This window comes from Oceanirhabdus seepicola (assembly GCF_023684385.1).
GTDB classification, from domain to species: Bacteria; Bacillota; Clostridia; order Clostridiales; family Clostridiaceae; genus Oceanirhabdus; species Oceanirhabdus seepicola.
This window is the reverse complement of the sequence record NZ_JAGSOJ010000003.1, coordinates 461,372-519,042: the sequence shown is the minus strand read 5'-3', so window position 1 is coordinate 519,042 and position 57,671 is coordinate 461,372. Positions and strand designations below refer to the sequence as shown.

At 30.6% G+C, this 57,671-nt stretch carries 54 protein-coding genes and 1 riboswitch (1 of these 55 cut by a window edge); of the genes, 5 read left to right on the top strand and 49 right to left on the bottom strand.

All coding sequences use genetic code 11. From position 1 onward, the window contains the following. Positions 1-744 carry the 5' portion of an aminoglycoside phosphotransferase family protein gene (locus tag KDK92_RS16165; RefSeq protein WP_250860379.1) on the bottom strand. The gene continues 168 nt to the left of window position 1, outside the view, so only the first 744 of its 912 coding nucleotides appear in the window; it begins with the start codon at positions 742-744; its stop codon lies beyond the left edge, outside the window. Between the two features lie 34 nt (positions 745-778). Next, complete coding sequence (locus tag KDK92_RS16160) at positions 779-1,645, bottom strand: C-GCAxxG-C-C family (seleno)protein (RefSeq protein ID WP_250860378.1); 867 nt, start codon at positions 1,643-1,645, stop codon at positions 779-781. Between the two features lie 278 nt (positions 1,646-1,923). Between KDK92_RS16160 and KDK92_RS16155 the strand changes: the two genes are divergently transcribed. Both KDK92_RS16155 and KDK92_RS16150 read left to right on the top strand, forming a co-directional pair. Continuing rightward, the gene (locus tag KDK92_RS16155; protein WP_250860377.1) at positions 1,924-2,769 is read left to right on the top strand and encodes a MerR family transcriptional regulator; all 846 of its coding nucleotides are present in this window, start codon (positions 1,924-1,926) and stop codon (positions 2,767-2,769) included. Positions 2,770-2,828: 59 nt separating this feature from the next. Then, the gene (locus KDK92_RS16150; RefSeq protein WP_250860376.1) at positions 2,829-3,905 is read left to right on the top strand and encodes an NAD(P)H-dependent amine dehydrogenase family protein; all 1,077 of its coding nucleotides are present in this window, start codon (positions 2,829-2,831) and stop codon (positions 3,903-3,905) included. A 245-nt stretch (positions 3,906-4,150) separates the two neighbouring features. Here KDK92_RS16150 and KDK92_RS16145 read toward each other — a convergent pair whose 3' ends face one another. From KDK92_RS16145 to KDK92_RS16100, 10 genes are all read right to left on the bottom strand, one after another. Further along, entirely contained in the window at positions 4,151-5,356 is a 1,206-nt protein-coding gene (locus KDK92_RS16145; protein WP_250860375.1) for an aspartate kinase, read from the bottom strand. Between the two features lie 24 nt (positions 5,357-5,380). Beyond that, positions 5,381-6,676: a diaminopimelate decarboxylase gene (lysA, locus tag KDK92_RS16140; RefSeq protein WP_250860374.1), complete on the bottom strand. Its 1,296-nt coding sequence runs from the start codon at positions 6,674-6,676 to the stop codon at positions 5,381-5,383. Between the two features lie 219 nt (positions 6,677-6,895). Next, positions 6,896-7,056, bottom strand: a riboswitch (Lysine riboswitch). Positions 7,057-7,212: 156 nt separating this feature from the next. Beyond that, entirely contained in the window at positions 7,213-7,605 is a 393-nt protein-coding gene (locus tag KDK92_RS16135; protein WP_250860373.1) for a hypothetical protein, read from the bottom strand. 742 nt (positions 7,606-8,347) lie between these two features. After that, positions 8,348-9,223, bottom strand: a complete 876-nt coding sequence (locus tag KDK92_RS16130) for a DUF2268 domain-containing putative Zn-dependent protease (protein ID WP_250860372.1) — start codon at positions 9,221-9,223, stop codon at positions 8,348-8,350. Positions 9,224-9,603: 380 nt separating this feature from the next. Then, on the bottom strand, positions 9,604-10,023 hold the full coding sequence (locus tag KDK92_RS16125; RefSeq protein WP_250860371.1) for a VOC family protein: 420 nt from the start codon (positions 10,021-10,023) through the stop codon (positions 9,604-9,606). A 700-nt stretch (positions 10,024-10,723) separates the two neighbouring features. Beyond that, complete coding sequence (locus tag KDK92_RS16120) at positions 10,724-11,500, bottom strand: CPBP family intramembrane glutamic endopeptidase (RefSeq protein ID WP_250860370.1); 777 nt, start codon at positions 11,498-11,500, stop codon at positions 10,724-10,726. 539 nt (positions 11,501-12,039) lie between these two features. Continuing rightward, a complete protein-coding gene (locus tag KDK92_RS16115) occupies positions 12,040-12,405 on the bottom strand; it encodes a hypothetical protein (protein WP_250860369.1) in 366 nt (121 codons plus the stop codon). 1,076 nt (positions 12,406-13,481) lie between these two features. Further along, on the bottom strand, positions 13,482-13,661 hold the full coding sequence (locus tag KDK92_RS16110; RefSeq protein WP_250860368.1) for a Veg family protein: 180 nt from the start codon (positions 13,659-13,661) through the stop codon (positions 13,482-13,484). 204 nt (positions 13,662-13,865) lie between these two features. Continuing rightward, complete coding sequence (locus KDK92_RS16105; protein ID WP_250860367.1) at positions 13,866-14,720, bottom strand: hypothetical protein; 855 nt, start codon at positions 14,718-14,720, stop codon at positions 13,866-13,868. Between the two features lie 316 nt (positions 14,721-15,036). Beyond that, entirely contained in the window at positions 15,037-15,600 is a 564-nt protein-coding gene (locus tag KDK92_RS16100; RefSeq protein WP_250860366.1) for a GrpB family protein, read from the bottom strand. A 347-nt stretch (positions 15,601-15,947) separates the two neighbouring features. On the opposite strand from KDK92_RS16100, the gene KDK92_RS16095 reads away from it, so the two are divergent. Further along, complete coding sequence (locus KDK92_RS16095) at positions 15,948-17,159, top strand: alanyl-tRNA editing protein (protein ID WP_250860365.1); 1,212 nt, start codon at positions 15,948-15,950, stop codon at positions 17,157-17,159. A gap of 53 nt (positions 17,160-17,212) precedes the next feature. Here the strand turns inward: KDK92_RS16095 and KDK92_RS16090 are convergent, their stop codons facing one another. Continuing rightward, positions 17,213-18,907, bottom strand: coding sequence for a DUF4932 domain-containing protein (locus KDK92_RS16090; protein WP_250860364.1), 1,695 nt, complete (start codon positions 18,905-18,907; stop codon positions 17,213-17,215). 545 nt (positions 18,908-19,452) lie between these two features. On the opposite strand from KDK92_RS16090, the gene KDK92_RS16085 reads away from it, so the two are divergent. Beyond that, complete coding sequence (locus tag KDK92_RS16085) at positions 19,453-20,262, top strand: CPBP family glutamic-type intramembrane protease (protein WP_250860363.1); 810 nt, start codon at positions 19,453-19,455, stop codon at positions 20,260-20,262. A gap of 259 nt (positions 20,263-20,521) precedes the next feature. On the opposite strand, the gene KDK92_RS16080 is transcribed toward KDK92_RS16085, so the two are convergent. From KDK92_RS16080 to KDK92_RS16025, 12 genes are all read right to left on the bottom strand, one after another. Next, positions 20,522-22,225: a DUF4932 domain-containing protein gene (locus KDK92_RS16080; RefSeq protein ID WP_250860362.1), complete on the bottom strand. Its 1,704-nt coding sequence runs from the start codon at positions 22,223-22,225 to the stop codon at positions 20,522-20,524. Positions 22,226-22,504: 279 nt separating this feature from the next. Continuing rightward, positions 22,505-23,695: a hypothetical protein gene (locus tag KDK92_RS16075; RefSeq protein WP_250860361.1), complete on the bottom strand. Its 1,191-nt coding sequence runs from the start codon at positions 23,693-23,695 to the stop codon at positions 22,505-22,507. Positions 23,696-23,849: 154 nt separating this feature from the next. Beyond that, complete coding sequence (locus KDK92_RS16070; protein WP_250860360.1) at positions 23,850-24,572, bottom strand: amino acid ABC transporter ATP-binding protein; 723 nt, start codon at positions 24,570-24,572, stop codon at positions 23,850-23,852. Beyond that, on the bottom strand, positions 24,559-25,215 hold the full coding sequence (locus KDK92_RS16065; protein WP_250860359.1) for an amino acid ABC transporter permease: 657 nt from the start codon (positions 25,213-25,215) through the stop codon (positions 24,559-24,561). The genes KDK92_RS16070 and KDK92_RS16065 overlap by 14 nt, the downstream gene beginning before the upstream one ends. An 11-nt stretch (positions 25,216-25,226) precedes the next feature. Continuing rightward, the gene (locus KDK92_RS16060) at positions 25,227-26,030 is read right to left on the bottom strand and encodes an ABC transporter substrate-binding protein (RefSeq protein ID WP_250860358.1); all 804 of its coding nucleotides are present in this window, start codon (positions 26,028-26,030) and stop codon (positions 25,227-25,229) included. A gap of 278 nt (positions 26,031-26,308) precedes the next feature. Further along, complete coding sequence (locus tag KDK92_RS16055; protein WP_250860357.1) at positions 26,309-28,279, bottom strand: cache domain-containing protein; 1,971 nt, start codon at positions 28,277-28,279, stop codon at positions 26,309-26,311. 256 nt (positions 28,280-28,535) lie between these two features. Then, positions 28,536-29,555, bottom strand: coding sequence for a formimidoylglutamase (hutG, locus tag KDK92_RS16050; protein WP_250860356.1), 1,020 nt, complete (start codon positions 29,553-29,555; stop codon positions 28,536-28,538). A 118-nt stretch (positions 29,556-29,673) separates the two neighbouring features. After that, positions 29,674-30,333, bottom strand: coding sequence for a hypothetical protein (locus tag KDK92_RS16045; RefSeq protein ID WP_250860355.1), 660 nt, complete (start codon positions 30,331-30,333; stop codon positions 29,674-29,676). Next, entirely contained in the window at positions 30,311-31,306 is a 996-nt protein-coding gene (locus tag KDK92_RS16040) for a uroporphyrinogen decarboxylase family protein (protein WP_250860354.1), read from the bottom strand. Before KDK92_RS16040 ends, KDK92_RS16045 begins: the two co-directional genes overlap by 23 nt. After that, complete coding sequence (locus KDK92_RS16035) at positions 31,307-31,948, bottom strand: cobalamin B12-binding domain-containing protein (RefSeq protein ID WP_250860353.1); 642 nt, start codon at positions 31,946-31,948, stop codon at positions 31,307-31,309. A gap of 16 nt (positions 31,949-31,964) precedes the next feature. Next, positions 31,965-33,092 carry a GNAT family N-acetyltransferase gene (locus tag KDK92_RS16030; RefSeq protein ID WP_250860352.1) on the bottom strand — a complete coding sequence of 376 codons (1,128 nt, stop codon included), beginning with the start codon at positions 33,090-33,092 and terminating at the stop codon, positions 31,965-31,967. A gap of 1 nt (position 33,093) precedes the next feature. After that, the gene (locus tag KDK92_RS16025) at positions 33,094-34,833 is read right to left on the bottom strand and encodes a DUF4091 domain-containing protein (RefSeq protein WP_250860351.1); all 1,740 of its coding nucleotides are present in this window, start codon (positions 34,831-34,833) and stop codon (positions 33,094-33,096) included. A gap of 405 nt (positions 34,834-35,238) precedes the next feature. Here KDK92_RS16025 and KDK92_RS16020 point away from each other — a divergent pair, with 405 nt between their 5' ends. Continuing rightward, the gene (locus KDK92_RS16020) at positions 35,239-37,239 is read left to right on the top strand and encodes a methyl-accepting chemotaxis protein (protein ID WP_250860350.1); all 2,001 of its coding nucleotides are present in this window, start codon (positions 35,239-35,241) and stop codon (positions 37,237-37,239) included. Between the two features lie 109 nt (positions 37,240-37,348). Here the strand turns inward: KDK92_RS16020 and KDK92_RS16015 are convergent, their stop codons facing one another. From KDK92_RS16015 to KDK92_RS15900, 24 genes are all read right to left on the bottom strand, one after another. Further along, positions 37,349-37,852, bottom strand: a complete 504-nt coding sequence (locus tag KDK92_RS16015) for a rhodanese-like domain-containing protein (protein ID WP_250860349.1) — start codon at positions 37,850-37,852, stop codon at positions 37,349-37,351. A 153-nt stretch (positions 37,853-38,005) separates the two neighbouring features. Continuing rightward, entirely contained in the window at positions 38,006-38,473 is a 468-nt protein-coding gene (locus KDK92_RS16010; protein ID WP_250860348.1) for a cupin domain-containing protein, read from the bottom strand. Between the two features lie 24 nt (positions 38,474-38,497). After that, a complete protein-coding gene (gene eutH, locus KDK92_RS16005; protein ID WP_250860347.1) occupies positions 38,498-39,607 on the bottom strand; it encodes an ethanolamine utilization protein EutH in 1,110 nt (369 codons plus the stop codon). Positions 39,608-39,665: 58 nt separating this feature from the next. After that, positions 39,666-39,944: a EutN/CcmL family microcompartment protein gene (locus KDK92_RS16000; RefSeq protein ID WP_250860346.1), complete on the bottom strand. Its 279-nt coding sequence runs from the start codon at positions 39,942-39,944 to the stop codon at positions 39,666-39,668. Positions 39,945-39,965: 21 nt separating this feature from the next. Continuing rightward, a complete protein-coding gene (locus tag KDK92_RS15995; protein ID WP_250860345.1) occupies positions 39,966-40,685 on the bottom strand; it encodes a hypothetical protein in 720 nt (239 codons plus the stop codon). Next, positions 40,663-41,526 carry an ethanolamine utilization protein EutJ gene (gene eutJ / locus KDK92_RS15990; RefSeq protein ID WP_250860344.1) on the bottom strand — a complete coding sequence of 288 codons (864 nt, stop codon included), beginning with the start codon at positions 41,524-41,526 and terminating at the stop codon, positions 40,663-40,665. Before eutJ ends, KDK92_RS15995 begins: the two co-directional genes overlap by 23 nt. Continuing rightward, entirely contained in the window at positions 41,523-42,173 is a 651-nt protein-coding gene (gene pduL / locus KDK92_RS15985) for a phosphate propanoyltransferase (protein WP_250860343.1), read from the bottom strand. The genes eutJ and pduL overlap by 4 nt, the downstream gene beginning before the upstream one ends. Before the next feature lie 17 nt (positions 42,174-42,190). Further along, positions 42,191-42,949, bottom strand: a complete 759-nt coding sequence (locus KDK92_RS15980; protein WP_250860342.1) for a cobalamin adenosyltransferase — start codon at positions 42,947-42,949, stop codon at positions 42,191-42,193. A gap of 59 nt (positions 42,950-43,008) precedes the next feature. Further along, entirely contained in the window at positions 43,009-43,293 is a 285-nt protein-coding gene (locus tag KDK92_RS15975) for a BMC domain-containing protein (protein ID WP_250860341.1), read from the bottom strand. Positions 43,294-43,308: 15 nt separating this feature from the next. After that, positions 43,309-44,763 (bottom strand): acetaldehyde dehydrogenase (acetylating), encoded by a 1,455-nt coding sequence (locus KDK92_RS15970; protein WP_250860340.1) that lies wholly within the window; start codon positions 44,761-44,763, stop codon positions 43,309-43,311. Then, a complete protein-coding gene (locus tag KDK92_RS15965; RefSeq protein ID WP_250860339.1) occupies positions 44,763-45,359 on the bottom strand; it encodes a BMC domain-containing protein in 597 nt (198 codons plus the stop codon). The genes KDK92_RS15970 and KDK92_RS15965 overlap by 1 nt, the downstream gene beginning before the upstream one ends. 14 nt (positions 45,360-45,373) lie before the next feature. Beyond that, positions 45,374-46,030, bottom strand: coding sequence for an ethanolamine utilization microcompartment protein EutL (gene eutL, locus KDK92_RS15960; RefSeq protein WP_250860338.1), 657 nt, complete (start codon positions 46,028-46,030; stop codon positions 45,374-45,376). A gap of 17 nt (positions 46,031-46,047) precedes the next feature. Next, positions 46,048-46,926, bottom strand: a complete 879-nt coding sequence (gene eutC / locus KDK92_RS15955; RefSeq protein ID WP_250860337.1) for an ethanolamine ammonia-lyase subunit EutC — start codon at positions 46,924-46,926, stop codon at positions 46,048-46,050. 14 nt (positions 46,927-46,940) lie between these two features. Further along, positions 46,941-48,308, bottom strand: coding sequence for an ethanolamine ammonia-lyase subunit EutB (locus tag KDK92_RS15950; RefSeq protein WP_250860336.1), 1,368 nt, complete (start codon positions 48,306-48,308; stop codon positions 46,941-46,943). 27 nt (positions 48,309-48,335) lie between these two features. Continuing rightward, a complete protein-coding gene (eutA, locus tag KDK92_RS15945; protein WP_250860335.1) occupies positions 48,336-49,769 on the bottom strand; it encodes an ethanolamine ammonia-lyase reactivating factor EutA in 1,434 nt (477 codons plus the stop codon). Between the two features lie 117 nt (positions 49,770-49,886). After that, on the bottom strand, positions 49,887-51,293 hold the full coding sequence (locus KDK92_RS15940) for a histidine kinase N-terminal domain-containing protein (RefSeq protein ID WP_250860334.1): 1,407 nt from the start codon (positions 51,291-51,293) through the stop codon (positions 49,887-49,889). An 11-nt stretch (positions 51,294-51,304) separates the two neighbouring features. Beyond that, the gene (locus tag KDK92_RS15935) at positions 51,305-51,889 is read right to left on the bottom strand and encodes an ANTAR domain-containing response regulator (RefSeq protein ID WP_250860333.1); all 585 of its coding nucleotides are present in this window, start codon (positions 51,887-51,889) and stop codon (positions 51,305-51,307) included. 75 nt (positions 51,890-51,964) lie between these two features. Continuing rightward, positions 51,965-52,393, bottom strand: coding sequence for a EutP/PduV family microcompartment system protein (locus KDK92_RS15930; RefSeq protein WP_250860332.1), 429 nt, complete (start codon positions 52,391-52,393; stop codon positions 51,965-51,967). A 12-nt stretch (positions 52,394-52,405) separates the two neighbouring features. Continuing rightward, positions 52,406-52,759, bottom strand: coding sequence for an ethanolamine utilization microcompartment protein EutS (gene eutS / locus KDK92_RS15925; protein WP_250860331.1), 354 nt, complete (start codon positions 52,757-52,759; stop codon positions 52,406-52,408). Positions 52,760-52,989: 230 nt separating this feature from the next. Next, positions 52,990-53,535, bottom strand: a complete 546-nt coding sequence (locus KDK92_RS15920) for a BMC domain-containing protein (protein ID WP_250860330.1) — start codon at positions 53,533-53,535, stop codon at positions 52,990-52,992. After that, complete coding sequence (locus KDK92_RS15915) at positions 53,532-54,875, bottom strand: 4Fe-4S dicluster domain-containing protein (protein WP_250860329.1); 1,344 nt, start codon at positions 54,873-54,875, stop codon at positions 53,532-53,534. Before KDK92_RS15915 ends, KDK92_RS15920 begins: the two co-directional genes overlap by 4 nt. A gap of 208 nt (positions 54,876-55,083) precedes the next feature. Then, positions 55,084-55,863, bottom strand: coding sequence for an ABC transporter permease (locus KDK92_RS15910; RefSeq protein ID WP_250860328.1), 780 nt, complete (start codon positions 55,861-55,863; stop codon positions 55,084-55,086). Between the two features lies 1 nt (position 55,864). Continuing rightward, a complete protein-coding gene (locus tag KDK92_RS15905) occupies positions 55,865-56,647 on the bottom strand; it encodes an ABC transporter permease (protein ID WP_250860327.1) in 783 nt (260 codons plus the stop codon). Continuing rightward, complete coding sequence (locus KDK92_RS15900) at positions 56,640-57,617, bottom strand: ABC transporter ATP-binding protein (RefSeq protein WP_250860326.1); 978 nt, start codon at positions 57,615-57,617, stop codon at positions 56,640-56,642. The genes KDK92_RS15905 and KDK92_RS15900 overlap by 8 nt, the downstream gene beginning before the upstream one ends. Positions 57,618-57,671 lie beyond the last annotated feature (54 nt).

The following is a 57,671-nucleotide window of genomic DNA, read 5'->3' as shown; positions in this document are numbered from 1 at the left end:
GAATTCATCTGGAACATTATTCTCAAAATAACCATGTATACTTCCAACTGCGAAAGGTTCACTCACTGTATATGTAAAAACTAATCTATTAAACTCTTCCCAAGGATCTCCGTAATCACATCTATTAAAATCAATTATCTTTAACTCTTTTTTATCATTAATAATAAAGTTTCCTAAATGATAATCTCCATGTTGGAATGTAGATGGACGATTTTTTAGAAACGCTCTGCTTTCAGCAATGAATTTCATTACCTTTTCTTCATTTTCTATTGTAATTCCACATTCTTTGTAATTCTTTAAACCTATATCAATTTTTTTATTAAATCTACTTTCCCAATCTTCAATGTGACTTGGTGCTTTTATTGAATGGATTTTTTTTAATATCACTCCAGATTCATATCCTAATATGTATTGTTTTTCATTTGATAGTTCACAAATACTTTCAATTGCATCGTCCCCATCTACCCAACTAAACAACAAATAGGAACACTCACCATTTCCACAATAACCAAAATCTATTGGCATTCCCATGGGAATACCAGAATCATAAAGTTTACTTAAAATATGAAAATCTTCTTTTTTCTTTTCATATAGATTTGCATCACATAGCCTAAGTAAAAATTTATTTTCTAACTTATCCTCAATATAAAACTTCTTATCATGAGACCATCCTTTATCAATTTGAACAATTTTTATCCAGTTTTCATAATTAGCTATATCTTCTAATAAATCATATTTTCCCATAGTTTCCTCCAAGTTAATATACGCCCCTACTGATTCACATATTATTAATTTGTTCAATTGCCCATGCTTGATGCTCCAAAAGCATTGTTTTACTTGCTTCTTCTATATCCATCCATACTAAATTATGATCTTCTTCTATAGATTCACATGTCTTTTCTAATAAGTTTGCTGTGTAAAAATATCCAATTCCTTTTAAACAACAGTTTAACTTTGGCGAATATTGATAAAGTACTGCTTTATCAAAAAATTTATCAATTTCAATTTTATATCCTGTTTCCTCTAAAAGTTCTCTATGTAAACATTCCTGTAGAGTTTCCTCTTTTTCTAACCCTCCGCCTGGCAAAAAGTTCCCCCTACTAGTGTTAATAACTGCAATATTATTCCACTTATCTAATATTAATGCGTATGCTGCTATTCTTTCCTTATATTGTACACCAGGTACTTTTTCTCCAAATTCTTTTTTATCCACTTCAAGGATATCATCTAAAATTTCAACTGCATCCATTATTACTTTAGGACATATAGTATCAAATAAGCCTTTGTCTTTGATATGTTCAATATCATTCTTATTTGATAAATCATATCCTAATAATTCTTTACAAATTATTGTGTTATTTTTTTCTTTAAATCTGTCAATAAATTCATTAGTTAATGAATATGCTCTCTCTTTACTTTCTATATCACTTTCAATATGGTGACCTTCTTTTAAACCAATTGACATTATTGCTCCAGATACAGCACCACAAACTTCTCCACTACGTAATCCACCACCAAATCCAGTTGATATTTTTAATGCTGTTCTTTTATCTAAACCTAATTCCTCAGAAAATACACTTAAAACAGATTGGCTACAATTAAAACCTTTCTTAAATAACGCTAGTGCTTGATCTCGTTTATTCATGTAATTTCCCCCCCTATATAATATCTTCAACTTGTACATAAAATATCAATTCTTATTTGATATTTTCCTTTTTTATTACTTTATTATACAGTAAATTCCTTTATTATGTAAAATATTCCGAAGTATAAAAGAGATGAAATTATTAAAGTTCAACAATTTTATTTATTTTGGTAATTATTTATTGTATTGTAAATTTTTATGATATATAATGTTACATATTAAACGTTATACTAGGTATAATGTTTCTTTCACTACAGCAAGAGATTGGGGGGGAGAATATGAATAAATTATCAATAGGTCAAATGTCTAAATTAAACGGAGTGTCAAAACAAACATTACGTATGTATGACCGAATTGATTTATTAAAACCAATGTATGTGGATAAAAACAGTGGTTACAGATTTTATGACATAAAACAATCTGCTAGAATAGATATTATTCAATACATGAAATCTTTAGGAATGCAGCTCAAAGAAATAAAGTTATCACTAGATAAAAAAAGCGTAACAACCATAGAAGAAATATTAATGCAACAAAGTGAACAGATTGATAAGCAAATAATAGAATTGAACTACAGAAAAAACGCGTTAAAAAAGACTTTAGAGAATTATGCTAGATATCGCTCATCCCCCAAGACTGGTGTAGTTGTAATGGAGTATATACCTAAACGTATAATCTATTGCTATGATTGCAAGAAAAATTTTTATTATAAGGGTTTAGACACATATGAATATATATTGAGAGAGCTCAGAAATCATTTTATTTTGAACGATTTACCTACCATATATTTTTGTAATGTAGGAACAATATTGAGACAATCGTTGTTAGAAAATAATCAATTTATTTCAACTGAAGTGTTTGTTTTGCTTGATGATGACTTTACCGAAGGAGATATGGTTCAAACAATTCCGGCAAATACTTATTTGTGCATATATTGCGATAACTTTTACAAAGAACTTGAATATGCTGAAAAACTTCTAAAATATGCTAGAGAGCATGGTTATATAATAAATGGTGATTATTTATGTGAAGTTATAGCTGATTTACCTGTTCTAGAAAATGGCGAAAGAAATATGTTTTTTAAGCTGCAAATACCTATAAAATTTGATTTAAAAAATGATTGACTTTATACAAGGTATAGCCCTTAAAGTATAATTATATATAAATTAGGGGGTCTATAGTCATGAATAAGAAACTAAGAGTTGCTCAATACGGGTGTGGTAAAATGTCAGAATACACAATGAGATATGTGTACGAAAAAGGTGCTGAAATAGTTGCGGCATTCGATATTAATCCAAATGTAATTGGCAAAGATATTGGAGAATTATTAGGTGGCGAATCAAAAGACGTAATTATTAGCGATATAAAAAGTGTACAAGAAGTATTTCAGACCACAAAACCAGATATTTGTATAGTTACTACCATGAGTCTTTTAACCGACATTGAAGGTATTTTTGAAATTTGCGCAAAAAACGGAGTTAATGCAATTAGTACTTGTGAAGAAGCATTTTTCCCATGGAATTCTGCTTATGAAATCACAAAAAGACTCGATGAGATAGCCAAAGAAAACAATTGTACTCTTTGCGGCTCTGGATATCAAGATATTTTCTGGGGCAATCTAATTACAACATTAGCGGGTGCTACCCATAAAATAAAAAAAATCAAAGGAATTTCTAGTTATAATGTAGAGGATTATGGAATCGCTTTAGCGCAAGTTCACGGCGCGGGGTTAGACTTGGATGAATTCCAAAATAAAATCGCATCAGCCGACAATGTATCTGATGAAGAAAGACAAGCAATGATTGATAATGGAACGTTTTTGGCTTCATATATGTGGACAGTTAATGGTTGGCTTTGTTCCCAATTAGGTTTGACCGTTACTAGACAAACACAAAAATGTATCCCTCATACCTATAAAGAAGATTTGCATTCTGAAACTCTAAATTTAACTATTCCTGCTGGTTATGCAACTGGAATGTCTGCTGTTGTTATCACTGAAACAGAAGAAGGGGTTATTCTTGAGAATGAGTGTATAGGTAAAGTTTATGCACCTGAAGAGTGCGACAAGAACGATTGGACAATTATTGGTGAACCTGAAACTCAAGTCGTTATAACTCGACCAAATACTGTTGAACTTACATGCGCAACTATTGTAAATAGACTTTCAGATGTTATTAATGCTCCTGCTGGTTATATTACTACTGAAAAAATGCCAAAAGCTGAATATAAGGCAAAAGGTTTAGATGAATATGTTAAATAAATTACAATATAAACACTGAAATGCATTATAAACCTCATGTATATATTCTTAAAGATAATAAATAAAACCCTTATTCACTATTTAACTGAATAAGGGTTTATTAGTTAAATACACATTTCAGCATACCATCTTTAAGTCATTGATGACATGAAACACACTTTGCTTTTTCACTTTCTCCATTTTCCATTTATTTAGTAAATCAGGCTCCATGATTAGCGGACGACACAATGAAAATGCTGAAATTTCTACAAATTTAATGCCTTTGCTAAAACTTCTACAGCCTTTTCTTTATCACTAGAATCAATTGTATAAGAAATACTGATTTCTGATGTGGTAACCTGCTTAAAATCAATATTATTCTCAGAGAAAACCTTGAAAACCATAGCTGCTACACCTGATTGATTCATCATACCTATCCCAACAACAGAAATTTTTGATATTTCTGATTCAAAATCAACATCAATTCCTTCAAGTTCACTCTCAAGTTCTTTTACAACATCTTTAATAGTAAAAACATCATCTTTAGAAGCTGTAAAGGATACATTTACAAGATTATCATGAGGAGCTGTTTGACTAATCATATCAATATTCACATTATTTCTTGCTAAAACATCAAATATTAAAGCAATATTTTTAGTGGTATACTCTACTTTATTTATAGTAATCATTAATATATCATCTGTTACAGTTAACCCAGTTATAGCTTTCTTCTCCATCTCTTTATCCCTCTCCTTCACATATGTCCCTAATTTATCGCCTGTATTAATAGCAAGATAAATTGGCACTTTATATTTAAAAGCTATCTCCACTGCTCTTGTTTCTAAAACTCCCGCACCCATACTAGCCATCTCCATCATCTCTTCATAACTTATGGCTTTTAATTTTTTTGCTTCTGGAAATATCCTTGGATCAACTGTGTATACTCCATCTACATCTGTATAAATCTCACATGTACAATTAAGTTTTGCAGCTAATGCTACCGCAGTAGTATCTGAGCCACCTCTTCCTAAAGTAGTTATGTCTCCCTTTTCATTAACTCCTTGAAAACCAGCAACAACTACAATCTTCCCATCATCTAGATGTTTCTTTAAATTATTTGTATCCACTTGTTTAATACGGTTCTTTGTGTGAATTCCTTCAGTAACTATTCCTGCCTGTAGTCCTGTAAGAGAGATTGAATCGTATCCACACTCTTTTAATGCCATTGATAATAAGGATATTGTAATCTGTTCACCAGTAGACAGTAACATATCCATTTCCCGCTTACATGGATTTTCTGTTATTGATTTGGCCATATCTACAAGTTTATTTGTTGTTTTCCCCATAGCTGATACCACAACAACTATATCATTTCCTTCACTTTTTTTCTCAGCAACTCTTTTCGCTACACTCCTAATCTTATCTACATCACCTACTGATGTTCCACCATATTTTTGCACTACTATGCCCATATGAATATCCTCCTTAAATTATCATCATAAATCATTTCTTATAATATCCTCATAAGTTTCTCTTTTAACAGTCAACTTAGCTTCTCCATCCTTAACAAAAACAACTGCTGGTCGTGGGATTCTATTATAGTTGCTAGACATACTGTAGTTATATGCACCAGTACTCATCACTCCAAGAATATCTCTTCTCTCAACTTTAGGTAATTCAATATCTTTAACTAATATGTCACCAGATTCACAACATTTCCCTGCTACTGTATATAGGTTTTCATTTTCTTGATTCATTTTATTAGCAACTACAGCATCATATTTTGCTCCATACAGTGCCGTTCTTGGATTATCCGTCATACCACCATCAACGAATATATAATCTCTACCACCAAATGTATTTTTAATTCCTCCAACTTCGTATAGGGTAATTCCTGAATTAGCTACTATAGCTCTACCAGGTTCAATCATTACTTTCGGTACTTTAACGCCTATCTCAGATGTTTTATCCTTTATTAGTTGAAGCATACCCTTGAGACAGGCTTCAAGATTAATTGGCTCATCCTCATGAGAGTAATATACCCCAAATCCTCCTCCAAGGTTTAATTCTTCTGTTATAAACCCACATTCATCTTTCACTTTTTCCATAAAGTCAATCATAACCAATGTACCCTGATGAAAAAAGTTTTCTTCAAAAATTTGTGATCCTATATGACAATGAAACCCTTTTAAAGAAACTCTACTACTAAGCTGAAATTTCCTAATAAAATTAAATATATCATTGCTGAAAATAGATTCTCCAAATTTAGAGTCATTCTTAGATGTCTGAATATACTCATGTGTGTGTGCTTCAATTCCTGGATTCACTCTTAAAAGAACGTCTATATTTTTATCTAGCTTCTCACATAAGTACTCTAATAATTCTAACTCATTACTATTGTCCACAATTATTCTTCCTACTCCAGATTCTAGAGCCATTCTCAATTCATATTCTGTTTTATTATTCCCATGCATATATATTTTTTCAGCAGGAAATCCTGATTTAATAGCTGTATATAATTCTCCACCAGAAACCACATCAAGTGAAAGTTTCTCTTCATTTATTAGTTTACAAATTGCAATATTTAAAAAAGCTTTAGAAGCATATATTACCTCTGTTTCGACTCCTTCTAAGATAAAATTATCTTTGAACTCTCTACAATTTTCTCTCACATGTTTCTCATCAATTACATATAAAGGTGTTTGATACTCCTTAACAAGATTTGTTGAATCACAGCCACCAATCTCTAAATGCCCTTTATTATTTATCTCCATTGTTCCGAATAATCTCACATTTATCACCTCGTTATTAGTTAAATCTACTTTTATTTTTAGCTTAAGATACAGATATATTTATAAATATCTATTTTTAAATAAAACAAAAAGCAGTCATGAGCAAAAGGCACTCATGACTGCTTTTTTATATAATAATTTCTTTATTATGCATATAAATATATTAGGAAATGCATGCTTAAAAGACTATTAAATTCAAAAAACATACCTCTTGCCCCAACATGAAACAGCACTCCTTTAGAAAATCGGGCCATTAACTAAAGACAGTACTATGTTTATTCAACATAGCCCCAATGCATTTAAACTTCTCTGCACTTCGGCGGTTATCCCTTTCCTATAAAAAAATAGTACTGTTAATAACCGCGGCCTCTGTATCACATTGATAATCGCTTTTAAATTTTAAAATTATTAGTAGTTTAACAGAAAAACTATCTAATTACAAGCATATAATTAACTATTTAAAAAAGAGTTATTACAAGATACTTTAAAATCTACCTTGTAATAACTCTTATATACTATGTGATTATATAATTATTTTAAACTTCAGATTTAAAATAATCTTTCAAAATCTCCTTATGCTCAGGAATGAAGTCTAGTTCATCTAATTTGTTTTCCCCTATCCATGTAGTCTTTACAAAATCTTTATGTAGAGATATTCTTTCTTTCAGCTGACCAGAGTATATTCTTAAAATATCACCTGTTTCCTCATCAAGAACATAATCCTTGATAGCTGTTTTATTAAAGAGTATTGAACTTATATTCTTTTTTATCATTTTTTCAATACATTTATCTTCAGTTGATTTACCTTTAACTTCAACTTCTAAAAGTTGCCACATTTTAGGTTCTGTACGTTTCCCCTTTTTTTGTACAATGAATACATTCTTAAAATCGTCTTTAATTATCACTATACACTTCGTAGCTTTATCCATTTTACTCCCCCCACTTCATACTGTGAAATTATATATACTATTATAATACAAATTTCATAAAAGGAAAAGTGTATTTATTACAAATTTTGCAGATTATTGATGTATCCTTTACTCTATTTGTCGATTCTATTCTTTTATATTCATTCTTCTCAAATGTATTTAAAATTTTAACTTATCTTATTAAAAAGGGAACTGATGTCAATTTAAGTTATAACTGTTATCTTCAAAATATGTCCTCCTTAATTTCAAAGTATGATTGTAAATACTCACTAATATATGCATATAGCATTTTTACTTATATATACAATATTACTACTATATGCTATAATTCTTTTATTATAGATTTACAAAATCATCTGTTGCATTTATTGGTATAATCTTTGTCTTAGCTTATGTAGTATGGGGTATACAAGATTATTTCTTAGAGAATTTCAATATTACAGGCTCACAAAATATAGGTTTAACTTTTTTGTTTTTCTTAATAATAATTACAAACCAATTACTCTTTAATTATACTCCGTGCATAGTTTTCTCAAGGCTCAAGAAAGTTAATTTCCGCAAATTATTTAGGTTAAACAAAGTTACTCTTAAGCAATTTTTACTAGGTTTTATTGTATTTATCTCCTTTAACGGACTGTCCCTATTTTTGTTAAACACTCAAAACATAATTATGAGTAAATTTAATTATACTTTTGAAATAAATGAGTATGCATATTACGGTGAGGATGATGATGAAGTTATGCTAACTTGGTGAGTGTATATAATTATCATATCCGCTTTCTGACAATATATATTCTGAATCTATATTTATCAATTCCATAAAGGTAGTATGCGGATTCTTTTCAAAAAATTGCGCAATGATATTGTTACCTATTAGATACCCAATACACCATGGAATGCCGTTTTGCTCATCTCCGAATATTAGTTTATTTTTTACTGCAGAGTCACAACTTTTCAGATGGTTTTTCATTACTTTCCACATTTCCATTTCCTGTTGCTTTGATATAGGATTTATCCAGCATGGTTTCAAATCTTCATATAGCATTTTGGCAAATGCATCAGCTTGTCCTTCGTTTAGCAACTTAGTTAGTAAATCGCCACGATATTTTCCTTTTAAAACAATGTTATTATGCCCCCACACGCTGTGATGATATTCATGAGCTGCAACATAAGAAACCCATCTTATCCAATCCTTTGCTAATGGATTTATGTTAATCAAGATGTTACCAAATTCCAAACTTCCTACAACGCCATTCTGCCTTTCAGCAGCAATTGTATTTTCAGGACTTAATGGATATAAAGCTATTGTAATTATGTCTTCATCATTTTTAGGAAGGCAAGTCCATATTCTAACTAATTCCTTTTCAAGTAAATTGATAATATCTGAATTTTTTATAATATCTAACTGTTCTTTTAAAGTTATCAAATCTTTCATTGGCTTGGGTTTCCTACCTTCAAAACCTTCTGGAGCCCATTCAATGACTTTGCTCCAATATGGTTCTATTAAATACTTGTCCCATAAAGAATCAATATCCTTATCTTTTGCTGATTTTGCCTCTTCAATAAATTTATCAACATTTTCCCATGCAGAAATAATACGAAATTTATTTTTTATCATTTAATCTCATCTCCATTTAAGTTAATTTTTTCAAGTGAGTGTTTACAAAAATTATATTCATAAATGAGTAATGTATCAAGGTATAAAATAATTATAACTATTTATTACCTAATATTAACTTATATTCACATATGCTTTGATTAAAATGAAGAAAATCACACTTCATAAGAAGAGTGATTTTGCATAACCCTTATCTTTTATTAATTGTTAAATTTCCTGAACTTGTATGGACTTTAATTAAATTATTAGACTCTCCAACTACTCCATTGATTTCTGAGTCTTCTACTTTACCAGTAAGTGTTATTGGAAAATCTATCTCCTGCTGCCCATTGTTTTCAATTTCCTCATCTAAGTCTGCTTTCTTAGCATAGGGATAGAAGTTAGCATTTATTCTCTGTCATTAGTTCCCATCTCATGCCAAATTTATCTACTAAAGATGCAAAGCAACTGCTGTATGTAGTTTCTTGTAATGGATGAATAACTCTACCACCATCAATTAGTATATTGTAAGCATTTTTAACATCACTTGAGCAGTCAAAGGTAATAGCAATTGAAATGCTCTGACCTTTAGTAATTTCATCTGTAGTATCAGAAAACATAAAACGTTGAATTCCTATAAACATTTCTGCATGGTATACATAGTTTTTCTCCCTATCTGATAACCCCTCAATACACATGTCTTTTGGATTAGCATCCCTATAGTGCATAAGCATAAGTAGTTTCCCATTAAATGCTTTTTGATATAACTTTAAGGCTTCTTCACAATTACCATTAAAATGATAATTTGGTGTAACAATCATATAGTATCCCTCCCTCTTTATCCTTAATATGTAATGTCCTACAATTGTGCTTTACTAGGTGTTTCTTTAACTTCAAATTTTGTTATTCTCTTCTCTCATAGTAGAGTTATATTACGACTTACTCCTTATAAATATAGTACTCCCGAAGGTTATATAGAAAGAACCCATAAATCCCCATATAATACAGTTTATATAGATAATATAGTCATATCTGGTATTTAACAATCTTATCCCATAATCAAAAGAAAATGTAAATAAAATAATTATTGCAATTGAAATTAGTCTATAATATTTATTATTTTCATATTTACATTGCAATTTGTTATGAAAATCAGTTTTTTTAATTATATAATTAAAGATAGCGTAAAAAACATTAAAAGTTATAAAAAATGCAACAAACTCCATTTTGCCTCCAATATATATTTGTATTTTTTATTTTAGTTACATCACAATATGAATATATTATCCATTATTGTATTACTTAGTATATATTTTAACATATTTTTCTAACTTACTCTATGAAAAAGAGCAGCCAATTAATGCTGCTCTTGTAGTACAATGTAAAGAACACTACTATTTTTTAAGATTGCGAGTAGAGGTATAGTCTAAATGCCCTTTGTGGATTATCAAAATAAGGTGTTGAGTTTGCTATTTATCGCATCACCACTAGGATCCCCCCTTGTTCTATACTCAATCATAATTAACGAATAATAGCAATAAATAATAGAGTAACAAAAATTACAGAGGTTACAATATATATTTTACCTTTTATATTAGCTTTATTGTCCACACTATCTAAGGTAGACTCTTTAGGCACACTTAAACTCTTTAGTTTCTTAAAACAAGTAAAGCATATCAAAGAAACTATAACCAATATAATCATTAACACATAATTGTTTTCCAATATATTTACTCTAGTAATAGATACATTGCTATATATTTTGTTATAATTCTCTGGCCCTAAGATATACGTAGAAATAACGAATATACTATTAGTCAATATATGAAATAATATACCTGGTAATATAGAATTTGTATAATGAACTATATACCCTATCAAAACCCCAAAAAGTAATAATGTTATTAATCTATATGGATTATTATGATAAATAGCGAAATAAAAAGCTGAAATAAAAATCCCAAACTTGATTCCTATCTTCTCCATACCTCTTATTAATAATCCTCTAAAAAAGAATTCTTCTGAAATTGGGCATATGAAACCACCTACTAAAACAAACATTATAGTTGCGAATGTATTTACTGCAATAGGTTGTTCCATAACAAAACTTACATTAAACAATTCTAAAATATCCTCTTGTAAAATAATAAGTATTGCTGAAATGATATTATACAAAACAAAAATTATAGTACTATATAATAACTGTTTTTTAGAAATTAGGTTTAGTCTAAGAACTTTAATAATATTTTGTCTTTTTATTTTCTTGCAATAAAGCAGTGCAGGAGCCATATTAAACATTAGTTGAACGAATAAGATCTTAGCTGAAAGTAATAATATCGAATTAAATTTATATACTATTTGAGTCTCATAAATATATTTTTTGTAAAGATAGCTTGTACTGAAAAAAAGTATGTAATTTATTGCTATAATTAAACTTATAAATATAGCATTATGTAAACTTTTGTTATATTTATTGCTTTCCATCAAATATCACCTTCATTTCAAATTTCCATATACCTGAAATATACATAGCTTTTATTTTAGAGATAATCATGGGTAGCTACGTAGACCTCAAAGCGTAAATTCACAACGTTAAGCCAGTTATTTACAAATATTGATAGTTACATTTATTCGTTCAAAGATTTTACGAAAGAGCTAATCACATTCTTCCTATTATTTGATGTTTCAAAATAAGGCAAGTCAAATTTTAAGCATTGTTCTTTTAACAATTTACTTATTTCCACAATTGAAATACAATTTTCCATGTTTTCTTTATCAGATAAGTAATATGTGTAATCATTTGGTGTATCGTATGATTTTAATATTTCATATCTTTCTTAAGCTGTAACCTCTGATGTTATAAAGTAATAAATATCACAAATAGAACTATCTATATGCTGAACGAAATCTTTGGGTAAAAGTTGATAAATATCAATTACCACTCCATAATCAAGCTCATCATATTCACCACTATCCATCATTGCACGAATAAATGGTGCCATTTTTGCACTTATATTAACAAGGTTATCATATGGTTGTGTATTAGCATCTGAATCAATTCCTGTTTCAGGAAAAGTTTTTTCAATTCCTGCAATAATCGAGTCCATGCTAATATGTTGGTATCCAAATTTTTTAGATATCATTTGTGAAATTATGCTTTTACCAGCACGTGGTACACCTGCAATAATTATATATTTTTTCATGTTACCTCCTAAAAAATAATATAGATATCTTATCTACAAATTCCTATTTATCTAACTTATAATTATATACTAGTACGTTGTAATTATCTTGCTACACATCCCAAAGATATCATACCATATTTAACCACTTTATTTACTGCACAAAATGAGTTATATTATACATTATTCTATTGTTTATAAGATTCCCCCAATTCACTGTATAAAAAAGAGCAGTCAATTAACGTTGCTCTTGTTGTACACTACTTAGTAATCTTGCATCAATCAATTATTTTATTTGATGCATTAAATAAGAATATTATGAAGAAATATTCTCCCCATAAAAGTGTTTTTTTGTTGACAAAATAAATATTAATTCTATAAATGTCAGTATAAAGTTTGTAGAAAGAAGTAGATATTTATTTTGTAGATACCCAATAATATATACTAATAGGAAAAATACACTATAAGTTATAGTTATCCAATAACCCCATTTTTTAAGCTTTAAGAAACCATAAGATGCTATTAGTAAAATTATAGAAAATAATATATGTATTATGTGATTTGATAAAATAGGCAATGGTATAGTATAAAAATTATGGCGTTCTAAAAAAAATGGAAATAATGATTCTATTGATAATAATATTATTGATATCAAAGCAATTAAAATGTTTATACCTCCAATGAATATTATTATAAAAGGTCTTTTTTCATTCATTCATAATCACACTCCTATAAATTTGTAATATAATACGATTATGTTTTAATACATTTATGTTTGTTAGTACACAATTCAAATTGATTACACCATTCCATTTAGCTCACATTATTGGTATTTTTTCCATAATTACATTCTTCTTGTATATTTTAACATATTATGTTATAACACTCTATAAAAAAGAACAGCCAATTACTGCTGCTCTATCTGTACAATTCTTTGATTTGTGCATCAATCACTTATTTTATTCGATGAATAAAATAAGAAATATACCACATAACTGAATCTAAAGTCATGTTACTTCAACTCTACAAATTAGAATTTATCTAATTCCTTAAAAAAACGAGGATTAACCTTGTCTTTTTTTGATTAAAATAATATATTACCCTTCTATAATCTCTATAGCTTTTGTTTTTATGTCATTCCAATGAAACGACTCCTTTTCGTTGGTATTTATATCTTGTACAATAAAATAAAATTTATTTTTATATATTACTTTCCCATTAATTCTCTTTCTAGATTTACTAATAGTTAAAGTGATTTTTTGTCCAATATCTATCATATATTATCTTTAGTGAGAGAGAGTATTATAAGTACCAAACCCTCACTAAATCTATCCCCCTTTCTATTTATACTCTTTTATGTGTCTAATGTGTTGGTAATTCGTAATACTCTTTTATTATGTCTTAACTACTTTTTTCATTTTTACCTTTTGCATCATGATTTAAGAATATTATGAGCTTTTATAAAATAATAATTTAGCGAACTAAAGTATACATTTATAACATCTATATTTTTCTTTAATCTCAAAACCAGCAGTCAAAGCTAAATTTAATTCATCAGTACAATCTTCATCAATAAAAAATAAAATTTCCTTTATTGCACCAAATTCATTATATAATTGCATTAACATTTCATTAATTAACATACTTTCAATACCATTATTTCTATATTCTTTATCAACAAATAAACCGACAACATCTGATAAGTCTTTGTTAGCCTTAACAAAAATGCTTGCATGTATCCCTTTCTCTTGCCTAAAAACAAATACTCGAAAGCGATCCATATCCTTTTTTAAATTTTTGCTATTATAATACATTTCTAAAGGAATAGCATATTTGTCATGAAATATAGCATATTCTTCAAAATTAGCTTTAGTAATTTTATCTACGTAATCATGCTTTTGATTCGAATGGGATTTTAAATTATATAAATTTGTAACAATACTAGATTCGTTACATTCTATATTCTTCTTCTTAAAATATTGGTTTGCATTTTCGTTAGAAAATGGTACACCTATAAATAATTCATATCCAGCTAATTGCTTACTTATGTAATCAATCATTTCTTCGGCAATTTGGTCATAATCTTCTCTTATTAAAAATTCTGTTGTTTGCGCATAGTTTTCATCACATTCCCACTGATAAATACAAACTCCACATAATACATTTTGATGGTAGCAAGCTACTATATTCTTATTGTCTTCATTGATAGCTTTTTCAATATCATCTTTAATCGCTTTTATTGATTCTTTTCTTGGATAACTAGCATATAAATTATTCTGACTTAATTCCCATGCAAAATCAATTACTTCCTCAACTTTATAAATTATTTTTATCACTGTCTATACCCCCCTTTATCATTAATATTTTATATTTCTGTTTAGCTTAATCTTATTTAGTACGTAATTTTTAATACTATGTTACTTTAACTATTCACTCTTTGATTCACACTTCAAATATATTAGCTTATATTATATTAAATTATTTAACTGTTGCACAATATGAATATATTATCCATTATTGTACTATGCTTATACATTTTAACATATTTCACTAAATTACTCTATAAAAAGAGCAGTCAATTAATGCTGCTCTATCTGTACAATAATTTGTTATTATTTCTAAACTCCTTCACATCTCATATGTGTTCCTAAACTAGGATAAATCTTTGTTTGCAGCTGTAATTCGTTCTAATTCATCATTATTCATTCCTGCTTTTGCTAAGAATGATGTAATAAGTGCGGTCTTCCCTTCAACATAAGCATTTATATCCTCAGGATACTTCTTGGCTAATTTATACTTTAATAAGCTATATTCTTTTACGGCCTCCACATTATTTTTGAGATAATCTCTTAATAATAAATGATTTTTCAAACTTTCAGCACCTTCAATACACACATATAGATGGTGCTTCATCCAATCTATACTGTGAGATGCATTATTATTTTTAAAAGCTTCTCTTCCTTTAATCCCCATATCGCCTATATGCTCATATCCTGCTTTACTCAAATGAGAAATCACTTCATGCAACATCATTCTATTTTTAACAATGATATCAATATCCAGTATCGGTTTTGCTGCGAGATCTTGCACAGAAGTGCTCCCTACATGTTCAATTCTCACATCACTTCCTCGAAGTACTTCACTAAAGAAGTTCTTTAATCGAAGAAACTCCTTAGCCCAGTTTGAGTCATAAGGTGCAACAACTACTTTGCTCATAATTCACGCCTCCACTTCTAAATTTTACTTAGGATTAACTCCTCCAATGTATTGATTCACCTTTCAATTATAGAAATTAAATGTAACTATTATATATCAATTATGACACACTATAAGAACATTGTGAACTAATATGATACTTTTATATGTATTTTAAATATTGTTTAACTTTACTTACTTGTCTGATTATATAATTTATCCTACTCTAGAAAAATATAATCTATTGAAGAATGATGAATACAAACAACTGCAACATTCACATAGGATATTTCCACTAATTAAGTTATAATATATTATATAAATGAAAAATATAATTGAAATCGTTACTATAAAAGGAGTTGTACATATTGCAAAAGTCTTATTATGATAATCCATATAAAAAAGAATTTACTGCTGAAATAATAAATGTACTTGAAAAAGATAATAAATTTCACGTTGAACTTGACGAAACTTATTTCTACCCACAAGGGGAAGAACATCCTGGTGATACTGGATCCATAAGCGGAACTCCAGTACTTTCAGTATATGAAGCGGATGAAAAAGTGTATCATGTAGTTGAAGTAAAGCCTATGAAAATACACAAAGTTAAATGTAACATAGATTGGTCGAAAAAGTTTGACTATATGCAAAAACATCTTGCCCAATATATAATATCAGCATATTTATTTGAGTTATTCAATGCAAATACAGTTAAAGTTAATCTGGGAGATGAACATTCATATATTGATGTTGATAGAATAATTGAAAGTACTGAAATTAAGAAAGTTGAAGAAATGGCCAATAACTTAATTTTTGATAATATCAAGGTAGATACATTATATCCTACAAAAGCTGAACTAAAGAAATTAAAACTGAAAAACATTGATAAAAAAGCTGGTGGGAAAATAAGAATTGTGAAAGTTGGAGATGTTTTTGCAATTCCATGTACGGGAATACTACCTAATTCAACAATTGAATTACAGACACTTAAAGTTATTAAATATGAAAACCAAGGTATTGGTACGAGAATTCACTTCCTTTGCGGTTCAAAAGCAGTTTCTAACTACATAGAAAAATTTGACTCTATGGAAAAGATATCAAAACTTTTATCGTGCACTGATAGTAATGTTCTACTTGAAGTGGAAAAGCTAAAAAAAGAACTTAAAAAAGCCCTTTCTGAAAGGAATTCATTAAAATCAGAGATTGCTGACTACGAAGTCCAAAATATGGTTAATTCATGTGAAAAAATTAAAGATATAAGCGTTATTAAGTTAGTACATGATACGATAGATATAAAACACGTTAATCTTTTAGCATCAAAGTTAACAAGCTTTCCAAATGTTATAGTTTTATTTGGAGTAAAATCTGAAGACAAAGCTCAGCTAATCTTCTCATGTACAAAAGGGTTGAAAATCATCAGTATGAATATCCTTTTAAAGGATGCTATAACACTAATAGACGGCAACGGTGGAGGAAGTGACTTCTCAGCTCAAGGTGGAGGAAAAAATAACAATAATTTAGATTCAACGCTAGATTATGCTTACAATAAAATTAAAGGTATCATTATGGGTAATTCTTAACATTAATAAAAGGGAGCTACTAGCTCCCCCCATGCTTTACAAGATTAAATATACTATTCAAATCTCCATATACCATTCTCTTTTATGTAATAACCTGAATTAATCTCTTTTGTATCTTCAGCAATAACGAAATCTATAGGACCAATAAAAACTGAATTAATTCCAATTATAGATTTTGCCTTTTGTGCTGTATAAATTATCATACCCTTATTTTTATTTATAGGATTAGGCATACTTGTAATAAATCTTACGTTATTACCTTTATAAACCTTGTCTGCTGTTATTTTATCCTCTTCTATTTTGAAAGGAAAAGCCTTAGAATATCTCTTGAGCCATAGATTTCCCTCTAGGGTTCCAAAGACTATAAGATTCTTATCACTTAAGTCTTTCTCTAAAGCCTCTTTATCTGTTATAATCTCAGCTTGCTCTCCAAGCTTATCCTTATATTTCTCAAAAAAGCTATTAACATCTTTTACAATGTTATTTTGTATCTTTTGATCTTCTTCATTAGTAGGTAATATAATAGTTATATTCTCATCCATCCAAAACAACTTATAAATATTTCCTGTAAAACTATAAAAGTCTTTTCCTAAGTCCTGTTCACTTAATTCTTTAAAGACTTTTATCAGTTCTGGGTAAAATTCTTCGAATGATTTATATCTATCTCTATTATTTTCATACTCCTGAAGTTTCTCACATAGTGCTTCCACATATAAGAATTCCATACCTTTTTCCTTATTAAGAGCTTTATCATATGCTTCTTTTCCTTCATTTAGATATGCAAGACGTGTAGTAACTGCTCTAACCACATGTTCATTTACACAGCTTTCCCAATTACCATAAGATTGCTTATTCATTGACTTTGATATTGGTGTATATAATTTACTATAGTCATTAATTTCACTTAAATTATCTTTGAAAACATGTTTTATAAAAGAATGACTAAATTCGTGCCAAACAATATATCTAATATATTCAGTATCTCCAAATACTGGCATGCTTTTTTCTGTAACCCTTGGTCCTTGAATACTATAAATATCATATGCATCTTCATTTTTTACATTTAGCCCAAATCCACCATGATGAAATATAGGAGCTAATATTATATTATAGCTTTTTTGTTTCATTCCATAATAATTTTCTATATCTTTTATGTAATCTCCCTGATTCACTAACATTGCAGTTTTTTCTACTACTTCATTATAAAAGCCTTTATTTTTCTCATAAAATTCATTAAATTTTGTATCTACTGCGAATTTATTCAGTTCTGAAATAAATTTTTCTAAGTTTTCATCTCCTCCAGCGCTTCCAATAATAGAATCCTCAAAATCTGACTCTTTACCAATCACCATAGGATTAGATAAATGCAGCATAGCTTCTGGAGGCTCACCAAAAGTGAATCCAAAATTAGTCATTCCGTTAAATAGTTTTACAACCTCATGATCTGAATACTTCGAGAAATAATCCTCCATATCTTTTTTGTATTTAAATTCTTCTTTTGTAATTAAACCATACCTTACATCATAATCACTTATAAGTTGTACTGCAGATAGTAATTCAATCCTGGGGTCTATGGAAATGTTTATTCCCTTAACTTCTTGTACAATTGGTTTAAGTACAATAATACCCTCTGAATTTACACTAACTTCTTTTTCTATTTTAGTATTATTTCTAAAAAATATTGTAGTTACTCCTATACTTAAAATAAAAACTAAACCAATTAAATAATATTTCTTTCTATTTTTCATAAACTCCTCCATATTGAGAATCCGATTTAAAACTTTATTTATACATATCTCAAAATCGCAGTGTTTCTATGAGTTTTGAGTATGTATAAATTTAGTTTTATACTGGAATCTCTATAACAAAATTTTTTTACAGATTATTTTTATAAGCCCTTCTCTTTTATATGAACTAAGCTTTTAATTCAACTTAGTAAAATTTGTCTATTGTAAATATACTACCATTATTTTTCTACATTATAATAATTAATGTATTTAAACCACATTTTCACTATTAAACTGTCATATGAATCATATTAAAACTCATCTCACCAAAACTTATCAGTATGAATATCCTTTTAACGGATGCTATAACACTAATACACGGCAACGATGGAAGAAGTTAATTTATTACATACATTTCAGATATAAAAACATTGCCAATATTCATTAAATTCGTTTATATATAATGAAATTTATTACAATTATAGAAATTTTATCGTATAATTAATTAATAAACCAACTAACAATTATTAGATATTGTTAAGTAATTTATTGTCTGGAGGGAATTTATGAAAAAATCAATTTATCTAAAGAGAATTTACTTTGCTTTTTCAGTATTCATATTAGTATTTGTAGTAAATTTTATGATACCGGTCTTCGGAAATATAGGATATACACAAAGAATGTGGATTTCATTTAATTTTTTCGTAATAATATTTGCAATTATTATCCTTATAAAAAACAAGTTTCCTAACAAGAACAATATTATTTCCTCTCTGATATTAGGTGCTCTTATGTTTGTTGCTTATGAAGGATTTTCATTTTCTTCATTTAAAGCATTTTTCTCAACCACAATCTGTTCGCTAGCTACTTTTAGCATTTTTATTAATCATCCGAACTATGCCATTCCCATAGTCAAATCGAAAAAAATATATAGTATTATTGTAAGCATAATTATAGCTATATTAGTAGGAACCACCTTGGGAACTATAAATTTATTCACAAGTGGACAGAAATTATCCCTAAATATTAATCTATCCTGCTTTTTAACTGCTTTAAACCCAGCTATTTTTGAAGAAATCTGCTTCAGATTTTTTATTTATGCTCTTTGTATATATCTCCTTAAAGGTAATATTAATACGAAAACCGAAAAATTTTGGTGCTATTTTATGATGGTTGTTCCACATGCTATGATACATACACCAGAGATATTCATGAATAATGGAGCTATTTCAGGAATAATAGTTACAATTATGCTATCCTTGCTTTTTGGTTTACCTTTTGCACTTCTTCAAAAAAAGAGAGATTTAACATCAGCTATGATAGCACATGGTTTAGTTGATATTATTAGATTTTGCTTTATAGGTTTACCTTTTTAATAATAAATACAGAGTATGAACAAAAGATCATGTTTTATTTAAAGAACAATATCAATAAATTAAAAAACAAGGTAGTCAGAAGGGACTACCTTGTTTTTGTTGTCAAAGTCACAAAATATTGTTTTCACTCTGTTTGCCGTCTTAAGAGTTTTAATGTTACTTTCTTTTTAGCATCTTCTGCATAAGAAATATTCATTTTATTTCCTGGGAAATTATACCAATTTATCAAATGACCTTATACCCCTGAAAATTCAATATATTATTCAAATTCCCATATAGCATTGTCTTTTATATAATAATCAGAGTTAAGCTCTTTTTTTCCTTTTGCAATAATATAATCAGTAGGACCATGAAAAACTGAATTTATGTTTATTACGTCTTCACCCTTTTGAGCTGTATAAATTACCATACCATTGTTTTGATTAAAAGGATTAGGCATACAAGTAATAAATCTTAAATTACCACCTTCATATACCTTATCAGCTGTAATTTTATCCTCTTCTATTTTGAATGGAAAGTCATCAGAATATTTTTCAAGCCATAGATTTCCCTCTACTGTTCCATAAACCACGATATTCTCTTCACTTAAATCTTTATCCAAGGCTTCCTTATCTGTTATAATCTTAGCATTCTCTCCAAAAAATTTATTAGCAATTTTTTCTATGTCTTTTTCTATCTTTTCATCTTCCTCATTTGTAGGAATTATAATAGTTAGACTCTTACCCATTGTATATACCTTATTAATTGGTCCTATAAAATTAACTTTATAGAAATCTTTTCCTAAATCTTGCTCACTAAATTCTTTAAAAACGGCTACCAGTTCTGGATAAAATTCTGTGAATGATTTATATTTATCTCTATTATTTTCATACTCCTCAAGCTTTTCACATAAAGCTTCCACATAGTAAAAATCATTGCTTTTTTCATAGTTGATAGCTTTATTATATGATTTTTCACCTTCATTTAGATATGATAAACGTGAAGTAACTGCTCTAACAATATGTTCATTTACGCATGTTTCCCAGGTATTATAAGCTTGTGAGTTCATTGCCTTTGCTAAAGGAGTATATAACTTACTATATTTATTAATCTCATCTAAATTTTCTTCAGTTGTAGGATTTACAAAGGAGTGGCTAAATTCATGCCATGCTAGGTATTTAAAACTTTTTACATTTCCAAACATAGGTATATTCTTCTCTGTAGAACTTGGACCTTGAATACTATAAATATCATAACTTCCCTCTTCATTTCTCACTCTTGGACCGAACCCACCAGGATGAAATAGCGGAGATAATATTATATTATAGCTGTTTTGCTTCATACCGTAATAGTCTTCTATATCTTTTATGTAATCTCCTTCTTTAACTGCTTTTGCATTTTCTTCTACCACTTTTTTATAAAAATCTGTATGGCTTTCATAAAATTCATTAAAATTTGTGTCTCCGGCAAATTTACTTAATGCTAAATAAAAATTTTCTAAGTTTTTAAATCCTCCAGCTCTTTTAATTATGTAATCGTCAAAATCCTGTTTTTTACTTACATTTAAAGGATTTGATAAATAAAGCATAGCTGTTGGAGGTGCATCGTAGTTAAATCCATTTTTACTCATCTTATTAAACAGTTTTACAGCCTCGTGACTTGAAAACTTAGAAAAGTAATCCTTCATATCCTTTTTATATTGAAATTCCTTTCTCGTAATTAAACCTGTTATTTTATCATAATCACTTATAAGTTGCACTGCTGCAAGCAACTCAATTCTTGGGTCTACAAAAACATTTATCCCATTAACTGATTGTACTATTGGTTTAAGCTCAATAATATCTTCAGTATTTTCACTCACATTATTTGAACTTATGTCATCAGCTTTCTGAGCTTTAGTATTATTTAACATAAACACTATAGTTATCCCTGCAATTAAAATCAAAACTAACCCAATTAAATAGTATTTCCCTCTGTTTTTCATATACTCCTCCATAACAATTTTTATAGTAATGTATAATTTATCTGTAACTTTTTATCATCATCTCCTATCACATTTTTTTATGTAAGTTCATCCTCACGTTTTGTATGTAAACCAATACTGATTGTCTAACACTCATTATACTAATTATTATACATTTTTACCATATTAATCTACAAACTCCAACAGGAACACTACAATAAAAACACCATGATTATTAGAAAATATTCATAGTGTTTATAATATACATTTATCAAGTAATTTTAGTGTGTTGTATTTCCATTACTTTCCCCATAAATTCAATTTTTCAGTTCTATGTTCATAAATCCATTCATACCCATATGATATTTGGATATACTTAATTTTCCATGAATTATCCTTAGAAAAAACCGTCTCAATTCTTACTGGAATTTCAAAATCTTCACCTAAATTCTCTATCATAAATACAGATGAGATATGACGTAAAATAGTTAAATGCTTTTGTTTAACATCACCTTTACTCTCTAAAATATTTTTGCTTTCATTTAACAAAGATTGAAGTAATTTTTCTCTAGAAATTTTGGTTTTGACCGTTCCTAATGTTAATGCCCACCCTGTATTATTTTCAGTGTTTATAACAGAAGACTCTGTATCTAAATTTATTTCATTCCATACACCTTTCATATTATTTAACTTGTCTATGAATTCTTCCTTTTGGGTAACAATATTACCATCTGGACAAATTAACAATGAGTTATCTTTATCAAATATCTTATTAAACATATCAGTTCCATTAAAATCATTTTCATTCCAATGATTTTGTAATGTACTTAATAAACCTTTAATTTCAGCAGTCTCTCCATAGCAATTTTGTTGAAAATTTTTTAACTGTTCTTTTGCTTTTGAGTCATCTGCACTTCTGTCAAATAAATAATCTGGAACATTAAGAGATGATACTGAAAATTTCATCTGTTTAAACTTCCACTTACCTTCATGTTTTTTTAGTAAACCTGTAACTCTCAATGGTATAAACTGTTCATTTTTTTCTGAGTAACCAATACCCCATTGTGTTAACATCCAATTAAGTAATACAGTCTTATTTTTTAATTCACTTGAATCTAGATTTTCAAAATCAATTTGTTCGAAAATGAACTCTTTTTGCGACTCCAATTTTTCAGAATCAAACTTAAAATCTATCTTTACACTTCCTTTTAATGCTATAAGAGCAATATCTTCATTTAAATTCATTATAATTGGATTGTTTAAATCACAACTTACGTCCCCCCAGTATTTCCAATCACCTTCAATTAATTCTTTAGTCTCCTCAAAACCTAAACATATTTCTCCTGGACTTGTTCCCATAACTCTTAAATCAGCGTCTTTTGTAAACAACTCCTCTGTATAAGCATCTACATTCTCTAAATTTCTTTCTGTATAGCCCTTTTGAAACTTATATAATACTTCCATAATTTCTTTCTCAAATATTCTATCCATAAAAAATCCCCCATGTAATTAAATTTTTCTCTATATTTATACTACCATATTAATCCACTGCTTGTTGCTCAAGAACAGTTCATAAAAGAAAATGAGCTATTTAATCTTTTAAGAATAAAAAAGCAAGCTTTAAAAGATTATTCTTTAAAGCTTGCTACAATACCTTATTCAAAAATTCCTTTGTTCTATTATGTTTTGGATTATTAAAAATATCTTCTGGCTTAGATTCTTCTATAATATTTCCCTGATCCATGAAAATTACCCTATCCCCTACTTCTCTAGCAAATCCCATTTCATGAGTAACAATTACCATGGTCATTCCTTCAGCAGCTAATTCTTTCATAACAACTAGTACCTCTCCCACCATTTCAGGATCTAGTGCTGATGTTGGCTCGTCAAAGAGCATTACTTCGGGCTCCATAGCTAATGCTCTAGCTATTGCAACACGCTGTTTTTGTCCCCCTGAAAGTGAAGATGGATATGCTTTGGCTTTATTTTCTAGCCCTACTTTGTTAAGAAGTTTATATGCTAATTTTTCTGCTTCCTCCGTATTTACTCCTTTTACCTTTATTGGTGCTATTGTTATATTCTCTAATACTGTTTTGTGAGGAAATAAATTAAACTGTTGAAAAACCATCCCCATCTTTTCTCTTACATTGTTTATATTCGACTTACTATCAATGATATTTGTTCCTTGAAATTGTATACTTCCATCTGTAGGTTCTTCTAATAGATTCAAACATCTTAAAAATGTACTTTTCCCAGAACCTGATGGCCCTATTACTACTACAACTTCTCCTTTTTTAATTTGATTATTTATTCCTTTTAACACATGATTTTTTCCAAACTTTTTATGAAGATTACTAATGTGAATCAACTCTTTTTAACCTCCCTTCAGCTATTCCTAACAACTTAGAACATGTAAATGTAAGTACAAAATACATTAGAGCAACAATTATTAAAGGTTCAAAAGGTCTGAATATATTACCTCTAACAGTATTCGCCTTATACATAAGTTCATGTATTCCTATTACAGAAACTATTGATGATTCCTTGATTATAGTTATAAATTCATTCCCTAGTGCAGGAAGTATATTTTTAAAGGCTTGTGGTATAATTATGTGCTTCATAGTTAGGGAATTGGACATCCCTAAACTTCTAGCAGCCTCCATTTGACCTTTATCAACTGCATTAATTCCCGCTCTTACTACCTCAGCAACATATGCACCACTGTTTAAGGAAAGAGTGACTATCCCAGCTAAAATATCTGGTAACTCAATCCCTATAGCTGGAAGTCCATAATAAACAATATATAATTGAACAAGTATTGGTGTTCCTCTAACAAACTCTATATAAGCTGTAGATAAATATTTTAAAATCTTCTTTGAAGATACTTTCATTAAACTTAATACTAGTCCTAAAGCTGTTCCAAATAATACTGTAAATAATGCAATAATTAATGTGTTTTTTGCGCCTTCTAAAAAGAAGGTATAATACTTTGGTAAGAAACTAAAATCCAATTTACTCCCTCCTATTCTTCAAGCAGACTATTTGCATTAACAATAAATTCATCAATCTTTCCTTCTTCAATTAGTTTATCTATTGTCTTATTAATTGCTTCTATAAGTTCTTCATTTCCTTTTGATGCAGCAACTGCTGAGCCTATCTCTTCTGAATTAACATCTAAATTTATATCTGTAATCATTAACTCTTGATTCTTCTCAACATAGGCTTCAGCCACAGGATTCTCTATAACTATAGCATCTACTTTTCCGTACTTTAATTCAAGAATTAAATCTGTAATTTTTCCTAAACTCTTAAGTTCAGCTTCTTTAATTTGTTCAGTAACTAACGCTTCTTGTACAGATCCTTTTTGTACTCCAATTTTTTTGCCTTTTAAATCTTCTAAGTTCGATATCTTGTCCATATTTTCTTTATTAATTAAAATATTGTTTACAGCTGTGTAATATATCTTTGAAAAATCAACATTCTCTGCTCTCTCTGGTGTAGGCGTCATTCCTGCTATTATAAAATCAATTTTACCAGTAACTAATGCTTCTAATAACCCATCAAAACTCATATCTTTAATTTCAAGTTCTACACCTAAATCCTCTGCAATTGCTTTTGCAATATCAATATCAAAACCTACTATTGTATCCTTACCATCTATCTCTTTATGAAATTCATATGGTGCATAATCAGCACTGGTTCCTAATACTAATTTACCTTTTTTATTTATTCCCTCAACACTTACCTCTTTACCACATGATGATAAAGTCAACATTACCATTCCAACAAGTACTAAACTTAATAACTTTGCATAAATTCCTTTCATTTCATTTCCTCCTTTGTGTTTTGTTCTTCTGTAAATGATTATACACAATATACGCATATTTATGCAAGTGTTTTTTTATTGGAAATTAATTCAAAGAAACATATTGGTCACTCAAGCCGCGTCTACACCTCGTTTTACCCTATATTGACACTTTTAAATTTATTTAAACTTATTTTAAAAGCTTAAATAAATATGCATTTTTATGCATTTTATTTCATTTTTCCTTGCATATATATTCATCAAATTTTAAAAACAAAAAAAGTACGGCAAGCCGTACTTTAATTAATCTCTATTCTATTTCTACCATTTTCCTTCGCCTTATATAGTAACTTGTCTACTTCTTCTATACAATCCGTTACATTTTTACTAATAGTACTACTATCAATTTCCACTATACCAGCACTAAAAGTTATACTAAGATTTTCATCTTCCATCCATTTTATATTACTAAAGTATTCTTTTATACGTTCTATTATTTTTAAAGCTAAAATTTTCTCTGTATCAGGAAGAATAATTATAAATTCTTCCCCTCCGTATCTACCAATAAAATCTGTGCTTCTTAAATTATCTTTAAACATTTTACATAATCCCTTTAATACTTTATCACCAAAGATATGACCATAAGTATCATTTAGGATTTTAAACTTGTCTATATCTAATAGTACTATGGAAGTTGAATTTCCCATTTGTTCTACAATTTTAATTTCAGATTTTAATTGAGTAATTATAAATCTTCTGTTATATACACTTGTAAGTTCATCTGTTATAGCATTATGTTTTAATGTATCTTCATAAAGCTTTCTTTCAGTTAAATCTCTTACATATGCAATAAATCTTCTTTTTCTATTTATTTCTATACTTTTTACGTGAAGCTCTACAGGCATAATTTTGTTGTTTTTATCTTTCAAATAGGTTTCCTTACTGATTTCAATAATTCTATTTTTAAATAACGGATCAATTATTAAACTATTAAAATTCAACTTAAATACTTCTAATTTTGAACAGGAAATCAATAATAAACCCTTATCATTAGATTCAAGAATTTTACCATTTGGTTCTAGAATAAATATTCCATCTTCCGAAAGATTCGTTAAAATTTCATATATTTTTTCTTCCTCTTTCATAGCATGTTGTGTCCATTTTAGTAAATATAATTGACAAACTGTAACAATCACTCCAATTAATATAACAATTGCTGTAATTTTAAATATAGCATACTTAATTTCTTTCATTAAATGTAATTTCTTCATTTCAATAGTCTCTTCTATTTCATCAGTATATTTCCCTGTACCTAAAATCCATTTCCAATCATCAATTCCTTTTACAAAAGTGATTTTAGGATAAACCCCTTCTTTATTAGGTTTTGGCCAAACATATTCAACAAATCCCTCACCAGAAGTATTTATTACTTTTTTCTCTTCATTGTGTATTTCAACACCATTGATATCTTTGATATTGCTAACATCCTTACCTATAAGTTCTTCTTGTGCAAATACCAAAGCTGTCCCCTCATAAGTCGTTACAAATATATATCCATCATTTCTATATCTTATCTGAGAGATTCTATCTAACACTTCATTTTTAACCTTTTCTTCTACATCATCAATATAAAGACCTGTTCCAATATACATGTCTAGAGGTTCAAAATATTTAACAAAAGAAATTTTTCTATATTTATTCCCTGTTAAATACGGCTTAGTCCATGAGTATTCATAAAAACCTTCTTCATTATTTTTTACAAATTCGATTATATCCTTCACAACATAGACACCATCACTATTTTTAAATTTTAGTAAATTATGCCCTTCCGTATTAGGACTAATTGAATTTAGGATACTCGTACCGTCTAATCTATTTGCAAAATAGTACCCACTACCATTATTAAATCTAACATTTCTTAATGCATCTTTAATCAATTTTTCAATTTCTACTTCTGTTTTATCCTTATTGTTTTCATAGATACTTTCCACAATGGTTATTCCTGCATAAACTCTACCTTTAATTTCTTTTTTTAATTTTTCTTCAGTTTTAGACTTATGATACTCAATATACTCATATACTCCATATACTTGATTTTTCATCACTTCTTTTTGTTCATTATAATACGCTTCTCTAAGAAGTTCAGCCTCTTCGTTAAATTTTATATATGACATATGAAAAATAAAACTTCCTAATATAATTATAACTAAAAGGATGTACACCACTGAAGTTAGAGTAGTGATTTTTTTTACTTTTGTTGATAATTTCATTAAAACACCTCTTAAGATATTTTGTCACCTTTAGTATAACATATAATCATCCTCCTTGTAGGAATCAAAATTTGTTTTTTTGATAACTTCCTCTAAACTGTTCTAAATCAAGCCTGTAAATTATTAAAAGCTTGTAAAGGAAGTAATTAATTCCAATACAAGCTTCTTTTGATTTTAAATCACACATTCATATGTAAACGCAAATCATCATATTCTTTTACATTTTTAATAAATCATTAAGTAAGTATCAAACTATTTAATCTAATAACGCTAAGTTATGGATTTTGCAAAGAGTTTCAATTACAGTGAAAATCAATACTGAAGCTAAATTGGATGTAGTATTATCCTGATCGAACCTTGGTGAAACTTCAGCAATATCAAAACTTATTACTTTATTAGATTTTAATATATATTTAAGAAATTTTAATACTCTTTCTGGCTCTAACCCTAAAGGTTGCGTCGCACTTACACCTGGTGCATATGCTGAAGAAAATACATCTGTACATATTGTTACATAAATATGATCTTGAAGTTTTATGAAATCATCTAACTTCTCCAATAATCCCCAGATATCACTATCTACAATATCTTTTGCTACAATATACTTTGCACCAAGTTCATTTGCAGTTTTAAATAAATTAACAGTGTTACGGTGCTTTTGAATTCCAAGGGCAAAATATGAATAATTTAGATTTTCTTCATTACAAATATCTGCAATTTGTCTAAACATTGTTCCAGATGTACCACCATTTGGATAAGGCCTAAGATCAAAATGAGCATCAAAGTTTATTATACCAATATTAGGTTTAGTATTATTTTTAGAGAAATGTTTTAATATACCATTATAGTGTCCAAAAGCTACTTCATGACCACCACCTAAAACTATTGGGAAAAGATTTAAACTTATGATCTTATCTATTGCACGTGAAAGCAATTCTTGACTTTCTTCTAAAGTTATATTTTCACAAAATATATTTCCTGCATCAAAGAGCTTAACATCTTGAGTAAAACGGCAAGGTAGATTAGCTAATTCCTTTCTAATACTTCTTGGACCTCTTGCAGCGCCCGTTCTACCTTTATTACGCTTAACACCTTCATCACAACAAAAACCTATAAATGCGAATCCTAGTTTACCAGTAAAGGGCTCTAAATCATCTTTATTTAAATCAATATTTTCAACCCATTGATGCCACCTAAAAGTATCAAAATCTGTTTCGCTATCAATTCTTCCTTGCCAAGCTGTTTTATTTGTAGTCCTATAGTTCGAATCAAACATTTTATTCTCCCTTCAACATTTTATTACAAATGTATGGTAATAATTAAATAAACACTTAAATATTTCTACATTGATTATATTCCATCGGCAAAAATTTTTCAAGACAAGCAGAAGCCTCTTACCAGCTTCCTTCTCTAAATGAACATGGATTGCTACATCTACTGCATCTATGACCACAATCCATTGCTTTTCCTCTTCCAATTCCCCAAATAAATGCAGTTGATTTTATTGGTTCCATCATACAATATTCATTTAAACTTACATTAATCTCTTCCTTGTTAAAGACTGAAAATAATGTTTTTAAGTTCTCAACATCCCAAGCACTTTCACCTGGAAATACTTCACAGGTAATATTCAAATTATCTTTTCTAAGTTCTTCTAGTAATTCTCTTCTCTTTTCGTCTACAATACAATCTAATGCAACAACAGCAATTTTATCGCAAATTAAAGATCTCATTACTTCACGTTTTACCATGTATTCTTTAATTACTTTTCCAATTTTATTTCCTAATGTAACTATATTTACTCCAACAGCAGTACACTCTTTTAATTGATTAAATAGGAAATCATCCTCAAGAATTATTTGATTTTCTAAGATAATCTTTTTTCCGTCTACACTTATAACTTTAATTATTTTACTATAAAATTGTGACTCCCAATAAGTATCGCTCTTGTCAATCTCTTCTTGAACCATTTTAATAATTTTTTCATGTGGTTCTCTTTCTCCATATCCTAAAAATCTTAAAATCTGCTTACTATCTATTATCAAGTTCTTCATAACTCATTCTTCCTATCCTCATTGCAGTTTGCAAATTTTCTATTGGTGTATCATTTAAACAATTACATCCAAACGCACAAAGATAATTCGAATATTTTCTCATATCAGATACAAGCTTCAATGATGCTTCTGCCACCTGCTCTTTGTTCATATATCCTAAAACTTCAATTGGATCTATATTACCAATAAGAACTATATCTTCAGGTATCATCGGTGCAATTTCATTATAGTCTAATATCTGGTCTAAACTTATAGCATCAATATGACAACTCAACATATTATCTAAAATTTTTCTTGTATCTCCACAAATATGAAGACCTTTCCAACATGTTAATTCATCATAAATTTTATTAATATAATTCTTAACAAATCTATCAAATCTCTCACCATTTAGCATTACAGCTGATGGTTCAGCAATAGATATGTATTGTGCTCCAACTTCATTTAATGCTTTAACATATCTCAATACAACTTCCGTTGTAAACTCAACCAATTCCTCAACAAACTCTGGATCTTTAATTATATTTCTTAACAAATCAGTAGCTCCTGCTAATTGGACTGCTAATGTAAAAGGACCTTGTATGGAAACATATAAATGCTTATCAATATTTTCCTTAATCAATCTTAAGGACTCTAAATTAGTTGACATTCTCTCATTCTTATAAGGATCTGGTACCTTCATACTTCTTAGAATTTCTCTATTTTTTACAGGATGTTTTAAAACACTTGGAAAATCATAATCAGGTTTTAAAATATCCAATCCTAATGCTTCACTACAAATAACCCCATCACATAGTCCATAAATAAAATCAGATTCAAAAATTTCATTCATTTTCTTTGCAACTTCAACTTGCTTTTGAGGATTAGTGTAAACTTCATATGCACTATATCCAGTTAAAAACAAGCCATTAGTGCCCATATCCGGCAGAAAAAAACCTCTTTCTTCACTATTTATATAATCTACAAATCTCATTTACATCACCTCACTTAGCAGTTTGTTTACTAAACTTACTGCTTCTGGTGCATTTTCAGAGTATCCATCAGCATTTATTTCATCTGCATACCTCTTAGATACCGGCGCTCCACCAATAATTACCAATGGTCTTTTCTCTAATTTCCTGTTTTTTATTTTTTTAATAAGGGGCTTCATACCCTTCATAGTTGTTGTCATCATTGATGATAAGGCAATGATATCTACTTTTTCTTCAATGGCTTTTTCAATAATAAAATCTAATTCTACGTTATATCCTAAATCAATTACTTCATATCCTGCTGCTTCTAGCATTATCGCTACTATGTTTTTACCAATATCATGAGTATCGCCTTTTACAACAGCGATTAATACTTTTCCTTTTTTCTTAATTTCAACTGTTGTTGATTGTTTTAAAACATTTATTCCCTTGTATAAAGTATCTGCACATACAATAGTCTCTGGTACATAATATTTTCCTTCTTCATATAATTGAACTACTCTCTTCATTCCCTCATTTAAACCATTCATATATATATCTTCAACAGGAATATTTTCTTCTATAGCTTCTTTAACGCACTCTTCTATTCTAATTTCATCCATTTCTACGATACACATAGCAATTTCATTTAATATTCGCTTCATTTTTAAATACCTCTTTTTATTGATAATTCAGATTTGCTGACCATACAAATGGTATTGGGAAAACAGTTTCTATGAATTTTTTTATATTCGAACACTCATTTATATATTTTATTTTTTCTGTGTTTCCTTGAAATATTAATTTATTTAAACTTTCAACATTATCAATGATTACTTTCTCATCTTCAAATTGAATTAAATAGCCTTCACCTTCTTTAGTAAACATTGTTTTATCTAAAATATCCTTTCTCACATACTGAATAAAATATGTATTTAAATCCTTCATAAACTTCTCAAAATTTATTATTTTTAATGTACCTTGTTGACAATCAAGCTCACGTTTATCATATTTATCAAATTGATTATTATATTCTTTAATGTGCACATAGTGACAAACATTTTCCAATTGCAAATCATAAGCTAATTTTCTTAGTGCCATATAAATAGTATTTGAATCTCCATATGCTTCAATAACTTGTCCATATTTCTTATCATCATCTATCACTCTTATTATCAAATATCCAATAACCTCATCTTGCTTTGTAATTACATATTTTTTATAAGAAAAGGTTCCCCAAGGAATAGTTGCCGAATCAAGTAATTCCTTAAATTCCTCATAAGTTCTTAAATATCTTGTGGAATTTAAGTTATACAATTGAATCATTTTATTTAGATGTTCTTCTTCATATTCCTTAATTTCAAAATCAATATGTTCATTATTAGGAGTAATTTCATATTTATAATGACTTTTCACCATTGAGCACATTCTTCTTCTATATAAATCTCTTGTTCCAGATATTAAAACCACATCTATTCCTTCACTCTTCATTTGTTCTTCAACTTTATCTAATATTTTGCTAGAATATCTTCGCCCTCTATACTCACTATTAGTACAAACTGCTCCAATACTTGCTGCTATAATATTAGCACCTTGCACTACAATATTTTGTTTCAAATAATTCACGTCTGCAACTATCTTATTATCTTCTTTAATTACAATCATATTATTAATATTTTTCTCATTTAATAAATACGGAAACTCATATTGCATTGTTGGTTTTTGATTTCTAGTTATTCTAAAAACATTATTTATAAGGTCTATTACCTGATTAAATTCATCAATTCTAGCGCTTCTTGGTCCTTCCATTTTATACTCTCCATTCCTTTAACATTTGTTGTCTAGTTTTCAAATAATCATTTCCATCAGTTGAATAATTCATTTGAACTTGTCTATCACCAATATATTTCATATTTTCCTTTACGTCAAATAATGATTCAATTTTCTCTATAATACTTTGTCTTTCTAAACCTAGTTCATTTAATTGTTTAAATAGATTATAATCCTGTATGCCAAACCTTAAATTTTCCCATCGTATACTTCTAACTGGTTTCATATCTTTTCCAGGATATATAAAAAACATATCTCCTGCTGTCCACCACGGATGTTTGTAACTTATTTGCTCATATGGTTTTTCTGGCCATATTGCATATGCCCATCTTAAAAAACCATGAAATCCTACATAATATGTAAACCAAGGTATTAATCTGCTTTCAATTAAAGGTGACTTTATAAAAGTATTTAATTTTTGGGGAAAACAGCAATTATACCACGTAACTGTACCTCCCCTCTTTGAAATCTTGTGAGCTATGTTCTCTATTTCATCAATGTTTTTTATCAATTCACAAGTATTAAGGGAAATATCCTCAATGTTTGAACTAAAACTCTCATAGAATTCTTGGTGATGAATTGCGCTTTTAAATTTAACTTTTTCTCCATCAGCACATGAACATATAAAATCAAAGCATTCTTTAAAAAGCTTAATGTTATTTGGTTCATCACTCATTATTCTTACTTTGTCCCACCATCCCATATCTTTGAAATGCTTGAAAACCAGGCTTAGATATTCACTTAATTCAGCTTTTGAATCAAAATAAGAGTAATTTTGTTCTTTTTCATTAAAATAACATATTCTAATAGGATCTTTATAATCCTTAATGGGATTTCCAAATACTTTACAATCCCAATTCCCTACAATACCAAAAATGTCTATTTCCATATCTATTCCAAGGTCAAAACACATTTTTATATACTTATCTACATTTGTAAAGTCACACTTTATTTTATCATTTTCATCCTTAATAACATTAATTATATTCATTTCAAAAAGGTTTGAAGGATTTTCAAATTCTTTATAACATCCCTGACCAGCCCATGAATAATCTGAAGCAACAACAGTAATAACTCTTTGCCCCATAGAAGCTAATTCTTTCATATAGTTACGAATAATTATCCAATGTTCCTCTGAAAAATATTCTACATTATAAGCTCTTGCCCAATTACTTAAATGCTGCCAAAGGTCCAAGTAAAGCTCACCTTCACTTGGATTTAATAATACAAAATCCTTAACTTTAATATTCACATTAATTGTAGAGTTTTTTTCTTCTTTATTGTATCCTTTACTATAATATACATGAATTTTAATTTGTAATTCTTCATCACAAAAGTTTTTGGGAATCTGTCCTTCAACCCAGATCGCTTGATACTCTTCCTTGTTAACAATCTTTGTTTTTTCTCTTAATATTGGGTCACTTATAATATTCTCCTCATCATCTTTTACATACCCTAAAAAACTCAATTGGATATCATTATCCAACTTCTGTTCTGTATCAACACTTAGTCTAATACTATTAATTAATCCCTTCCAGCTTATATCATTACATTTTCCTATTCTACATGTGAATTCTTCTGATGATTTTATCATGAGCTGAAATGCAAATCTTTCACCCTTTACTAAAGATAGGCTTAGTTCAGAATTCATTTCTAAGTTATTTTCTTCTCCTTTATAGTGCTTAAAATATGATTGAAATAATCCGTAGTTAAAATTCATGCCCCTACCACCTTGCTTATTTATTTAAATACTTAAATTTATTTTTACCTATACTTATTTCTTGTAGAATTTTCCTAATTAACAAATAAAAAAGAGATAGAAAAGAAAATTATTCTTTACTACCCCCATTAAATATTCCAACTGTTTTGTTTACCATTTCAATTAATTATAAAGTATTATGAAATGTTTTTGAAATAGAAAAAAACTATAGATACTTTGTTATATATAGTTTTTCCCTATATTAAACTATACTTCTTAATAAGTATATTAAAAACATAAGTAGAACAAATGTAAAGAAACTGTAATATTTTAGTTTTCTTTTAGAAAAGTATCGAAAAATGTAGTATAATGGATGATTGTAAGCTTTTATTTATTTTATACTTATGATGATACGGAGGAGACTTTATGTTAAAATTAAAAGATTTAAAAATAGGTAAAAAAATACTTTCAGGTTTTTTTATTGTTATTGTTTTTATTGGTATATTGGGAGGGCTATTATTTAATACATTAAAGGATGTTGTTGATAAAAAAATCCCTTTAGTTGTTAGCAACGAAAGAATACTTACATATATGCAGGAAATGAGAAAAAATGAGAAAGATTTTCTTTTAATAGAACCTAATAACACTGAATTTTTTGAAACTGGTGAAAGCGATTACATAAAAAAGTTCGAAGATAATTATAACTATGTATTAAGCGAAATTAAATATATAAAAGACGATAAGGTAATAAGAAATCAAAAAGAAGCTGTAAAAAATTTGAACACGATGAATGATTTAATTAAAGATTATCATGATATTTTCTTACAGGTTGTATACGCAACTAGAGAAAAAGGATATGAAGAATATGGAATTTCAGGTGAATTAAGAGATGCTGTGCATAAAATCGAAAATACTTTAAACAATCTAGAAAATAGTGATAACTTACAACTATCCATGCATCAGCTAAGAAGAAATGAAAAAGATTATTTTATTAGGAAAGAATTAAAATACGTTAATCAATTATCTAATGAAGTTCTAAATTTCAAGAATATTTTAGTTGATTTAGCGTGTGATGATATTACTAAAGATAACCTAAATAAATTAGTAGATGAATATAAAACCAAATTTGATAATCATGTTTCAATTGATGAGAAAATTGGTCTTAAAAATACAGATGGCCTTATTGGTGAATACAGAAGCGTAATACACCAACTTGAACCGCTATATGCAGATATATCTGTGATTATTAAAGATACTATTTATAATGAATTAGATAAAATTTCAAGTGAAACATTAATATTAATTATTGCTATCGTTTTCATATCAATAATATTATCTGTAGTGATATCAAAACTAATAACTAAACCAATAAAAAAAATGGTGAAAATAGCTCAAAGAATTGCTTTAGGAGATTTAACCGAAGAAATTAATATTCGTTCTAAGGATGAAACTGGAGAATTAACTTCAGCAATAAAAGATATGCAAGAACACTTAAGACATTTAATTGGAGATGTTAAATCTACAGTGGATGATGTTTCAACTGCTAGTAATAATCTATCAATTTCTTCAGAGGAAAATGCTAAAATTTCAGAGGAATTATCAGTAATAGTTGAAAGTGTAGCAGAGGGAGCAGAACAACAAAATATCCATATACATAATACAAACAATTCTATATCATTACTAATGAGTGTAGTTGAGGATGTGAAAAGTGGTTCTGAAAAAATGACACATTTATCAAATGATATTTCTCAAAAAGCTACTATCGGAAAAAGTGCTCTTTATAAAGCTGTAAATCAAATGGATGTAATAACTACTACGACTAGTGATACTAATAAAGTAATCATTGAACTTAATGAGATGTCACAAAAAATTGGAGAGATACTAGAAGTCATATCAGGTATTTCAAAACAAACTAATTTACTAGCTTTAAATGCAGCCATTGAAGCCGCAAGCGCTGGTGAAAAAGGAAAAGGTTTTACTGTTGTTGCTGAGGAAGTAAGAAAGTTAGCAGAACATTCACAAGTTGCCACAAAAGAAATTAGTTTATTAATAAACACTATGCAGAATAAAACTAAATTAGTTGTAGATTCAATGGAACATACAAACGAAGAGGTAATTTCAGGACAATCAATTGTTATAGAAACAGGAGATATCTTCAACAAAATATTAAAATCCATAAAAGATACAATTAATCAAATTGATGTAGTTTCTTCTGGGATGAAAGAAATTGAGAAAAAAGGTGATGAGGCCAACAGTTCAATTAAGTATGTAGCAGAAAAGATTGAAAACTTTACAAGCAATGCAGTTGAAATGAATGCATCTGCTGAAGAACAAACTGCTACCTCAGAAGAGAATTCTGCAACTGCAGAAGAATTAGGCCAAATGGCAGAAAGCTTAAGAGAACTAGTACAAGCATTCAAAATTTAATATTAATATTATAAAATAAGAATTAGTTCTATTAATAAGAAGAGCTATCAAAGTGATTTATAACCGTCACTTTGATAGCTTTTTGTTTAACCTTTTTCAGTAATATTCATTACTTCTCTACTTCATATGTCCATTGAGAAATTCCTTCATGCATATGATACACTATGTTGAAATTATTTTTCTTTAAGATATCTAGTACAATTCCACTTCTTCTACCAGTTCGACAGTATATTAGAATAGGTATATTCTTATACTGTTCAATTTCAGATAGTCTTTTTTCAACTAATTCATGGGATATATTTATTGCATTTTTTAAATGACCTTCATTATATTCTTCTTCTGTTCTAACATCTAAGATAACTAAATCCTCAGTGTTTTGTATCAACTCCTTCGCTTCAACTGTTGAAACATCTTTATAAATAGCGATTGTTTCTTTAGATTCTTGTTCCATTTCTGAATCTTCTTTTAACTGATTATTTATATTTTCATTACTTTTCTTGTTATTTTCTGTTGAAGCATTGCTACTATTATTAAGTGCTTTTTTCTGAGAATTGCATCCTACTACCATAGTCAAAAAAATCACTAGAATTGCTAAAACTACTATCCTCTTCATCTATAGTACCCCCCACTAATTTTTTTCTTATAATGTTAGTATATCACAATAATAAGGGTAACTACTTAATAAATATCTAATATAAAAACCCTATAACACTTCAGTATTATAGAGTTTTTTGATTTTACTGTTCCAATTTTATATTCATTTATTTTAAACTTGATCTGCCCAATCGGCTGGATATGTCACATACATAAACTTAGCACTCTTAGGAACTGAGAATTGTATAGAAGAATTTTTAGGAATAAAAATTATGTCTCCCTTGTTTCCAACTACTTTTCTTCCATCAATTAAAATTTCTAAAGTTCCTTCTATAACGTAATCAATTTCATCATACTTTAATGTCCATTCAAAAGCAGTCTCTTCCATTTCCATAATTCCACATCCAAGTCTTGGACTTTCTGCAATAGAAACTACATCTTTTAGATAAACCTTATCTCCTTCTACACCTGTATCAAATTTTTCGGGTATAACAGTACTAGTTTTTATAGATAATATTCCACTAGAATCTATATGCTTTTCAAATTTAGGTGCGTTTTCCTTAATACTATTCTCCGCAAACTTTTCAGATATAACCTTTCTAATCATATCTTCTAGTAATTTTGTATCAATCTCTTTCATAGTCTAAACACCTCTTGATTTTTCTTATGCTTCAACTTTTTTACCACTTTTTTTCGAAACTGAAGCTTTTGGAGCAATTAAACACGCTACTGCAACTGCAGTGATACCAGCTATAAGCTTTCCAGCAATCATTGCACTAATCATTTCTTTATCAACTCCAGCTGTAAAACCTAAGTGATCTCCAAAAACAAACGCTGCACTTACTGCAAATGCTACATTTAAAATTTTCCCTCTATCATCCATATCCTTCATCATACCAAACATTGGGATATTATTAGCTAATGTTGCTATCATACCAGCTGCTGCAACTTCACCCATTCCTAATAATCCACCGACCTTCATTAAAGGTTTTTTAAATACTTTAGTTATAACGAAAACTAATGGATAAGCACCAGCAAGAACTATAGCTATCGATCCAACTATTTGTATACCATCTGATATAGGTGCCATACCTGGAATTACAACAAATCCAGTTAAAGTTTCAATAATTATCGCTGCCAATCCAATTGCAATTACTGCTGTAACCCCTTTTCCAAAGATAGTAAAACCTTTAATCATCTTTCCAGGTATTTTCCATAATCCTAATGCAATAAGTGCTGCAAATATAATTATAGGAACAAGATTACTAAGAATCATTGATACTGAAAATCCTGCTACTAATCCACCAATAAAACATCCAATAGGAATAGTAATCATACCTGCAAGAATTCCTTTTGCTAAAAATTGATGATCTTCTTTTTTGATGATTCCAAGAGCAACTGGAATTGTAAATACTATTGTAGGTCCCATCATAGACCCCAATATTAATCCTGCGAATTTTCCTGCTTCTGGAGTTTGAGCCATTTCCATTGCCAGAGGATACCCTCCCATATCATTTGCTAATAAAGTTGTTGCAAACATTGAAGGGTCTGCACCTAAGGCTGTGTATAAAGGAACAATAACAGGTTTTAAAATATTAGCTAGTACTGGAGCTAATGATACAACCCCAACCATTGCAATTGCAAGAGCTCCCATTGCCATGATTCCTTCTTCGAATTGCTCTCCTAAACCAAATTTGTTTCCAATAATCTTGTCTATTGCGCCAAGTGCCATAAAAATAACCATTATATAAATAATAATTTCATTAATACCCATAATTCTCTCCCTTCTTGAAAATTTATTTAAACTCTTCAATCAATTATTCAGTCAACTCTTATATTACACTTTCATCAATATCAACTGTATCAATTATTCCTACTATTGTAGCATCAACCGGCATAGCTTCATCTGAAAGAGTCACTCTTGCTGAACTTCCTTTAACTACAAGAACTGTTTCTCCAATGCCTGCACCAACACTGTCCACAGCTACAAATACAGGCGCTTCTTTATTGCCATTATAATTTAAAGGCTTCACAACAAGGAACTTTAATCCATTTAATTTTTCATCCTTCCTTGTAGCCCATACATTCCCTATAACGTTACCTATAATCATAGCCTCATCCTTTCTAAATGGTTATTCTATTCTACTAACATTCATGTGATTTGTTCTAATAAAATCTTTAGCAAGTGGTGTCACTACTGTTCTTTTCCGTATTTTGATTGATTCAATTCCACTTTTAAACATTTTCTTTAAGTCAGCTTCCGAAACTAGTTTTTTATCAGTAAAGTCAAATATACTAGTTCCTTCTTCTAAATCCTTTAATTCATTCTGTAATTCCAGTACACAACCACATTGCAACGCAGAACAATCATTTTTATTATTTAAAACTTTTAAAATATTTTCTTTTTTTACTAAAGTTATGCCATAACTAATAAGCTTTCTTTCATATTCCATATACATTGAAAAGAATACTTTATTTGCTGTATTTTGATATTGTCTATACTCAATTCCTTCTTCTATTAAAAAAATTCTCTTTCCCTTTAAAATTCCCTTAATAGCTATATGCTCCTTTTGACCACATTCTACTCCTAATGCAAGATTAGCTAGTTCTCTATTGTCTAATCCACATAAAATAATATCTTCATAGCAATCCAAATCTTGATTCAAATTCTCTAAAGAATCTATTTCCCTTGGAAATGTATCTAATTTATTTAAAATTGATTTATACATTTCACTTTCATTAGAAGCTGCCACTAAGATTCTCTGTAAATCTATATTTACCTGATTTGGAAGTTCTTTAACTCTTATCATTACTTCTTCAGTAATGTCATTAACTAACTTCTCCATATCCATTCAACTTCACCTCCTCGCCCATAGAGCAATTCATTGCAATTCCCAAGGGAGTCACCAAAAACGGATTTGATGGTTTAACAGTTTCAATTCCTGTTTCCTTTTTAATAACCTTTTCTATGCCTGCTAAACAACATGTACCTCCAACAAGATATATTTTGTTTATGTTAAAATCCTTTATATGCTTTTTAATAATAGCAGCTATCTTTTGGATTACAGGTGTTACCATAGTAAAGATTTCCTTCTGATTTTCTTTTTGCTTTTTTCTTCTCTCAGCTTCTTCAAAACTTATTCTGCAACCTCCAGCAATTACAAGTGAAAGCTGTGTTCCTCCTGTAGGTTCATCAGCAGAGTAAATAACTTTTCCATTCTCAAATATAGAAAGCCCAGTTGTTCCACCACCTACATCTACTATTACTCCATTTTTCACTTTTAAAACTGCATTAGCAGCAGTCGGTTCATCTAACACCTCTGTAACCTCCATACCCGCTCCCTCAACTACATATATATGAGTTTGAGTATCTCTCTCTCCGGTTCCTGGAGGTACAGCTATCGCTGCTTTAGTCAGTTCAATCCCTAATTTCCCTTCAATTTTTTGTTTTAGTCTTTTAACAATGTTTAAAGCGCCCATGTAATCAACAACTAACCCATCTCTTATTACTTGTGCAAATTCCATTTCACAGGCTATTGGATTTTTATCCTTATCAAGTACAACAATTACAGTATATGCAGTACCCAAATCAACTCCTACAAGAAACTCAGCACTATTACTAACTGTTACTGGTTCTTTAATAGTCCTTTCAACTGCTTTGATTAAGCTATCTGCTCTATCTAAGTTACTCATAACTTGTTCCCTTCATACTTTATAATTTTTGCTACGGTTCCTTTCTCGTATGAGCAGGCATTCCCCTCATCATAATCCATGTGAATTCTTGTCTTGTAGTTCTCATTTACCCTGACAACCACGTTCTTTAAGATCATTGACCTGTCACTTATTATCTCAACCCCGATGAGTTCCTTATCTTTAACCTGGAATCTCTTTGCATCCTCAGGTGTAATATGGAGATGTCTCTTTGCAACAATGACTCCTTCTTGAATCATCAATACTCCTTTCTCACCTGAAATTACTATTGATGCACTTTCCTTAATATCCCCTGATTCTCTAACTGGAGCTTTTACCCCTAATAAGCGAGAATCAGTTTTTGATATTTCAACCTGTGTTCTTGACCTTGTAGGTCCAAGTACAGCTACATTATGAAATGACCCATTTGGTCCTATTAGCGTCACCTTCTCATGGCAGAGATATTGTCCAGGTTGAGATAGTTCCCTTTTAGAAGTCAATTCATATCCTTCACCAAAGAGGATATCCACACTCTCTTTTGAAAGATGTACATGCCTTCCTGATATTTCAACAGGGATTGTCATATTCTTAGTGATCCTTTTTATAACCTCATCCACTATATAATCAACTTTTGAATTTATATTATCCATCACATATCACCTCGACCTTAGTACTGTCCAGCATTAAACTTGAGCATCATAACGTAGAAGCAGCTACTCAACCTGTTCAGATACCTCATGATATCTTTTCTCTTTACCTCTCCGTCTCTATCCTTAAAGGCTTTAAGTGCATATATCTCAACCTCTCTTATTCCGGTTCTTAAACTGTTCAACGCCAACACAATCTCACCCATTTCGTAGTTTGGGAACATATGCCCCTTGTTAAAATATTTTTCGGGATGGTGTGACATCTCTCTTATTTCATCTTCCTTCATTTTGAGTAGGGTGAATTCTTTTAATTCTTCACCAATCACCTCGGATTTTAATATCCCTCTCACCAAGGCAAGCACTCCTTCAAGATCCTCAACTAAAGAAGTTTTTTTATTCTTATGAGCTAAAATCTGAGCCTCCAATATTTTAGCTTGGAAGCTATCTAGTTTTCCCCTCAAAACTATGGTTGGATGATCCTTATAAACTAGTTTGTTTCCATAGAGCTGTGTCATGAATTCAGGCTTATTTTGAAAAAATCCTCCTTCAACCAACTCATATTTAGGGATTATTCCCTTATCTACGTTATTGATTTTTGTGGTGTTTTTGGGTTCATTTCCTTCTTGGATTTCTTCATCCACTATGATTAACCTTATATTCTTCTCACTTAGATATGCCTTTGCAGATGGGGTAACTATATCGCTCTTATTTATCTTAAACTCCTTGATATCTTTCTTTTTCAGTTCCATTCTAAGTTTAGATTCTGTTAATACACTCATGTCTTCACACCCTTTATTGAATGTATATGTCCCGGACATCATGCAGTCCGGGTACTATATTAACCTTCTAACTTTGGAAGGATGAATTCAACTTCGCTATGTGGTCTTGGGATTACATGAACTGAAAGCAACTCCCCAACTCTCTCAGCCGCTGCAGCACCAGCATCTGTAGCAGCTTTAACTGCTCCAACATCTCCTCTTACCATTACTGTTACTAATCCACCACCAACTTGAACCTTTCCTATCAATGTTACATTCGCAGCCTTAACCATAGCATCTGCCGCCTCTACAGCACCAACTAAACCTTTTGTTTCGATCATTCCTAAAGCATTTGTATTTGACATTATATATTCCTCCTATTATTTTAATTTTTCTATCACTCTCTTTATAACCAACTCCATGAGCTCCTCTGGAATATCCAGCTTCTTTTGATTTGAATCATCATTCTTCAGATCTTCAATCTCCCTAGTACCATAAGCCATCCTTCTTATATTTATAAGATTCATAGGACCTACATTATCTGAAGTTGCACTTCCTCCAACCGCCCCACAACCAAGTGTTAGTGATGGAACCAAATTTGTTGATGCGCCAATTCCTCCTAAAGCGCCTGGTGTGTTAACCAAAATTCTTGATACTGGTTTCTTTAAAGCAAATTCTTTTATTATATCCTCATTTTGAGAATGAATTATTAATGTATGGCCTATCCCTTCATTTTTGAGTAGTTCGATACATCTTTCACACCCTTTCTTCCAGTCATCTTCACAATAAAATGCTAAAATTGGTGCTAATTTTTCTCTTGAATATGGGTTATCTTTACAAACAGTACATTGTTCAGATATTAAAACTCTAGTACCCTTAGGAATATCAAGTTTTGCCATCTCTGCAATCTTATTCACACTCTTTCCAACAATCATAGGATTCATTGTCCCATTTGCTCTTAAGATGAACTTTGATAGCCTATCTGATTCCTCTTTACTTAAGAAATATGCTCCTTGCTTCTTAAGTTCCTCAATTACCTGTTCTCTAATACTTGCCTCAACAACTATAGACTGTTCGGATGCACATATTACCCCATTATCGAATGTCTTACTATCTAAAATCCTCTTTACTGCAAGTGGGATATCTGCACTCTTCTCAATAAAAGCAGGTCCATTTCCTGGTCCAACTCCGATTGCTGGTGTTCCTGAGCTATAAGCAGCCTTCACCATCGCCTCCCCACCAGTTGCTAATATCAATGATACATCCTCATGACACATGAGCTCCTTTGTTCCTTCAAGGGTAGGTGTTGTTGAATACCCTATTAATCCCTCTGGTGCTCCTGCTATTGATGCTGCATGTATAAGTACCTTTGCAGTCTCAATGATGCATTTTTTTGCATTAGGATGAGGTGAGAACACAACAGCATTCCCTGCTTTTATTGAAACTAAAGCTTTGAAAATCGTAGTTGATGTGGGATTGGTTGAAGGTATAAGTGCTGCTATGACTCCTACCGGGGTAGCCACATCAATAATTCTATTTTTCTTATCCTCATTAATTATTCCAACAGTCTTCATATCTTTTATATGTTCATACACATTTTTACTGGCGAACATATTCTTTAAAATCTTATCCTGCCATAACCCAAAGCCAGTCTCTTCCCATGCTAATTTTGCTAATCTCTCCCCATGTTGTGCCGAAGCCTCAGCCATAGCTTTCACTATCTTATCTATCTCTTCCTGACTCATCTCTTTCAATTTTTTCTGAGCTTCTTTAGCCTTAAGTATGAGACATCTTATTTCCTGTATGGATTGTAGATCCCTATCAAATATCTCCATTATTCGTCCCCCCCTTCTTTATGATTGAGGATTGCCTTCATAAGCTCTTCCTTCTTACCAAATTTAATCTCTTTCTTTGTCATTGATTTTACTCCAAGTTTTCTTGCAAGAGTCCTAATATCAGTTACCTTCATCTTAAGGAGTTCCTCCCTAGTTATTTCAATTTTCTCTGTCTTAACTAATGTTTCTTCGTCTTGAACTTTATCAACTTCCACCTTATTTCCATACTCTTCTTTTAAAAGTTCTTTTTCTTCATTATAAACTTTTATTTGATTTCCAAGGATTTCATTACTACTATAATGATCTAGTTCCTCAATCTTAAAATCATTTTGAACCATCTCAAAAACCTCATCTGAAACCCTTGGGATAACATGTGTCGTAATAAGATTCCCTATATTTTCAGCAGCTATTGATGCAGCCTCAACAGAGGCCTTAACAGCAGCTACGTCCCCAGTGATTTTTATAGTGACTATTCCACCCTTAACATATTCACATCCTAATAGCTTCACATTCGCAGACTTAAGTGCCACATCCAATGCTTCCACAGCACCGACGTATCCGTAAGTTTCAACTAACCCCATTGCTGATCTAATCATGGGTACTACCTTTTCTAATAATCTGAAGGATTATCTGCTACAGATTTAACTGCTAATGCAAATGCATCGCAAGCTGCTTTACACGCTGATTGACTTCCTGTTAATAATCCCCCTGCGAAGTTTGTTTCAGAAGGAGGTCCGAAGAATGCTTTCATCTCAACAGCGGCTGCTTTCATAGCTGCATCTAGAGCATATAACGCTTCGATTGGAGGTGCAATAAGATAAGCTAATGCCTCTCCCTCTTTTACTCCTGCTGTTTCAGATAGATATGAACCAGTTCTAGATATACACTGAGCATAGTAAGGGATACTATCATCATCATTCGCGCTAAAGAAAGTTGCAGCACCACTTTCAATATAATCAACTACTGCATTAAGTCCACTTCTAACTTCTGCTGGTGTTGGCCCTGCTAAGATTCCTATGAACTCACCAGCTAATTTTGTGCTGGCATTATCTGCTCCTGCATACATAGATTTTGCGTAAACAACCTTAATATCAGCCTTTTTTGTAGCCTCATCTATTGCTGTATACCCAACATCATCACAATCTGTTGTCACCATACCTATGCTTCTATGCTCTGGATCAAGATTAAGCTCTTTTGCCATATCAGGATTTACATTTGGTATGATCTTTACACTTAATATGGTTGTTTTTAAAGCATCATTTTTCATGAATTCTGCCTCCTAAATTATAATTTTAAATCTGTTCCACTAGCTTTCTTCTCTAGCATAAGTTTTATAATATCTGCAATATGTGCTCCTGCCTCTACTGGAGGGGTTCCACCCTTATGAATATTAGACACAACTGTTCTTCTTGCTTCAACCATACCTACTGTTCCTCTGTAAGTGATATAAGCACTCATGCTCTCAGCTGTTACAAGGCCAGGTCTCTCCCCGATGAGCACGCAGGTTACCTCTGCCTCAAGCTCCTCCGAAATAACATCCATGGCTCCAACCCTTCCATATTTAACAAAGAAAGGTGTCCCCACCGTTATCCCGTAGCCCTCAAGTCCTTGAATGATGGAAGGAAGTACATCTTTAACATTTGCCTCTATGGCAGTTGAGCTTAATCCATCTGAGAAATAGATCTGAACTTGTGGTCTATTCAAACACTTTTCTTTAAATATTTGAATCTGATCCTCCTCAAACTGTTTTCCAAGATCAGGTCTTGTTAAGTATTCATCTTTATCTATACACTTGGTTTTAACAGTAAAAACCTTAGTCTCATCAATGAATTCCTTCGATACATCATTGAATACAGCATCCTGTGCTGCCGCATGATCTGCTCTAAATCGTAACATTGTCTCTGTTTTATATCTTGGACCACATCTTCCGATACCTACTCTTGCTGGTGTACGTTGCTTCATCTTTAGATATCCCTGTTTATCTTTAGGATTATTTACAAGAAGCTGCTTTTTAATATCTATATCAAGAAGATCAGGTAAAATTTCATCGCTGATTTCACAGCATTCTGTCTCTTTAATTTTTTCAGTTTCTATAGTCTCTTTAGAGGTCATCTCTATTAAAACTTGTTCAACTAATTTCTTTAAATCATTCTCTGAAAACATCTCTTTCCCCCCTCTTATTTATTAAGAAATATAGAAGCATCCCCAGCTTTAGAAGTTAATTTTCCATTACAGGTTATGCCCATCTTCTCCATCCACATGTCAAACTCTTTAATAGGTTTTAACCCAAGAAGTTCTCTTAACGCAGGAGTCTCATGATATCCAGTACATTGATAATTAAGCATTACATCATCCCCATGAGGAACTCCCATTACATAGTTACAACCTGCTGCTACAAGTAACACTGCAAGGTTTTCAATATCATTCTGGTCTGCTTTCATATGGTTCGTATAACAAGCATCGCATCCCATTGATATTCCAGTTAATTTTCCCATGAAGTGATCCTCAAGACCTGCCCTAATAACTTGTTTGCTATCATATAAGTATTCAGGTCCAATAAACCCAACTACTGTGTTAACTATGAATGGTTGGAATCTCTTAGCAAATCCATAACATCTTGCTTCCATTGTTACCTGGTCTGCATCATGGTGAGCTTCAGATGATAACTCAGAACCTTGACCGGTTTCAAAATACATTACATTCGGTCCAACAGAGGTTCCTTGTTTTAATACTAATTGTCTTGCTTCCTCAAGCATATCAGCAGTAACACCAAAAGCTTCATTTCCCTTTTGTGAACCTGCTATACTCTGGAATATAAGATCTGTTGGTGCACCTTGTCTTACTGCTTCCATCTGTGTTGTAACGTGTGCTAGAACACATTGTTGAGTTGGAATATCAAATTTTCTTTTTATCTCATGGAATTTCTTCAATATCTTAACTACACTTCCAACTGAATCATCAACTGGGTTTAGCCCTATTACCGCATCCCCAACACCGTAAGATAACCCTTCAAACAATGAAGCTAGAATACCATCAACATCATCTGTTGGATGATTAGGTTGTAGACGTGCTGAGAAAGTTCCCTCAAGGCCTATTGTTGTATTGCAGTGAGCTGTAACTCTAATCTTCTTTGCCCCATAAATAAGATCAAGATTAGACATAAGTTTTGTAACTGCCGCTACCATCTCACTAGTGAGTCCTCTACTGATTCTCTTTATGTCTGCGCCGGTTGTATTCTCATCAAGAATCCACTCTCTTAACTCAGACACGGACCAATTCTTAATTTCTTCATAGATTGATTCATTAACATCGTCCTGAATTATTCTTGTTACCTCATCCATTTCATAAGGTACAACAGGATTATTTCTTAAATCACCTAATAGCATGTTTCCCAATACAGCCTTAGCTGCTATTCTTTCTTCAGCAGTTCTTGCAGCTACACCAGCTAACTGATCACCTGATTTTATTTCATTTGCTCTAGCCAACACTTCTTTCACAGAACTAAACTGATAAGCTTTACCAAAAAGCTTTGTTTTTAAAATCACGTTCATTCCCCCTTCTAAGACTCTAATTTATGAATTAAAAACCAATGTCTTTATTACTACAGGCACCACCCTTCCATTTACTAATGGTTTCCCAATATCCATGTAGTCACCATTTTCAACCTTTATACTATCTATACAAATAACCTTTCTATTAAAATTAAGCTGTTTATATATTGTCTGTCCTAGCACCTTCGCAATATCATTCTCTATGATTAATATTACAGGATAGGCCTTTTTAAGCTGTTCATCTATCCCTTTGATAATAGATTGCGATAATTTCTGTATCTCAGTGAATCTAGGATTTTTAGGTCCTTTTAGTGCTATTCCAACCTGTTGACTTTCATTGTCAAGTTCAAACCACCTTAGCTTTTCTCTTATTGCATTTTCTAAGACAGTTAGTCCATTCTCTTCATCTGCTTTTGATAGCTTCAATATTGGCAAGTTCATAATTGGAAATATCTCCTCAGTGTATGTTATTGTACTACCACTAATATCAGTTGTATGGGAACCAGCTCCCACCACTGTTGCTCGAATTGTTTCAATAGATTTTCTCATCTTAAGTCTGCTTCCTATACTTGAGTCCCTTATACATCGTCCTAACATTACCCCAATATCCCCGAATTTAATAGGATCTTGTCCTTCTTCATCCTTGATATAATCAGCTACTCCACCAGAGAATGTTATATAATCAATTGAGTAATCAATGCTTAACCCTTTATTTGTTATTATCCTGTTATACATCTCGGTTCTAACTCGAAGATTAAGGGATTCTTCCAGTAATCTCACCATACCCTGAGTAATTTTCTTCAAATTTTCAGTTTTAACAATTTGTCCTTCATCTATATCAATTCCTTCTGTTCTAGCTAATTCTTTGATTTTAGAAGCTACATAAGTTATTCTATTAGTTGTTTTATCAATTTTTATGAGTCTTCCACCAATATCCAGACATCCGGTATCGATTACCTCACCATCTTTAAAAACCGATAAATTTGTTGTCCCTCCACCAATATCAAGATTCACAACTATACACTCTTCTTTCTTTGATATTAGGTCAGCACCTGCACCTTTTCCTGCTATTATCGCTTCAAGGTCAGGGCCAGCTGTTGCTACAACAAAATCTCCTGCAAGGCCACTTAAAGTCTGGATAACCTCGCTGGCATTTTCCTTCCTCGCGGTCTCCCCTGTTATAATCACCGCACCTGTTTTCACATCTGAGGGTTTAACCCCTGCTAAGACATATTCTTTTTCTATTAATTCTCTTATTTTTTTCCCATTAATTGTTCTATGTGATATTAGTGGCGTGAAATAAATATTGCTTCTGTAGACAACCTCTTTATCCACTATCTTTATCCTTGGGATTGAGAAGCTAGAGGCCGTATTTTCTATGGATATTTTGCTAAAAACAAGTTGTGTTGTTGATGTTCCAATATCTATACCGACACTTAGTAGTTCCTCTTTCACTCAATCACTCCCTTTCACAAATATAAGGTAGAAATAATCAAAAAACCCAGAGCTATACTATTTGCTCTGGGCTTCATCGCCTTCTTAAATAAACACCTCTTTGTGCTTATTAAAATATTAATTTTTGAAATCAAACAATATCTTAGTCCCATTACAGTTAGAAACTATGTTAAAGTTTCCATGTAACTTATCCTTGACTAGACTTTTCACTATGTTAAGTCCAAGGCTCTTATTACTTATCAAATCAGTATCAAATCCCATACCGTCATCAACCACAGATATGCTTGAGTATACTTTACCTCTTTGAATCTTAATGTTAATATCTCCATAAGCTCTTCCCTCAAATGCATATTGAAGAGAATTTTGCAAAAGTTCATTTACAATAAGAGCTATTGATGTTGATTTATCTGAATCTATCTTAAATCCATCCCCTTCAACGGTAATGTTGATTTTATCACTACTTATGTTGAAGCATCTGCTTATGCTTAGCTTTATCTGCTGAATAACCTCTTTTATATCTACCTCATCGATACCTTCCTGTGCTAGTATCTCGTGAGTGGCTGCTATGCTCAATATTCTATTCATGCTCTCATCTAGAGCACTTTTTATTTCCATATTATCTATACGTCTTGATTGAAGTCTCAATAAACTTGCTATGGTTTGAAGGTTATTCTTCACCCTATGATGTATCTCTTTTATTGCAACAGACTTCAATATAAGCTCTTTTTCCTTCTGTTTCATATCAGTGATATCTTTTATTAGCATCACTAGGTTTAAAACTTTACTACTCTGATATATATATTTAACCTGTAAGGTTAGATTTCCAATATTGACTTCCGATGTATCGAATTCACTATTACAACTTATCTCATGTAATAACTTATTATCTAATGAAATATTCTCAAAGTCCATTCCGATGAGTTTATCTCTATATCCTAATTTCTGATAAAGTTTCTCAGCAACAGGATTTACAAACCTTACAACCCCATTTTCATCAAAAATTATAATGGCATCATCGATATGATAGGTTATGTTACCCTCATTATTGCTATTACTATGTATCTTGTTTCCTATAAGCTTGCTTGTTTCAGCGAATAATTCTATATTTTTATTATCACCATTATTTTCTGTTAGATCCTTCTCAATTATTAAAACCCCAATTGTTCTGTCTTTGTCATTCTTTATTGGTTCCACGGTCTGTCTTACATTCATACACTCCTGTGTTAGGGCTTTTAGGTCCCTAGTTGGCATGCCTATCTCAAGAGTTCTTAGTGCCGCTGGTTCATTTTCTCTTAATGCTAGCTCTCCTACTACAGAATTCTTATACATTGAATAATGGTTTGAAGGTTTTGCTTCAGCAATCACAATTGCCTCGTTAGGATCAATTGTGGGACAATCAATGAAAACATCAGCCTCCACTAAGTTTGATATAAAAGGTAAAACCTCAGCTATATGCTCAAGCTTTGTTATATCATCGTCACTTAGATTGGTATACATATAACATAATTCACGTATACTTTGCATACAAATATCCCCTATCTATTATTTATACTGTTGCTCATAATAAGTATATCGGCAATCTCTTTCATCGAAACCCTTTTGTTCATGCTTAATGCTCGTATTTTATTATAGGCCTCATCTTCATTCATGCCATTCTTTCTCATCAATATTCCTTTGGCCTTTTCTATTTTCTTTCTTGCCTCTAACTTTTCGTTGGCCTTTTTAATATCTCTCTTCATCTTCTTTATCTCTTTCCCTTTAGACAGGGCAATCTCCACAGCAGGAAGTAAAGATTTATCATCAATAGGCTTGACCAAATATCCCATAACCCCTGCCACTTTAGCTTTCTCAATAAATTCTTTCCCACTATATGCTGTAAGTAGTATTACAGAATTGGCTAATTCTTCTTCCATTATAATATTTGCAGCATTTATCCCATCAAGTAATGGCATCTTAATATCCATAAGAACTAGGTCTGGTAAATGTTTTTTGCAGAGTTCAACTGCATCAAATCCATCGGTAGCTTCTCCTACTACATCGTAGTTAGCTTCTTCTAAAATTTCTCTTAAATCAATCCGTGTAATAGGCTCATCGTCGGCTATTACTATTTTCTTTTTCACATTTTCCACCTCTTTTAAAAGAATATTATGAAAATCTAAAAGGTCTCTCTTTTACTAATTTTACCATCAAACTAGTTAATTTAGAACCTTTTTGATCTCGCTAATTCCATTTTTGTTAAGAGAGCTTGTTTTAAATATTTTGCCTACACCAGCTATTTTTAGGAAGTTAGTAGCCTTTTCATAGTTTTTCTGATCATCACAAAGATCGGTTTTTGTAATTATTCCTATTACTGGTTTAGCGAATATAGAAGCAAAATTTGGCGGAAAGATGCTTTCCTCTTGAGAACAATCTTGAATTAAAGCGATTATATCACAATCTGCAGATGATACTATAAGAGCTCTATATAATGCCCTATTTTCAATATATTCACCTGGTGTATCTATTATATTTTTAGTATATTCTATTGCCTGTGTCTTTTTATAGTCAATGTTTTCATCGTGAAGCACCTGGGTCAATGTTGTTTTACCACACCCTGATTTTCCAATTAAGATAAGTCTCTTCAACTTTTTTCCTCCCTATGACTTCGTGACCTTTGAAGCTGAGAATGATAGGACATTACTAAGCATATTTATTACTTCCGTAACAGCAGCTTCAACACTAGCAACATCACCAACTATCACAAGAGAACCACTGAATCTATCTATGAAACCAATCTCCACCCCTGCAGCCTTTGTGGATACATCAGCAGCTATTATTGCTGCCTCGCTTGGTGTGATGGTCATGATTCCTATTGCTTCACTATATTCATCAGAAAGTCCTAGTTTTTTATATACATTCTTATTCGGATGTGCAATTATATGTGCAAGGGTTACCTGTTTCCCAGGAACATATTCTTGAATTATTCTTTGTTTTTCTTCCAAAATTGTCACCCCGTTTTACTATTACTATTCAAATAAAATAAAGAGCATCATAAAAAACACCGTAATGTTTTATGAAGCTCCATTGCTTTTCTAAGTTACTACACCCCATTGTGCAATATATTATAACCTTTTCAATTATACCTATATTATATCATATGAGAAATGGATGTCAATATAACTATTATAATATTCTAAATTTTCTGTTAATTAGATGATTATTATGAATTAATCGTCTTAATCTAGATTAATTTATAGAAAACTTCCTTTGTTGGTGATGGAATTACAACCTTGTTTACTAACATACCATTTTCTCTTCCGATCCTTGCGCCTACTTCTACAGCCTCATTTACAGCACTTACATCTCCACTAAGAGTTACAAATGCTTTTCCACCAATTCCAATTCCCAATCTTACTTCTATTAATTGAATCCTAGCAGCTTTTGCTGCTGCATCTGCTCCCACTATAGCTGTTGCAATACTATAATACTCGATTACTCCTACAGCATTTACCCCTCCTATATCAGTTGATTGATTTATTGCGTTAAAGAGTTGCGGATGAACTCTAGGTAGTAATAACTTATCTACAATATATTGCCTACCATTCTCTATTCCAGCTTCTACTGATGAATTTACTGCTCCCACATCTCCTGCTATTAAAATTAAGTACTTACCAGGACATATGGGTTTTGAAATTATTAAATCTACTTCAGCAGCTTTTACCATAATATCTGCTGTTTCAATACCTTTTGCAATACTGTTAATTTCAATCATACCTATTGTATTCATACTTCCACCTCCATATTTTCACTTTGAATAACTACGCATTCTGATACTTCGACAACTTTTCCATTAATACTAGCATGAACATTTGCTCCTAATTCACCTTTCTCAACACTTCCAATTAATTGCCCTTTTTCAACTATATCACCAACATTAACTAGCGAAGTCGCGCTTTTACCAATATGTTGTCTTAATGGTATTTTTACCGTTGAAACAAATATTTCTTTAAGTTCTTCAAGCTTTTGCCCGGAATACTTTGTAACATCTACTCTCGCCATAAGACGCTTAGTTGGTATTTTTCTATTTTCTCTTACTTCTCTAACATAAAACTCATTTCCAGTATTTTTATATCTGTAACCTTTTTCTCTTAATTCATTCTTAATGTAAATATTTACTTGCCTTGGTGATAAGCCCATTGGACATGCGTATAGTTCGCAGACACCACATTCACAACATAATTGAGCTGCTTTTATACTATCGTCATATTCAGAAAGTGCTATGGCTCTCATTATTTTATGAGGCTGCAAAGGATGTCCTATTAAATACCTTGGACAAAATTCTGTACAATATGAACATTGTATACAAGCAGATTTTGCCCTATTAATTATGTGTTCTATAGAAATTTTATCCCTATTCACTAAATAATGATTATCTGGTACAATAATAATTGCTCCATTAGTTTTTGTTATTACGCTATGTTCTAATTCTGATTTATTAAGTATTTTCCCCATCATTGGACCACCCAAAATTATGCTGTAATCATTCAGTGTTGCACCTCCTGCTTTTTCAATACAATTAAGTATAGGCGTACCTATAGGAACTTTTAGTATCCTTGGGTTACTAACCTCACCCAAAACTGATACATAACTAGAGATAACTGGATTACCATATAAAGCTTCATGAATATTTACAACAGTTCCAACATTAGATACAACTGCACCAACATGTAATGGAATACCTGCAGGCGGAATAGTCTTTCCTGTTATTTCATAAACCAAAATTTGCTCATCTCCTGCTGGATAGAAATTATCTAAACAATGTAATTCAATTTTTGATTTAAGTTCTTTAATAGCTGATTTAAGGCAATCTATTTCAGTTGTATATTTCTGTTTTAATCCAATTACTATTTTTTTAGCTTCAATCATTCCAGCTATTCTTTCCAAGGTTTCAATTATCTCTGCTGCCTTAGTTCTCATTAGATATTTATCTGTAGCAATCAGTGGCTCACATTCTGATCCGTTCAAAATTAAATATTCTACTTTGCAATTTAATTTTACATGGGTTGGAAAACCAGCTCCCCCTGCACCAACAACACCAGCATTATATATTTGATCTAATAAATCCATAAATATACACCTCAACTCGTTATTATTATTAACTCTTTTATATACTTCTCACTTTGTCATAAGAAAAAGAAAAGCTCATAAAGGAATAGTAAATAATCCCCTTACAAGCTTCATTGCATTTAGAATACACGCCATTGTGTATTAGTACTTATTAAATTTTCATAATTTTCTGATTAAATTATATCATAGAATTTATAATTATTCAATTTTAATAAATATCTAGTGTTGCTTTTTTGATTGCAATTTTCTCAACTATATTTAGAGTTGTGTAACCAAGAACAACAAATATAACACCTAATAACATTTCACCACCCATTAAACTGAATATCCTACCATAATCCCCTCCACTAGCAATAAGTCTAGCACTTTCGATACTCCTGGTTATAGGCAACATATAAGATATTTTTGATAAGAATAGAGGCAAACGTTCAAGTGGAAATATTGCTCCAGTTAAAGCAAATAGTATCATTGATGCAGTGTTAAGAAATAAGTGAATATCTCTTGTGAGAAGCCCTAGTACGCTTATGCATAAACCCAAAGCTATAGCACTGAACATGCACACAAATATAGAAATGATAAAAATCAACATTCTATCAGCTGGAATATAAAGATCAAATAATAGATACCCAGTTAACAATCCTATAAAAACTGTAATAAAAGAATCTATGATATAGAATACTCCTCTGCTCATAAACACCTTAAACTTATTTGCAGGTGAACCTATTATCAATTTAAGAGTTCCACTATATCTCTCACCGATTAAACTTGTTCCAATTCCAAAAACAGCATTCCTACTACATAATATAAATGCATTACCGATTAGCCAAGGAGTCATATCGTTCGTTCTATAAACGAATTTCATGAGTAATGAAAAATAGATCATCTGAAGCATAGGATCTAAAACTTTCATAAGTAAATATGCTTTTGGACTTAAATAACCAAATAGAGACTTGAATGAAAAAAGTGATTGTCTTATAAACCTTCTCATACTAATGTACCTCCAATGTAGCATTAATTCTAGCTTTCGTATCTATCAATTTATAACCTAGTATAAATAAAGCAATATATATTAGTGTGACCCCAATAAGGGCGAAAATAAGATTATAAAATAAACTCCAATCTCCTATACCAAACACACACATTCTAAGCAATTTAACAACGTATGTTGGCGATAGTAAATAAGATATCCATCTAATGTATACAGGAATTATTTCTATAGGAAACATTATTCCACAAAGTATTAATATAGGATACTCCATAATGTTCATCAATACCCTCGTACTTCTAGATATGGCTAATAGTGCAGATAACATCATTGCTACGGCAATAAAAGATATTATTCCTATAATAGAGATTACTATGAATAAAAAAACGTGCTTAATGATAAGAGGAACAGAAAATGCCAATAACACAAAAACAAAGCTTATTATCATTGAGACTATTCCCCACACTGTATTTCCTAAAACTTTCCCTAACATAATTGTTCTAAAACTAGCTGGCGAATTAAATATAACCTGAAGAGCTCCCATATACCTCTCACGTTCGATATCTCCTGCTGATGAAAAACTTATAGTTCCCCATAGACTACTTATGGCAGTACCTAACATAACGTATGCCACATAATCTTCATATCCTCTATCCTTATATACCATGAACATAATAAATGCTGTCATGATAGGTTGTACTATAACACAGAATCTAAACATTGATCTGCTAATAGATTGTTTCATCTGCAATAAACTGCTTGAATATAAGACTTTTAAACTATTCATTTTTATCACCTACTATTTTCAAGTAAATATCTTCTAGAGTAACTTCACGAATACTGAAGCCCTTCATGTTACAATCCTTGAGTTTATAAGTTATCTTGCTTATTATTTCATGAGGCTTTTGTGTTTCTATGTATAAATGTTTATCATCATCTATTTCTTTTAATTTTACTGATGTTACTCCCTCAATACTCAATATTTCCTTCTCACACGCCTCCTTTAAATCCCCAACAATACAATGTATTATGCTCCCTTTATCATATAATTTTCTCAGATTAGGAACTGTATCTAGTGCAACCAATTCTCCACCATTTATAAAGCCAATTCTATCACAGAGTTCTTCTGCTTCTTGCATATAGTGGGTTGTTAATAATATAGTTGTACCTTCTTTTGCTAATTTTTTAATAATAGCCCTTAGATCTCTAGCTCCAGCTGGGTCCAAACCTATCGTTGGTTCATCTAGAAATAAAATTTCAGGCTTATTAACCAATCCTCTAGCTATCTGCAATCTCTGTTTCATACCTTTAGAATAAGCTTCAACCTTTATGTCTGCCTTATCTTTTAATCCAACTAAATCCAGTAAATCATTTATTCGTTTTTCTTTTATATCCTCATCTATTCCATAAAGATCCATAAAATAACTAAGATTGTTTCTTGCTGATAATCTCCAATATAAACTACGTTCCCCTCCAAATATAAAGTTTATTTTATGTCTTAACTTCTTTTCTTCACCAAAGGATTTATATCCTAATACCATTGCTTCTCCTTCAGTGGGAGCTAATAATGTTGTAAGAATTTTTATAGTTGTTGTCTTACCAGCTCCATTAGGTCCTAATAATCCAAAAATCTCACCTCTTTTAACATTAAATGATACCCCTTTAAGTGCTTGTACTATTTTTTCTTCTCTTTTTAATATCCCTACAGTGGTTTCATAGTTTCTCTTAAGGTTTTTAACCTCTATGACATTTTCCATTTTTTGTCCCCCTATTCATATACTATTTCTCAGTTATTAAATACACATCTAATG

What these genes read in the sequence shown, in the direction of transcription:
- KDK92_RS16160 (WP_250860378.1), bottom strand. Translation starts at nt 1,645, where the DNA reads ATGAATAAACGAGATCAAGCACTAGCGTTATTTAAGAAAGGTTTTAAT.
- KDK92_RS16155 (WP_250860377.1), top strand. Translation starts at nt 1,924, where the DNA reads ATGAATAAATTATCAATAGGTCAAATGTCTAAATTAAACGGAGTGTCA.
- KDK92_RS16150 (WP_250860376.1), top strand. Translation starts at nt 2,829, where the DNA reads ATGAATAAGAAACTAAGAGTTGCTCAATACGGGTGTGGTAAAATGTCA.
- KDK92_RS16145 (WP_250860375.1), bottom strand. Translation starts at nt 5,356, where the DNA reads ATGGGCATAGTAGTGCAAAAATATGGTGGAACATCAGTAGGTGATGTA.
- KDK92_RS16135 (WP_250860373.1), bottom strand. Translation starts at nt 7,605, where the DNA reads ATGGATAAAGCTACGAAGTGTATAGTGATAATTAAAGACGATTTTAAG.
- KDK92_RS16130 (WP_250860372.1), bottom strand. Translation starts at nt 9,223, where the DNA reads ATGATAAAAAATAAATTTCGTATTATTTCTGCATGGGAAAATGTTGAT.
- KDK92_RS16125 (WP_250860371.1), bottom strand. Translation starts at nt 10,023, where the DNA reads ATGATTGTTACACCAAATTATCATTTTAATGGTAATTGTGAAGAAGCC.
- KDK92_RS16120 (WP_250860370.1), bottom strand. Translation starts at nt 11,500, where the DNA reads ATGTTTAATATGGCTCCTGCACTGCTTTATTGCAAGAAAATAAAAAGA.
- KDK92_RS16115 (WP_250860369.1), bottom strand. Translation starts at nt 12,405, where the DNA reads ATGAAAAAATATATAATTATTGCAGGTGTACCACGTGCTGGTAAAAGC.
- KDK92_RS16110 (WP_250860368.1), bottom strand. Translation starts at nt 13,661, where the DNA reads ATGATAGATATTGGACAAAAAATCACTTTAACTATTAGTAAATCTAGA.
- KDK92_RS16100 (WP_250860366.1), bottom strand. Translation starts at nt 15,600, where the DNA reads ATGAGCAAAGTAGTTGTTGCACCTTATGACTCAAACTGGGCTAAGGAG.
- KDK92_RS16090 (WP_250860364.1), bottom strand. Translation starts at nt 18,907, where the DNA reads ATGAAAAATAGAAAGAAATATTATTTAATTGGTTTAGTTTTTATTTTA.
- KDK92_RS16085 (WP_250860363.1), top strand. Translation starts at nt 19,453, where the DNA reads ATGAAAAAATCAATTTATCTAAAGAGAATTTACTTTGCTTTTTCAGTA.
- KDK92_RS16080 (WP_250860362.1), bottom strand. Translation starts at nt 22,225, where the DNA reads ATGAAAAACAGAGGGAAATACTATTTAATTGGGTTAGTTTTGATTTTA.
- KDK92_RS16075 (WP_250860361.1), bottom strand. Translation starts at nt 23,695, where the DNA reads ATGGATAGAATATTTGAGAAAGAAATTATGGAAGTATTATATAAGTTT.
- KDK92_RS16060 (WP_250860358.1), bottom strand. Translation starts at nt 26,030, where the DNA reads ATGAAAGGAATTTATGCAAAGTTATTAAGTTTAGTACTTGTTGGAATG.
- KDK92_RS16055 (WP_250860357.1), bottom strand. Translation starts at nt 28,279, where the DNA reads ATGAAATTATCAACAAAAGTAAAAAAAATCACTACTCTAACTTCAGTG.
- hutG (WP_250860356.1), bottom strand. Translation starts at nt 29,555, where the DNA reads ATGTTTGATTCGAACTATAGGACTACAAATAAAACAGCTTGGCAAGGA.
- KDK92_RS16045 (WP_250860355.1), bottom strand. Translation starts at nt 30,333, where the DNA reads ATGAAGAACTTGATAATAGATAGTAAGCAGATTTTAAGATTTTTAGGA.
- KDK92_RS16040 (WP_250860354.1), bottom strand. Translation starts at nt 31,306, where the DNA reads ATGAGATTTGTAGATTATATAAATAGTGAAGAAAGAGGTTTTTTTCTG.
- KDK92_RS16035 (WP_250860353.1), bottom strand. Translation starts at nt 31,948, where the DNA reads ATGAAGCGAATATTAAATGAAATTGCTATGTGTATCGTAGAAATGGAT.
- KDK92_RS16030 (WP_250860352.1), bottom strand. Translation starts at nt 33,092, where the DNA reads ATGGAAGGACCAAGAAGCGCTAGAATTGATGAATTTAATCAGGTAATA.
- KDK92_RS16025 (WP_250860351.1), bottom strand. Translation starts at nt 34,833, where the DNA reads ATGAATTTTAACTACGGATTATTTCAATCATATTTTAAGCACTATAAA.
- KDK92_RS16020 (WP_250860350.1), top strand. Translation starts at nt 35,239, where the DNA reads ATGTTAAAATTAAAAGATTTAAAAATAGGTAAAAAAATACTTTCAGGT.
- KDK92_RS16015 (WP_250860349.1), bottom strand. Translation starts at nt 37,852, where the DNA reads ATGAAGAGGATAGTAGTTTTAGCAATTCTAGTGATTTTTTTGACTATG.
- KDK92_RS16010 (WP_250860348.1), bottom strand. Translation starts at nt 38,473, where the DNA reads ATGAAAGAGATTGATACAAAATTACTAGAAGATATGATTAGAAAGGTT.
- eutH (WP_250860347.1), bottom strand. Translation starts at nt 39,607, where the DNA reads ATGGGTATTAATGAAATTATTATTTATATAATGGTTATTTTTATGGCA.
- KDK92_RS16000 (WP_250860346.1), bottom strand. Translation starts at nt 39,944, where the DNA reads ATGATTATAGGTAACGTTATAGGGAATGTATGGGCTACAAGGAAGGAT.
- KDK92_RS15995 (WP_250860345.1), bottom strand. Translation starts at nt 40,685, where the DNA reads ATGGATATGGAGAAGTTAGTTAATGACATTACTGAAGAAGTAATGATA.
- eutJ (WP_250860344.1), bottom strand. Translation starts at nt 41,526, where the DNA reads ATGAGTAACTTAGATAGAGCAGATAGCTTAATCAAAGCAGTTGAAAGG.
- pduL (WP_250860343.1), bottom strand. Translation starts at nt 42,173, where the DNA reads ATGGATAATATAAATTCAAAAGTTGATTATATAGTGGATGAGGTTATA.
- KDK92_RS15980 (WP_250860342.1), bottom strand. Translation starts at nt 42,949, where the DNA reads ATGAGTGTATTAACAGAATCTAAACTTAGAATGGAACTGAAAAAGAAA.
- KDK92_RS15975 (WP_250860341.1), bottom strand. Translation starts at nt 43,293, where the DNA reads ATGTCAAATACAAATGCTTTAGGAATGATCGAAACAAAAGGTTTAGTT.
- KDK92_RS15970 (WP_250860340.1), bottom strand. Translation starts at nt 44,763, where the DNA reads ATGGAGATATTTGATAGGGATCTACAATCCATACAGGAAATAAGATGT.
- KDK92_RS15965 (WP_250860339.1), bottom strand. Translation starts at nt 45,359, where the DNA reads ATGATTAGATCAGCAATGGGGTTAGTTGAAACTTACGGATACGTCGGT.
- eutL (WP_250860338.1), bottom strand. Translation starts at nt 46,030, where the DNA reads ATGAAAAATGATGCTTTAAAAACAACCATATTAAGTGTAAAGATCATA.
- eutC (WP_250860337.1), bottom strand. Translation starts at nt 46,926, where the DNA reads ATGTTTTCAGAGAATGATTTAAAGAAATTAGTTGAACAAGTTTTAATA.
- KDK92_RS15940 (WP_250860334.1), bottom strand. Translation starts at nt 51,293, where the DNA reads ATGCAAAGTATACGTGAATTATGTTATATGTATACCAATCTAAGTGAC.
- KDK92_RS15920 (WP_250860330.1), bottom strand. Translation starts at nt 53,535, where the DNA reads ATGAATACAATAGGTATGATTGAAATTAACAGTATTGCAAAAGGTATT.
- KDK92_RS15915 (WP_250860329.1), bottom strand. Translation starts at nt 54,875, where the DNA reads ATGGATTTATTAGATCAAATATATAATGCTGGTGTTGTTGGTGCAGGG.
- KDK92_RS15910 (WP_250860328.1), bottom strand. Translation starts at nt 55,863, where the DNA reads ATGAGAAGGTTTATAAGACAATCACTTTTTTCATTCAAGTCTCTATTT.
- KDK92_RS15905 (WP_250860327.1), bottom strand. Translation starts at nt 56,647, where the DNA reads ATGAATAGTTTAAAAGTCTTATATTCAAGCAGTTTATTGCAGATGAAA.
- KDK92_RS15900 (WP_250860326.1), bottom strand. Translation starts at nt 57,617, where the DNA reads ATGGAAAATGTCATAGAGGTTAAAAACCTTAAGAGAAACTATGAAACC.